The following is a 44,433-nucleotide window of genomic DNA, read 5'->3' on the forward strand; positions in this document are numbered from 1 at the left end:
CCGTCGGCGAGCGTGATCGTCAGGTCGACCTGCTCGGGCCGCACCCCCGGCGTGACCACCGGCGCGACCTTGCCGCGCAAGTCGGTGACGACGGGGTCGCGCACCGCCCGGTCGCTGAACTGCTTCTCGCCCCCTGCGCCTTCCACGAGGGCGACCGCGACGGCGTGGGTGATGCTGAACTTGCCCTCGAGCCCGGTGCGCGGCGCGGTCTTGCCGGTGAGCTCCAGCACCAGCGGGTGGACCTTCAGCGCGACGCCGCGGATTTGGTCCGGGGTCAGGCGGTTCTCGTTGCGCAGCTGGATCGCCGCGTCGATCGCCGGATGCATGACGATGCCGCAGGCGAAGGGCTTGTAGGTGTTGAGCGCGGCTTCGTAGCGGCTCCCCAGCCCCTCGGTGATCTCGCGGTAATCCTGCTTGGTCGAGACGGTGTTGGCCCAGCCGCGCCTGGCCTCGATCATCCCGTCGGAGCTGGTGAAGTTCTTCTCGGCCAGGATCGCCGCGAACAGCCCGTCGGCGGCGGCGCGACCCGGATTGAAGCTCTTGTTCATCGAGCCGAAGGATTCGCGCAGGCCCACCGGCTGCGAGGCGGCAAGTCCCAGCGCCCAGACCATCTGCTGCTCGGAGAGCCCCATCAGCTTGCCGGCAGCGGCGGCCGCGCCGAACACCCCCGCAGTGCCGGTGATGTGCCAGCCGACATCGTAGTGGTCGGGATAGACCGCGTTGCCGATCCGGCACTCGGTCTCGACGCCGAGCACGAGCGCGTTGAGGAAATCGGCGCCCGAGACCGGCCGCATCTCGGTCAGCGCCAGGATCGCCGAGGCGACCGGGCCGGCCGGGTGGATCACGGTCTTCAGGTGGGTGTCGTCGTAGTCGAAGATGTGGCTCGACACGCCGTTGAGGAAGGCGGCGTTCATGATGTCGAAGCGCTCGGGGCGACCGAACAGGCCGGCCTGCGGCGGGCCCGAGAAGGGTTTCAGCGCCGAGACCGCGACGTCGAGGGTCTCGTGGTGCGAGCCGCCGATGGCGACGCCGACCCAGTTGAGGAAGGTGCGGGTGCCCTCGCGCCGCACCGCCTCGGGCAGGTCCTCGAACCGGGCGCCGACGACGTAGCGCGCGAGCGTCCGGGTGACGTCGCGGGGCGGCGCGGGTGCGTGCGCCGGGGCGGACGGCTCGGCGGCGACCGCCCCTTTCGCCGCGAGGGCGAGGCCGGCGGCCCCGATGAGGCTGCGTCGATCGAGCGTCATGGTGTTCTCTCCCTGCCGGGCCAACGCGGTCGCACGCCGTCCGGGTCCGCGGCGCCGGTCGCGCGTCCGGCGCGGGGTGGCCGGACCGGGAGATGGGATGCGGCGCCTGGCCCCGCCGTTGCATTCCCGGCGGGATCGTGGCTGATGCTGGCCGCGTTCGGCTTCGACCTGTGAAGGACCTTTTCGCGTGCGCCACGGCATCGACGGCTTCGTCACGCGCGACGGCGCGTCCGCGCGGTGAACACCCGGCCGCAGATCCCGCTCGACCCGCGCACGGCCGCGCTCCTGACCGAGATCGCGGATCAGGACGGCGCCCCCTTGCGCCGCGACGGCCGGCCCCTCTCGTTGCGCGAGGCGGACCTGAGCCGCGACCGGCTCGCGCCGCTCGCCGGGGATGCGGGCTGGTGGGACGCGGAGCGCCGGGGCCTGAACCTCGCCGGGGCCGAGATCCCGGGCAGCGACCTCGAACAGGCCGACCTCACCGGCGCCACCCTGAAGCGGGCGCGGCTCGCAGGCGCGCTCGCCCGCTCGGCCGACTTCACNNCGGCGTCGCCGGCGGCCAGGCCGACTTCTCGGACGCGATGCTGGAGGATGCGAGCTTTCGCGACGGCGCCCTGCGCTTCGCCCGCCTGCCCCGCAGCCTCCTCGACGGCGCGGACTTCTCCGGCGCCGACCTGTGGGGCGCCGACTTCACCGGGGCCGATGCCGACTACACCAAGTTCCGCGGCGCGCGGCTCGACGAGGTGAACCTGTCGGACACCAACCTCACCCACGCCGATTTCGAGGGTGCGAGCCTGACCAAGGCGCGGCTCACCGGCTCGCGCCTGCGCAGCGCCGTGCTCACCGGCGCCAAGCTCGACGGGGCGGACCTGTCGGGCGCCGACCTCTCGGCCGCGACGCTGGTGCGGCTCGACCTCTCGTCCTGCTCCTTGCGCCACGCCCGCTTCGCCGGGGCCTGGCTCAACGGTACGCGCTTTCGCGCGTCCCAGATCGGCGAGGCGGTGGGCGAGGAGGTCGCCGGCGAGTACGAGGCCGCGAAGGCGAGCTACCTTACCCTGGAGCAGAACTTCCAGAGCATCGGCAGCCACGACGAGGCCGGCTGGGCCTACCGGAGGCGTCGCCGCATGGGCCGCCTCCATGCCGGCGCCCTGTTCCGCGCCGCCTGGGCCGGCCGCGACCGCANNNCGGCTACCGCTGGCTCGCCGACCACTTCGTCGAGTGGCTGTGCGATTACGGCGAGAGCCTGTCGCGGCTGTTCCGCGCCTTCGCGATCCTGATCGTGGTGTTCGGCGGGCTCTACGGCCTCACCGGCGGGCTGATCCCGGAGGGCGGCACGGCGGCGACCTACAACCTCCTCGACCTGATGAGCTACAGCGCCCTCAACATGATGACGGCGAACCCGCCGGAGATCGGCATCAAGCCGGTCGGCCGGGTGACCAACCTGCTCGTCGGGGTCCAGGGCGGGACCGGGATCGTGCTGATGGGGCTGTTCGGGTTCGTGCTGGGGAACCGTCTGCGGCGGTGAGACGGCCGCGAGTGCGACTGTTTCCTTGAACGATCTGCCACCCTCCCCTTTCCCGGACGACTGGAGCGTCAGCGGAAGGAGATCCGGGATCTAGCGCAAGACATCGCGAAGCGTCCGTCTGTCTGTAACGTCGCAACATCAGGAGTCGCTTCGCGGCACTTCTCCTGCTGGATCCCGGATCTTCTTCCACTTCGTTGCGGTCGTCCGGGAAAGGGCGGAGTTTTTTAAAAAACAGAGAGATCGTGGAAGACGGCCCGTCTACCGCGCGTCCCGCGCCTCGGCGGCGGCTCCCCCCGCCCCCACCAGCTCCTCCCGGATCACCTGCACCATCGCCTTCAGCTCCGGCGCCGCCCGGTCGCGCGGCTGCGCGGCCGCGATCCGGTGCGCCGCGACGATCTGGCCGGGGCTGCCGGCCAGCACCACGACCCGGTCGGCGAGGTAGACCGCCTCCTCGATGTCGTGGGTGACGAACAGGACCGTCTGCCCGGAGGCGCGGCAGAGGCGGGCGAGCTCGTCCTGGAGGCTTTCGCGCGTGAGCGCGTCGAGGGCCGAGAACGGCTCGTCCATCAGCAGGACGTGCGGCTCGACCGCGAGCGCCCGGGCGAGCGACACCCGTTGCCTCTGGCCGCCGGAGAGCTGGAACGGCCAGCGCGCGGCCAGTTCCGCGAGGCCGACCCGCGCGAGCGCCGCGAGCGCCCGGCGGCGCCGCTCGGCCCTGGCTAAGCGCAGCTTCTCGAGTCCGAAGGCGACGTTGTCGAGGACGCGCCGCCAGGGCAGCAGGCGAGAATCCTGGAACACCAGGGCGACCGCCCGGCGGCCGGGCTCCGGCGCGCTGACCGAGACGGTGCCGGCGCTGGGAGCCACGAGGTCGGCGATGACGCGCAGGAGCGTCGACTTGCCGACGCCCGAGGCGCCGACGATCGCCAGGAACTCGCCCGGCTCGATGTCGAGGTCGAGGTTCGACAGCACCGTGGTGCGGCTGCCGTCGCGGGTGAAGGTGAGGGCGAGGCCCTGGATCGCGATCAGGCCCGCCATCGGAGGATCCAGCGTTGGAGGGCGGTGAAGCCGGCGTCGAACACGCCGTAGAGCAGCGCCATGGTGAGCATGTAGACGACCACGATGTCGGTCGCGAGCAGCGTCGAGGCCTGCATCATCCGCTGGCCGAGGCCCGCGACCCCGAAGATCTCCGCCGCCACCACCGCCATCCAGGCCTGCCCGATCGCGGTGCGCACGCCGACGAGGATCCCCGGCATCGCCGCCGGCCACACCACCGTGACGAGCCGCTCGGGCGCGGAGCGGAAGCCGAAGGCGGCGGCGAGCTCGATCAGGTCGCGGTCGACGCCGCGGATCGCCCCGTGGCTGGCGAAGTAGACGATCCAGAACACCCCGATCGCGACGATGAACAGGGCCGCCTCCGGGCTGACCCCGAACCAGATGATCGCGAACGGCACCCAGGCGAGGCCCGGCACCGGGCGGAGCACCCGCACCACCCAGGCGGTGAGCCCCTCGGCCGTGCGCGACATCCCCGTCAGCGTGCCCGCCGCGATGCCGAGGCCGACGCCGAGGGCGAGGCCGGCGAGGTAGTGCCCGAGACTGCCCGTCACCGCCGCGAGCCACTGGCCCGAGCGCAGCTCGCGCAGGAAGGCCTCGGGCAGCACCGAGGGCGGCGGCAGGAAGGCCGGGTTGACGAGGCCGAGCCGGGGCACGGCCTCCCACAGGGCGAAGAAGGCGGCGAGCCCCACGAGCGGGAGCAGGGCCGCCGCGGGGCGGGATCGCATCGGTTTTGCTTTACTTTCCCGCGACCGCGCGCTCGTAGAAGCGCGGCTCGAACAGCCCGTCGAGGGGCACCTCGCGGTCGAGCGCTCCGATCTTCACCTGGTAGCGCTGCATCGCCGCCGTCGGCTCGACGATCGGCCGCGGATCGGCGGTGAAGCGCGTCGCCGGCGAGGCGAGCGCCCGGCGGATGGTGGCGGTGTCGACGAGGCCCTTGCCGAGCGCGCCCTCGACGATCGGCGCGACGCGGTCCGGCTCGCGGGCGATCAGGTCGACCGCCCGCACGATGCCGGTCACGATCGCCTGCACGGTCTCCGGCTCACGATCGAGAAGCGCGCGGGTGACGGCGACGACGGTGCCGGGCTGGCTCGGGAACATCTCAGCCCCGAGCGCCATGATGCGGATCGCCGGGTTGCGGCCGGTCACGATCGAGATCGCGGGCTCGCGCAGGATGCCGCCTTCGACCGCGCCGGCGAGGATCGCCTGCTGGGTCGCGTCGATCCCCATCGAGACGATCGTCACGTCCTTCGGGTCGACCTTCGCCACCTCCCACAGCCAGTGCTGCAGCGTGGTGTTGGGGACCGAGCCGAGGGGCTGGGTCGCGAGCCGCGCCGGCGTGCCGGCGGACTCGCGATACCGCTTGAACACCTCGGCCGGCGCGACGCCCTTCTCGGCGAAGCGGGCGAGCTTCGGCCCGGCGACGACGACGTTCTCCTCGACCGAGGTGGCGGTCACCACCGTCACGTCGATGCCCTTCGCGCGCGCGACCCCGAGCGGCGCCACGCCGGCGACGTAGACGTCGAGGGTGCCGGAGGCGAGCGCCTGGATCATGTTCGGGCCGGATTCGAAGGTGGTGACGGCGAGCGTCAGCCCGGCCTGCTTCAGCCAGCCTTCCTTCTCGGCGATATAGATCGGCGCGGCGGCGAGGATCGGGATCACGCCGACCCGCAGAGGCGCGCTGCGCCCCTGGGCGAGGGCCGGTCCGCCGCCCAGCAGGGTGCCCGCCGCCAGGACCGGGGCTGCCCCGAGGATGCTGCGTCGCGTGATGGTCATGGCCGGCCGTCTGAAGGGAACACTTCGCGTCCGCTTAGGGCATTCTCCTGCCGTGGTGCAAGAACGGCGCCGGATAAAGGATTTTCTTCTACTCATAGCCTGTATGGCAGCACGTGATTCTCCGGCGCCGCGAGGACGGAGAAGAATGTCCGGGCGCGCGGGCGCGCCTCCCTGGCATCGCCAGTCCAACGTCTTTGGTCGGCCCGGGCAAGCGCCGGTGATGCAGTGCGGCGTCTGCGACTTCGCGCATTCCAGCCGCGCCTTCGAGACGGCCTCGGGGTGAGGCCGAAATCGGTGCTGCGGGCGGCGGGCTGAACGGGTTCATCCCCGCGGCGCCAGCACGATCACCGCGGCACCCGCGAGGCACAGGGCGGCGCCGGCGCAGTCGAACCGGTCCGGCCGCTGGCCCTCCGCGCCCCACAGCCAGAGGAGAGAGGCCGCGATGTAGATCCCGCCATAGGCCGCGAAGGCGCGGCCGGCGGCGTCCGATTCGACGAGTGCCAGCAGGAACGCGAAGGCGCCCAGCGCCAGGACACCCGGCAGCAGCCACAGGGGCGAGGCGCCGAGCCGCCACCACGCCCAGACCGAGAAGCATCCCGCGATCTCGGCGAGCGCGGCGGCGGCGTAGAGGAGGAAGGACGGCATGGCGCGGCTTCTCCCACGCCGTGCCGTCCCCGTGAAGCGGGCCTCAGGCCCGCCGCTTCATCAGCGCCGCCGCCGCGAGGCCGACCCCGGCCATCACCGCCCCGGTGGTGAGGGGGTGGAGCTTCGCCCGCGTGTAGGTGCTGGTGTGGCGCACGAGGCCCGGATGGTCGCCGCGCACGTGGCCGTCCTGCCCCGGCCGGTGGAGCGCGCCGTTCGGGTCGCGCGGCGGCTCGGAGCGAAGCTGCTGGCTCGCCATCGCCGCGCCGAGGCGGTCGAAGGTGCCGGGCGCGAGCTTCTTGAAGCCGGTCATGACGCGGCCGCCGCCGCCGACGATGATGTCGCGCTGCGGATGCACCGCGGCGTGCAGGATCGCGTGGGCGACCTCGTCCGGGTGGTAGACCGGCGGCGGCAGCTTCGGCTCGCGGTCGAGGTAGTTGCGGGCGTGCTGCGGGAGCGGGGTGTCGATCGCCGCCGGCTTGATCAGCGTCACCGAGACGGGCGCCCGGTCCTGGTCGAGCTCGGCCCGGAGCGCATCGGTGAAGCCGCGGATCGCGTGCTTGCTCGCCGAGTACATGCCCTGGAGCGGGATCGCCATGTCCGAGGCGATGCTGCCGAGATTGATGATCGCGCCGCCGCGCCGGCGCAAGTGCGGCGCCGCCACCAGCGAGCCGTAGACCACGCCCCAGAAATTGGTCTGGAACAGGCGCTCGTGGTCCTCGTCCGAGACCTCCTCCAGGCGGCCGTAGAGCGAGATGCCGGCGTCGTTGACCCAGGTGTCGAAGCCGCCGAAGCGCTGCACCGCCTTGTCGGCGATCGCCTGCACGTCCTCGCGCCGGCCGACATCGGCGACGACGTGGGTCGCCTCGCCGCCCTCCGCCTCGATCTCCTCCTGGATCGCCGCCAGCGCCTCGGCGTTGCGCGAGGCGAGCACGACCCGGACGCCGGCCCGGACCGCCATGCGGGCGGTGGCGAGCCCGATGCCGCTGGAGCCGCCGGTGATGACGATCACCTGCCGGTCGAGGGGCTTGTGCGCGTGGCTCATGGAATCCTCCGTACGGGATGGGGGTATCCAGGCCCTAACGATGGGAGGCGGGCTTCGTTCATTCGCCGCGCCGTCCGAGGCTCTGCTCGGAAACCATGTAGCGAAGGTCTCTCCTCTCCCCGCGGGCGGGGAGAGGGTCGCGTCCCTGTTCAGGGGACGCGACAAGCCCGTAGGGCGAGGGTGAGGGAGTGGTTCCGGAAGAGCCTCGTCCGGAAACTCCCCCTCACCCTCGCTCCGGCTGTCGCCTGCGCTTCCTTCGCCCCCGACAGGGGGGACGAAGGCCTCTCCCCGTGAGAAGTCGGGCTTGCCCGACTTCGTCCCTCGCTTGCAGATCCCGGGCAAGCCCGGGATCTGTCGGGGAGAGGGGAAACCTACGCCTTTCGTTGGACGCATCCTGCATGGGCGATGGCGCCCCCTCCCATATCTCGAACCTCTGGCACGAGCCCGCACAAGCTATTGGACAGCGGTCATCCCCGCCCCCATGATCCGCCCCGCGGCGAGGCCCCCGACGCCACTCTTTCAGAGGGGCCCGCCCGCGTGGGAAGTCAGGGAGGAAGCGGATGGCAGGGACGGGTCGTGCCGGGAACGTCACGCGGCGCGAGGCGCTGATCGGCGCGGGCGCCGCGGGCGCGAGCCTGCTCATGCCGGGCGGATCGGCCTTCGCGCAAGGGGCGAAGCCGGCGGAGATCAAGGTCGGCATCGCCACCTACCTGTCGGGCCCGGCGAGCGTCTTCGGCGTGCCCGGCCGCCAGACCGCCGAGATGCTGTTCGACGAGATCAACGCCGCCGGCGGCATCAGTGGGGTCAAGGTCCGGCCGATCTTCGTCGACGAGGGCCCGGGCGTCGACCACGTCGTCGGCGAGTACCGCCGGCTGGTGCAGTCCGAGGGCGTGCACCTGATCTTCGCGGCGATCTCGTCGGCCGATTGCATCGCCTGCGCGCCGCTCGCCGACGAGCTGAAGCGCCCGACGCTGCTGTGGGATTGCGGCACCCAGCGCATCTTCGAGGACAACCGCTACTCTTACGCCTTCCGCACCCAGGCCAACGCCACGCCGGAGATCCTGGCCGCACTCCTCTACCTCCTGAAGGTCAAGCCCGACTTCAAGTCGATCGCGGTGATCAACCAGGACTACGCCTGGGGCCGCGATTCCTGGGACATCTTCCGCACCGCGATGAACACCCTGAAGCCCGGCGTGAAGGTCTCGGCCGAGCTGTTTCCGCGCTTCGGCGCCACCGACTTCTCGACCGAGATCACCCGCGTGCTGGCGCTCCGGCCCGACGTGGTGCTCTCCACCTCCTGGGGCGGCGACCTCGACGCGCTGATCCGCCAGGCCTCGGACCGCAAGCTGTTCGAGCGCGCGACCTTCGTGATGCCGCTCGCCGAATCCTCGCTGCAGCGGGTCGGCAAGGCGCTGCCGGCCGGGCACATCGTCGGGGCGCGCGGCGACCACTGGTTCCTGCACCCCTCGCCGGCCGATCCCGAGCGGCTGACGCGCTTCAACGAGAGCTACCGCGCCAGGCACAATGCTTGGCCGATCTATCCCTGCTTCCACATGGCCCAGGCCGTCTCGGCGATGAAGGTCGGCATCGAGAAGGCGGTGGCGGCGAAGGGCGGCGGCTGGCCGACCGACGCCGAGCTGGCGGCCGCCTTCAAGGGCCTCGAATTCCCCTCGCCCACCGCCAGCGTGCGGATCCGCGAGGACGGCCAGGGCCTCGAGAACCAGCTCATCGGCACCACGCTGCACTCCGACAAGTACCCGTTCCCGGTGCTGACCGACATGATCGTCTTCCCGGCCGAATCCGTGACGACGCCGGTCGGCCAGAAGAGCGCCGACTGGCTGAAGACGCTGACCCCCGACATGGTGGCCAAGCTCCCGCAGGCGCAGGCCTTCAAGAGCTGATGGCCTGGCTGTCGGAGAACGGGATCCTCGTCGGGCTCGCCCTGCTCGACGGGCTGTCCTACGCCGCCGCCGTCTTCATGGTGGCGGTCGGCCTGAACCTGGTGTTCGGCGTGCTGCGAGTGCTCAACGTGGCGCATGGCAGCCTCTACGCCATCGGCGGCTACGCGGCAGCCTCGATCGGGCTGTTCGCGGCCTCGCTCGGCGCGCCGCCCTGGCTCGGCCTGCCGATCCTGCTCGCCGCGGCGGTGCTGGTCGGCGTCGCGCTCGGGCCGCTGATCGAGCGGCTCCTGCTGCGCCGGATGCAGGATCGCGAGCCGGTGCTGCAGCTCCTCGTCACCTTCGCGCTGTTCATGATCCTGGAGGACCTGCAGAAGCTGGTCTGGGGCGTGCAGCCGGTGGTGTTCGACGCGCCGCTGAAGTGGCTCGGCACCGTCGACGTGCCGTTCGGCCAGGACGCGATCCCGTTCACCGCCTACCAGCTCTACGTGCTGCCCGGCGTCGCCCTCGCGACGCTGGCCATCCTCGCATACGTGCTCCGCTACACGCTCACCGGCCGGATGGTCGTCGCGGTCACCGTCGACCGCGAGGCGGCCCGCGCCATGGGCATCGATGCCGCCAAGGTGACGATGCTGACCTTCACGGTGGGCGCTGTGCTGGCGGCGCTGGGCGGCGCGCTCGCCGCGCCCACCGTGTCGCTGGTCCCGGGCGTCGGCGCCTCGACCATCGTGCTCTCCTTCGCGGTCGTCGCGACCGCCGGCCTCGGCCAGATCGAGGGGGCGGCGGTGGCGGCCCTCCTCATCGGCCTCGGCCGCTCCTTCGCGGTCTACGTCGCGCCCGAATTCGAGGTGGTGGTGCCCTACGCCATCATGGTGGCGGTGCTGCTGTTCCGACCGCAAGGCTTGTTCGGCGTGGCGGAGACCCGGCGGATATGACCTGCAAATCCTTGAATGGAGGTGCCGCGCGATGACCCGCCGCTCGGAAACGCTCCTCGCCTTCGCCGGCGCCGTGCTGATCCTCGTCCTCGCCTACGCGGTGCCGTGGCTGCGCTTCGTGCTCACCATCGCGCTCGCCAAGGGGCTCGCCGTGCTCGGCATCCTGCTCCTGCTGCGCGCCGGCCAGGTCAGCTTCGGCCACGCGCTGTACCTCGCGCTCGCCGCCTACACGGTGGCGTTCGGCGCCATGGCCCTGCCCGAGGCCCTGCTGCTCGTGCCCCTCGCGGCGCTCTTCGCCGGCGTGGTCGGCCTGCTGATCGGCCTGTTCGTGGTGCGCTACCGCGAGATCTTCTTCGGCATGCTGAATCTGGCGCTCAGCATGGTGTTCTACTCGGTGCTGGAGAAGTTCTACGCGCTGACCCACGGCGCCGACGGCATCCGGTTACCCCCCGTCACGTTCCTCGGCCGGCCTTTGGCCGGCGAGGCGGGCGAGTGGACGGTGCTCGGCATGGCGCTCGTCCTGGCGCTCGCCTGCGGCGCGCTGGTGCGGGTGGCGCTCGCCTCGCCCCTGGGGGAGGCGCTCGCCGGCATCAAGACCCGCGAGACCCGGCTCGACTTCATGGGCGTGTCGCCCAAGCGCGTGCTCCTCGCCGCCTACGTGGCGTCGGCCGTGATGGCGGGGTTCGCCGGCGCGATCATCGCGCTCACCACCCGCCACGTCACCCCGGCGCTCAGCTACTGGACCACGTCCGGCGAGCTCGTCTTCATCGCGATCCTCGGCGGGGCCGGCAGCGTGCTCGGGCCGTTCCTGGGGGCGGCGGCCTACGAGCTGACCCGGGTCTATGCCGCGGCGACCTTCGCCAATGCCTGGCAGCTGGTGCTCGGCCTCGTGCTGCTGGGCGTCATCGTGTTCGCGCCGGGCGGGATCTGGGGGATGATCGCGAGAAGCAGGAGGGCCGCATGACCGCTCTGCTCCAGGCCAGGGACCTGCGCCTCGCCTTCGGCGGCCTCAAGGCGGCCGACGGGATCGACCTCGACGTCGAGGCCGGCGAGTTCCTGGCGATCATCGGCCCCAACGGCGCCGGCAAGACCACCTTCATCAACATGACGACCGGCTACCTCAAACCGCAAGGCGGCTCGATCGCCTTCGAGGGCCGGCCGATCCTCGGCCTGTCGCCGCGGCGCATCGTCGGGCTCGGGGTCGCGCGCAGCTTCCAGCTGCCGCAGCTCTTCACCGAGCACACCGTGTTGCAGAACGTGGCGCTCGCGGTCGCGGCCCGGGAGGGCGTGTGGTCGGTGCTGAACCCGCTTCTGCGCCCGCGCTTCCGCGACGAGGCGGCGGAGCTGATCGAACGCTTCGGCCTCACCCGCATCGCCGAGGTGCGGGCCGACGCCCTCAACGAGGGGGCGCGCAAGCTCGTCGACATCGCCATGGCGGTGGCGCTCCGCCCCCGCCTCCTCCTGATGGACGAGCCGACGAGCGGCGTCGCGGCGGCCGAGAAGATGGGAATCGTCGAGACCCTGGTGCGGGTGCTGCGCGAGGCCCGGGTCACGGCGGTGTTCGTGGAGCACGACATGGAGGTGGTCGGGCGCTTCGCCGACCGGGTCGCGGTCTGGGGTCAGGGCAAGATCGCGGCGCTCGGGCCGCCCTCCCGGATCCTCAACGATCCGGAGGTGCAGCGCACGGTGATCGGCATCGCGCCGACGGGAGGCGCCCATGCTGCGGCTTGAGGGGGCGGCGGTCGCGATCGCGGGCGCCCCGGTCCTGCGCGGCGTCTCGCTCGAGGTGCCGCCGGGCGGGCGCGTGGCGCTCATCGGCCGCAACGGCGCCGGCAAGACCACGACGCTCCGCGCCCTGATGGGGCTCCTCCCCTTGCAGGCCGGCCGGCTCGTCCTCGACGGGCAGGAGGCCGGCACCGTGCCGGCGCATCACCGGGCGCGCCTCGGCATCGGCTACGCGCCGGAGGAACGCAAGCTGTTCGGCAGCTTCACGGTGCAGGACAACCTGCTGCTGCCGGCCCAGGTGCTGGGCCTGCCCAAGGCCGAGATCTCGCGGCGGTTGGACGCTGTCTACACGCTCCTGCCGGAACTCAAGGACTTCGCCCCCCGCAAGGCGGCGGGCCTGTCGGGCGGACAGGGCAAGATGGTGGCGCTCGGCCGCGCCCTGATGGTCGGCACCCGCGCGGTGCTGCTCGACGAGCCGTTCCAGGGCCTCGCCCCGGCGCTCGCCCTTCGCTACGCCGAGGCCCTGGCGCGCCTGCGCGCCGCGCTCCCCGACGTCGCGATCCTGATCACCGAGAGCAGCCCGGATCTGCTGCGGGCGCTCGTCGACACCACCATCCAGATCGAGCGCGGCGAGATCTCGGCCGCCTGACGAAGGAGTGTTTTCCATGAGGCTGAACGGCAAGGTCGCGATCGTCACCGGCGCCGGCGGCGGCTTCGGCGAGGGCATCGCCAGGCGCTACGCCGAGGAGGGCGCCAAGGTCGCGGTACTCGACCTGCGGGGCGACGCCGCCGAGCGCGTCGCCAAGGAGATCGGCGCGTCGGCCATCGCCATCGCGGCCGATGTCGGCAGCGCCGCGGATGTCGAGGCGGCGGTGCGGCGCACCACCGAGGCCTTCGGCACGCCCCAGATCCTCGTCAACAATGCCGGCACCACCCACCGCAACCAGCCGCTGATGGAGGTCGACGAGGAGGCCTTCGACCGGGTGTTCCGGGTCAACGTGAAGTCGATCTTCCACTTCGTCCGGGCGCTGGCTCCGGCGATGCGCGACAATGGCGGCGGCGTGATCCTGAACGTCGGCTCCACCGCCGGCATCCGGCCCCGTCCCGGCCTGACCTGGTACAACGCCTCGAAGGGGGCGGTGAACCTGATGTCGAAGTCGCTCGCCGTCGAGCTGGCGCCGTGGAAGATCCGCGTCAACGCCCTCTGCCCGGTGATGGGCGAGACCGGCCTGCTCGAAGCCTTCATGGGCGTGCCGGACACGCCGGAGAACCGCGCCAAGTTCGTCGCCACGATCCCGCTCGGCCGGATGTCGCGGGCCTCCGACATCGCCAACGTGGCGCTCTTTCTCGCCTCCGACGAGGCGGAGTTCATCACCGGCGTCGAGATGCCGATCGACGGCGGCCGGACGGTGTGAGCGCGGGGCTGACCTGATCGAGAGACCGGGCGAGGTCGGAAACGCTCACCGCCCGTGCCGAGACTGCTCGGCTTCCTGTAGGGGCTCAGGATTTCTCCTCTCCCCGCGGGCGGGGAGAGGGCCGCGTCTCCATTCAGGAGATGCGGCGAGCGGAGGCGAAGCCGGAGCGAGGGTGAGGGGGAGTTTCAGGATGTGGCTCCTCCAGAAACACCCCCTCACCCTCGCGGCGAACCTGCGGTTCGCTGCCCCCCGAGCCCCTTCGGAGCTCGGGCCTCTCCCCGCCCGCGGGGAGAGGGGAAACCCGCGCCTTTCCCTCCCCCTGAATAGCTCTGCTATTGGCGGGTAGAGGTGGCGGCCCGCGCCCGTCCTCTGAGCGTCGCACTCGACCGGCCGGGTAGCATCGCCTGTGCCGCCACGCGCGGTCGCTTAGCCCTCTTCTCAGCCCGCCAGCGCATCCGTCGCTTCCCGCATCCGCGCGCTCAACTCGGGCCCGCCGTGCCCCTCCCCCTCGACGATATGGAGCCGGCTCTCCGGCCAGAGCCGATGCAGCCGCCACACCGTGACGGCCGGCCCGCTGATGTCGCGGCGCCCGTGGATCAGGATGCCGGGGATCTTTCGCAGGCGGTCCATCCGCACCAGGATTCCATCCGGGCCGCGCAGGAAGCCGTCATTCGCCCATTCATGAGTGACCAGGGTCGCGAACACAGCCTCGGAGCCGGTCGCCCTCGGGGATCGTGAGCAACCCGCACCCGGTCAGGTCGGCCGTCGCGCAGAACGCGCCCTCACCCCGGCTGGCACGTCTCACAAAAAAACGTCGACCGCCCCGATTGCACCAGCCGCCGCACCACGCCGCGGCAGCCCTTCGCCGTGCAGGCCAGCCCCTCCCGGTCGTAGACCCGGAAGGCGTGCTGGAACGCGCCCTGGCTGCCGTCGGTGTGGACGTAGTCGCGCAAGGTAGAGCCGCCCGCCGCCACCGCCTCGGTCAGCACGTCGCGGATCACGGTGGCGAGGCGCTTGGCCTTGGCGGTCGGGCGGCCGGCGGCGTCGGCGAGCGTCCCGGCGGGCGCCTCCGGATGGAGCCTGGCGCGATGCAGCGCCTCGCAGACGTAGATGTTGCCGAGGCCCGCGATCAGCCGCTGGTCGAGGAGCGCGGCCTTGAGCGGCGTGCGCTTGGCCATGAAGAGCCGGGCGATCGTCTCGCCCGAGAGCTCGTTGCCGAGCGGCTCGATGCCCATGCCGGCGAAGTGGCGGCAGGTGGCGAGCTCTGCCGACGGCACCAAGTCCATGAAGCCGAAGCGGCGGGCGTCGTTGTAGACGACCCGGGCGCCGTTCGAGAGGCCGAACCGGACGTGGTCGTGCTTCGCCTGCCCCTGCGCCCCTTCGAGGTAGAAGTCGCCCGGCGAGACGTGCCGGCCGTCGGGCAGGTGCACGTCGAAGCGCCCGCTCATGCCGAGATGCATGATCAGCGCCTCGCCCGAGGACAATTCGGCGACGAGGTACTTGGCGCGCCGCGACAGGGCGGTCACCTCGTGGCCCTTCACCCGCGCGGCGAAGCGGGCCGGGAACGGAAAGCGCAGGTTCGGCCGGTTCAGCACCACCTCGGTGAAGCGGGCGCCGACCAGCGCGGGGGCCAATCCGCGGCGCACGGTCTCGACTTCGGGCAGCTCGGGCATCTCTCGTCCGTGGAGAATGGGGCGGGCGCGACGAAGCGTACCCCGCGAAGATGCAGGCCAAGATGGTGATTTCCCGTCCGCTTCGCTATGCAGGCCGCCACGACAGGGGACCAGACCGCATGGCCGGCGACGAGACCAGCACCGATTTCGGCTTCGAGCGCGTCCGGCTCGCGGAGAAGCAAGGGCGCGTCAACGAGGTCTTCCGCTCGGTGGCCAAGCGCTACGACCTGATGAACGACCTGATGTCGGGCGGCCTGCACCGGGCGTGGAAGAGCGCCTTCGTGTCGAGCTTGCGCCCCTCGCGCACCCGGCCGTTCCGGCTGCTCGACGTCGCCGGCGGCACCGGCGACATCGCGTTCCGGACGCTCGAGGCCGGCGGCCCCGACACCAAGGTGACGGTGCTCGACATCAACGAGGCGATGCTCGGCGTCGGCCGCGAGCGCGCCGGCCACCGGTACGGCTCGCGCATCGACTTCGTCGCCGCCAACGCCGAGTCGCTGCCGCTGCCCTCCGATACCTTCGACGCCTACACCATCGCCTTCGGCATCCGGAACGTGCCGCGGATCGAGCACGCGCTGGCGGAGGCCCACCGGGTGCTCAAGGTCGGCGGGCGCTTCCTGTGCCTCGAATTCTCGCATGTCGACGTGCCCGGGCTCGACAAGATCTACGAGGCCTACTCGTTCAAGGTCATCCCGCGCCTCGGCGCGATGGTGGCCGGCGACAAGGAATCCTACCAGTACCTCGTGGAGTCGATCCGCCGCTTCCCGACCCCCGGCACATTCGCCCGGATGATCGAGGAGGCGGGCTTCGGCCACGTCACCCACCGGCCGCTCTCGGGCGGCATCTGCGCCATCCATTCCGGCTGGAAGCTCGCGTGAGGCCTCGCCCGTGCTGAGCGCCGTCGCCCACCTCGCGCGGGGCATCCATGTCGGCTGGGTGATGGCCCGCGAGGGCGCCCTCGCCTTCGTCGACGATGCCGAGCTGCCGCCCCACCTGCGCCTCGTCCTGCGGCTCGGCCGCAAGCTCGAACGCCCGGGCCTCGGCCCCGGCCGCCTGCCCGCGGCGCTGACCCGGCTCGGGCCGTCCTACGTCAAGTTCGGCCAGTTCCTGGCGACGCGCCCCGACATCGTCGGCATGGCGGCGGCCCGCGACCTCGAGCGCCTGCAGGACCGGGTGCCGCCCTTCCCGCAAGGCGTCGCGGTCGCGACCCTGGAGGCGACCCTCGGCAAGCCGCTCCCCGAGATCTTCACGTCGTTCAGCGAGCCGATCGCCGCCGCCTCGATCGCCCAGGTCCACAAGGCGCACCTGCGCGAGCCGGACGGCACCGAGCGGGTGGTCGCGGTCAAGATCATGCGGCCGGGCGTGCGCGAGCGCTTCGCCCGCGACATCCAGGCGATGCGCTTCATGGCCCGGGTGGTCGAGGCCCTGCGCCCGGAGGCCGAGCGCCTGCGCCCGCGCGAGGTGGTCGAGACGCTCGCCCGCTCCGTCGCGATGGAGATGGACCTCAGGCTCGAGGCCGCCGCCCTCTCGGAACTCGCCGAGAACATCAAGGACGACCCCGAGTTCCGGGTGCCGCAGCCGGTCTGGGAGCTGACCGGGCGCGACGTGCTGGCGAGCGAGTGGATCGACGGCATCCGCCTCAACGACCGCGCGGCGATCGTGGCGGCGGGCCACGACGTGGCGGCGCTCGGCCAGACCGTGATCCAGTCGTTCCTGCGCCACGCGATCCGGGACGGCTTCTTCCACGCCGACATGCATCCCGGCAACCTGTTCGTCGATCCGGCCGGGCGGCTCGTCGCGGTCGATTTCGGCATCATGGGCCGGCTCGGACTGAAGGAGCGCCGGTTCCTGGCCGAGATTCTCCTCGGCTTCATCCTGCGCGACTACCGCCGGGTGGCGGAGGTGCATTTCGAGGCCGGCTACGTCCCCTCGCACCATTCCGTCGACGATTTCGCGCAGGCGATCCGGGCGATCGGCGAGCCGATCCACCAGCGCCGGGCCGACGAGATCTCGATGGCGAAGGTGCTCACCTTGCTCTTCGACGTCACCGCCCTGTTCGACATGAGCACCCGCACCGAGCTGGTGATGCTGCAGAAGACCATGGTGGTGGTCGAGGGCGTCGCCCGCTCGCTCGATCCGCGCCTCGACATGTGGACCTCGGCCGAGCCGGTGGTGCGCACCTGGCTCGCCCGCAATCTCGGGCCCCTCGGCCGGGCCGACCAGGCCCGCCGCGCGGTGCTGACGCTGGCCGACGTCGTCGCCGACGTGCCCGACCTGGCGCAGCGCGCCAAGCGCGTGCTGGTGCGCCTCGACGAGGAGGGCCTGCGCGAGGTCTCCCGCGTCGAGCGCCGCATCCGCATCGAGACCAAGCGGATGGTGTGGTCGACCCTGGCCCTGTGGGTGATCGCCGGGTCGTTGCTGGCGATCGCGCTGCGCTGAGGGGCGTCCCGGGGGTTATTTGATAACACCCCCATCCCACCCGCGACCTCAGGATGAGGTCGCGGATCGGACGAACGAGAGCCGGGCCTTGCGCACGGCCCTCGCACCCTCTCTGATGGGCCTCACGGCGCCGTGATCCGCTCGTCGAGAAGCGGAAGGCGCCCGGGAGAACGCCCATGCTCAGCCCCTTGCGCGCCGCGCTCCTCGCCGCCGCGTCCCTCTGCGCGCTCGCCGCGCCGGCCCATGCCGCCGAACCGCGGCTCACCGACGGCAAGGTCAAGCTCGCGGTCCTCAACGACATGTCGAGCGTCTACGCCGATTCCACCGGCCGCGGCTCGGTGATCGCCGCCGAGATGGCGGTGAAGGATTTCGGGGGCAGCCTCGACGGCAAGCCGATCGAGGTCGTGTTCGCCGACCACCAGAACAAGCCGGATGTCGGCTCCAACATCGCCCGGCAATGGTACGACCGCGACGGCGTCGACGTGATCCTCGACGTGCCGACCTCCTCGGTGGCGCTCGCGGTGCAGCAGGTCGCCAAGGAGAAGGGCAAGCTGCTGATCGTCTCGGGCGGCGGCACCTCGGATCTCACCGGGCCGCAATGCTCGCCCACCGGCATCCAGTGGACCTACGACACCTACGCGCTCTCCCACGTCTCCGGGAACGCCGCGGTGAAGAAGGGGCTCGACACCTGGGCCTTCGTCACCGCCGACTACGCCTTCGGCCACGCGCTCGAGCGCGACGCCATCGCGGAGGTGAAGCGCTCGGGCGGCAAGGTGGTGTCGACGGTGCGGGCGCCCTTCGCCACCGCCGACTTCTCGTCCTTCCTGCTCCAGGCGCAAGGGTCGGGCGCCAAGCTCATCGCCTTCGCCAATGCGGGCGGCGACACCGTCAACGCGATCAAGCAGGCGCACGAGTTCGGCATCGTCCAGGGCGGCCAGACCCTGCTGGCGCTCCTCATCAACATCGACGACGTCCACAGCCTCGGCATCGAGGTGGCGCAGAACCTGCTGCTCACCACCGCCTTCTACTGGGACCGCACGCCGGAGACCCGCGCCTTCGCCAACCGCTTCAAGGAGAAGGCCGGGCTGATGCCGACGATGCACCAGGCCGGCGTCTATTCCTCGGTGCTGCACTACCTCAAGGCGGTGCAGGCTTCCGGCACCGACGACGCGAAGACCGTGATCGCCAGGATGCGCGAGACCCCGGTCAACGACATGTTCGCGACGAACGGCCGGATCCGTGAGGACGGCCGCATGGTCCACGACATGTACCTGATGCAGGTGAAGACCCCGAAGGAATCGACCGGCGAGTGGGACCTCTACAAGCTCGTCGCCACCGTGCCGGGCGACGAGGCGTTCCGGCCGCTCGGCGAGGGCGGCTGCCCGCTGGTGAAGGCCGCGGCGAAGTAGCGGGTCAGCGCTGCATGTTGCGCAGCCGGCAGTAGCCGCCCATGTCCTGGTAGCCCGCCGGGCAGCGCCGCACGCAGGCGCCGGCCGCGAATTTCAGCGGCGGCCGGCAGACCTGGCCCCGGCCGACCTGCCGGCGCTGGTACATGTAGTCCTGCGCCGGCCCGGCCTGCGCGGGCGTGAGCGGCAGGGCGCCGGCGACGAGGAACAGGGCGGCGCAAATCTGGCGAGCGGTCATCGGGAGGCTCCGGTGCGAGGCGCGGGGGTAACTGCCTCAGGGGCAGGAAGTTCGCCGCGGGCCCGTCGCCGGAGGCCGATAGGCCGGCGCCCCTACCCCTCCACCACCAGCTCCACCCGGTCCGCCGCGAACAGGCTGCGCGTCGCCTGGATCGGCACCCCCGCCGCGTCGACGTTGACGCTGGTGAGCACGATCAGCACCCGGCCCGGCGCGAGGTCGAGGCGGGCGGCCTCGTCGGCGGCGGCCGGGCGGGCGTGGATGCGGGTCGACAGGCGGGTGTAGTCGGCGATTCCATACTCCGCATAGGCGCGGGTGAGCGAGCCGAGCGTCGCGTAGGCCTGCGCGAAGCCCGCGAAGCGCGGCAGCGGCAGGCAGGTCCGGGCGGTCGAGAGCGGCGTGTCGTCGGCGCGGTGGATCGTCAGCAGTTCGAGCATCGGATCCCCGGGCGCGAGCCGCAAGGCCTCCGCGGTGGCGGGATCGGCCGGCACGGTCTCGCTGGCGATCAGGTCGCCCCAGGCCTCGCGGCCGGCCTTGCTGACGATCTCCGAGAAGCGCGTGCGCCGGCCGATCGGATAGGCGAGCCGCTGCGTCTCCACGAAGGTGCCGCGCCCCTGCGTCGCCCGCACCAGCCCGCGCTCCGCGAGCGCCGCCAGCGCCCGGCGCACGGTGTGCCGGTTGACCCCGAACCGGGCCGCGAGCGCGCTCTCCGTCGGCAGTTGTGCGCCGGCCGCGAGGCGCCCGGCCTCGATGTCGGCGGCCACCCCGTCCGCGATCTGGCGCCACGCCGCCAAACCCTCGCCCCGTGCCAGCACCGTCACCGGACCGTCCGTCACGTGGCCGTCGCCGCCCGCACTCATACCGTCATCCAAACTTCATTTGCTCCCGGATCGTCGGTTGTCTATACCATTAGACAACAAAGATGCCAGCGGACCCCGCGATGCCCGATCATAACCCGGCCGCCCGCCAGCCCGAAGCGCCCGTGCCCGAAAGGCCCGATCCGGCCGCCCGCCGCGCCGTGATGGCGCTGTGCGGCGAGGCCCGTCCCGAGGAGCTGCGCCGGGCGCTGACGCAGCTCGGCGGCACCGAGACGGTCGAAGACCTGCGCCCGCCGGAGACCGGCCTGGTGATGACCCGCGGCCGCATCGGCGGCGACGGTCGCCCGTTCAATCTCGGCGAGGCGACGGTGACCCGGGCGGCGGTGCGGCTCCCCGGCGGCGAGACGGGCTTTGCCTACCATCTCGGCCGCGACCGGGCGAAGGCGCGGCTCGCCGCGACCCTCGACGCCCTGTGGCAGCATCCCGGGCGCCGCGCCGCGGTCGAGGCGGCGCTCGGCCCCGTCGCCGCCCGCCGGGCCGAGGAGCGCGCGGCGCAGGCGCGCCGGATCGCGGCGACGCGGGTGAACTTCTTCACCATGGCCCGAGGGGACGATTGATGCTGGCGCGCGGCTTTTCCGACCCCGTCCACGACGCCCAGGGCGTCTTCCGCGCCGTGATGGATGCGCTCGCGCGCCCCGGCACGCTCCAGCCCCTCGCCGCGACCCTGGAGCCGCCGGCGCCGCTGACGCCCGAGCTCGCCGCCATCGCCCTGGCGCTCGCCGATGCCGACGCGGCCCTCTGGCTCGACGAGGCGCTGCGGCACGACCCGGCGGTGGCGGATTTCCTGCGCTTCCACACCGGCGCCCGCATCGCGGACGCGCCGTCCGAGGCCGCCTTCGCGCTGGTCTCCGACGCCGCCGCCTGCCCGGATTTCGCGGCCTTCGCGCAAGGGACGCCGGCCTATCCGGACCGCTCCGCCACCCTGGTGCTGGCGGTCTGCGACCTCTCGGACGTCGAGGGCTGGCGCCTCGACGGGCCGGGGATCCGCGAGAGCGCCCGCCTCGCGGCCGCGCCCCTGCCGGCCGACATGCTCGCCCGCCTCGCCCGCAACCATGCCGGCTTCCCGCAGGGGATCGACCTGATCCTCGCGGCCCCCGGCCGCCTCGCGGCGCTGCCGCGCTCCACCCGCGTCCAGGAGGGCTAGCCATGTACGTGGCCGTGAAGGGCGGCGAGGCCGCCATCGCCAACGCGCACCGGCTGCTCGCCGAGACCCGCCGGGGCGACGCCTCGGTGCCGGAACTGTCGGTGGCGCAGATCCGCGAGCAGATGGCGCTCCTCGTCGACCGAGTGATGACCGAGGGCTCGCTGCACGATCCCGACCTCGCGGCGCTCGCCCTCAAGCAGGCCCGCGGCGACCTGATCGAGGCGGTGTTCCTGGTGCGGGCCTACCGCACCACCCTGCCCCGCTTCGGCGCCTCCGAGCCGGTCGAGACCGGCGCCATGACCCTCCGCCGGCGCATCTCCGCCACCTACAAGGACCTGCCCGGCGGCCAGGTGCTCGGGCCGACCTTCGATTACACCCACCGCCTGGTCGACTTCGCCCTCGCCGCCGAAGGCGAGGCGCCGGTGGCGAGCCAAGCCGAGCCGCTGGCGGACGCCGCCCACGCCCCCCGGGTCACCGACCTCCTCAGGCAGGACGGCTTGATCGAGCCCTCCGCCCCCGACGACGGCTCAGCCCCGGGCGACCTCACCCGCGAGCCGCTCGACTTCCCGGCCGACCGGGCGCTCCGGCTCCAGGCGCTCGCGCGGGGCGACGAGGGCTTCGTGCTCGCGCTCGGCTACTCGACGCAGCGCGGCTACGGCCGCACCCACCCCTTCGTCGGCGAGATCCGGGTCGGGGCGGTCGCGGTCGAGTTCGTGCCGGAGGAGCTCGGATTCGCGGTGCCCCTCGGCGAGATCGACCTCACCGAGTGCCAGATGGTCAACCAGTTCCACGGCAGCGCCGAGGTGCCGCCGCAATTCACCCGCGGCTACGGCCTCGCCTTCGGCCAGAGCGAGCGCAAGGCGATGGCGATGGCCCTCGTCGACCGCGCCTTGCGCGCCGAGGAGCTGGGCGAGCCGGTCGGCGCTCCGGCGCAGGACCAGGAATTCGTCCTCGCCCATTGCGACGCGCTCCAGGCCACCGGCTTCGTCGAGCACCTGAAGCTGCCCCACTACGTCGATTTCCAGGCCGAGCTGGAGCTGGTGCGGCGGCTGCGCGCCGAGCACGCCGCTCGACGGGCGGTGCCCGAGATGAAGGAGGCCGCGGAATGAACGCCGCTACCGGCTACAACTTCGCCTATCTCGACGAGGGCACCAAGCGGATGATCCGCCGGGCGATCCTGAAGGCGATCGCGATCCCCGGCTACCAGGTGCCCTTCGCCTCGCGCGAGATGCCGATGCCCTACGGCTGGGGCACCGGCGGCGTGCAGGTCACCGCCGCCATCCTGGGCCGCGCCGACGTGCTCAAGGTCATCGACCAGGGCTCCGACGACACGACGAACGCGGTCTCGATCCGCGCCTTCTTCGCCCGCACGGCGGATGTCGCCGTCACTACCCGCACCCGGGAGGCGACCGTGATCCAGACCCGGCACCGCATCCCGGAGGCGCCGCTCTCCGAGGGCCAGGTCCTGGTCTACCAGGTGCCGATCCCCGAGCCGCTGCGCTTCCTCGAGCCGCGCGAGACCGAGACGCGCCAGCTCCACGCGCTCGCCGAGTACGGCCTGATGCACGTCAAGCTCTACGAGGACATCGCCCGCCACGGCCACATCGCCACCACCTACGCCTATCCGGTCGAGGTCGCGGGCCGCTACGTCATGGACCCCTCGCCGACGCCGAAATTCGACAACCCGAAGATGGACGATTGCCCGGCGCTGCAGCTCTTCGGGGCCGGCCGCGAGAAGCGCATCTACGCCGTGCCGCCCCACACCCGCGTGAGGAGCCTCGACTTCGAGGATCATCCGTTCCGGGTCCAGAGCTTCGACAGGCCGTGCGCGCTGTGCGGCGCGGAAGGGGTCTATCTCGACGAGGTGCTGCTCGACGATGCCGGCGGGCGGATGTTCGTCTGCTCGGACACCGACCATTGCGAGGAGCGGCGGGCCGACGGGCATGTCGGGACCGGCGGCATGGAGGCGGCGCATGTCTGACCTGACCGTCCGCCGGGCGCAGGAACCCGACCTGCCGGCGGTGCTCGGCCTCTACGCCGAACTGAACGCCGGGCGGGTCGCGACCCTGCCCCACGCCGAGGCCCTGCTCCGACGCCTCGACGATTATCCCGATTACGGGCTCTACGTCGCCGAGGTCGGGGGCCGGATCGTCGGCACGTTCTGCCTCGTCGTCCTCGACAACATCGCCCATTGGGGCACGCCCTCGGCCCTCGTCGAGAGCGTGGTGGTGGCGGAGGCCGAGCGCGGCACCGGCCTCGGCCGGCGGATGATGCGGGAGGCCGGCCGCCTCGCGGGCGAGAAGGGCTGCTACAAGCTCGCCCTGTCCTCGAACGTCGACGCCAAGCCCGCCCACCGCTTCTACGAGAGCCTCGGCTTCGAGCGCTACGGCTACAGCTTCCGCCTCGATCCCCCCTTCACGGGCGATGCAGGGCTGTCCGGAGACGGAGAAGCCACTGGTTCCCCCTCTCCCCGCGGGCGGGGAGAGGCCTTCGCCCCCCTTGTCGGGGGTGAAGGAAGCCCGAAGGGCGAGGGTGAGGGGGGACTTCCGGAGGAGTCTCACTCGTCGAGACCCCCTCACCCTCGCTCCGGCTTCGCCTCCGCTCGTCACGACCCCGACAAGGGGGCCGTGACCCTCTCCCCGCCCGCGGGGAGAGGAGAAGGCCTGCGCCTTTCACCGGCATTCAACAGCCCGGCACGCGACGAGGAGACGACGGCATGAGCACCCCCCTGCTCCAGGCCCGCGGCCTGACCAGGCATTACGGCGCCCGCCTGGGGTGCGCCGACGTGTCCTTCGACCTCGATCCCGGCGAGGTGCTGGCGATCGTCGGCGAATCCGGCTCCGGCAAGTCGACGCTGCTCTCGCTCGTCGCCACCGAGCTGGCCCCCGATTCCGGCAGCGTCTCCTATCGGATGCGCGACGGGCGATTGCGCGACCTCGCGACGTTGAGCGAGGCCGAGCGCCGGGCGCTGATGCGCACCGACTGGGGCTTCGTGCGCCAGGACGCGCGGCAGGGCCTGCGGATGGCGGTCTCGGCCGGCGGCAATGTCGGCGAGCGGCTGATGGGGGCCGGCGCACGCCACTACGGCCAGATCCGTGCGACCGCGCTCGACTGGCTGAACAAGGTCGAGATCGCCCCCGACCGGGTCGACGACCCGCCGACCCGGTTCTCCGGCGGCATGCGCCAGCGGCTCCAGATCGCCCGCAACCTCGTCACCGGCCCGCGCCTCGTGCTGATGGACGAGCCGACCTCGGGCCTCGACGTCTCGGTCCAGGCCCGCCTGCTCGACCTGATCCGCGGCCTCGTCGCGGAACTGGGCCTCGCCGTCATCATCGTCACCCACGACCTCGCGGTGGCCCGGCTCCTGTCGCACCGGGTGATGGTGATGCGGGCCGGGCGGGTGATCGAGACCGGCCTGACCGACCAGGTGCTCGACGATCCGGCCGAGCCCTACACCCAGCTCCTCGTCTCCTCGGTGCTCGCCGCATGAATCCCGTCCAGAATGCGCCCGCGCTCGAATTCCGCAATGTGGCCAAGACCTTCACCCTGCACCTGCGCGGCGGCGTGCAATTGCCGGTGATGGGCGGCGCCGACCTCGCCGTGCATCCGGGCGAGTGCGTGGTGCTCGGCGGGCCGTCGGGGGCGGGAAAATCCTCGCTCCTCAAGATGGCCTACGGCAATTACCGCTGCGACCACGGGCGGATCCTGGTGCGCGACGGCGGGCGCGTGGTCGACGTCGCCGCGGCCTCGCCCCGCGAGGTGCTGGTCTTGCGCCGCCGCACCATCTCCTACGTGTCGCAGTTCCTGCGGGTGATCCCGCGGGTCGGCGCCCGCGAGGTGGTGGCCTCGGCCGCCCGCGAGGGCGGCATGGCGGCCGATCTCGCCCTCGCCCGGGCCGAGGAGCTCCTCGCCCGCCTCAACCTGCCCGAGCGCCTGTGGGACCTGCCGCCCGCGACGTTCTCGGGCGGCGAGCAGCAGCGGGTCAACATCGCCCGCGGGCTGATCGCCGAGCGGCCGATCCTGCTCCTCGACGAGCCGACCGCCTCCCTCGACGCGCAGAACCGCGCCGTGGTGGTGGAGCTGATCCGCGCCCGCCAGGCCGCCGGGGCGGCCTTGCTCGGCATCTTCCACGACACCGACGTGCGCGAGGCGGTGGCGACCCGGGTGGTCGACGTCACGGCCTTCCGCCGGCAACACGCCGCTTGAGACATACGCTGAGAGAACTGGGGACCTCCATGCAAGACCGGATCCTCGAGAACGCCACCCTGGTGCTGCCCGACCGGGTCCAGCGCGGCTGGCTCGCCGTGGTCGACGGCCGCATCGCCGAGATCGGCGAGGGCCGGGCGCCGGAACGCGGCCTCGATCTCGACGGCGACCACCTGATCCCGGGCCTCGTCGAGCTGCACACCGACCACCTCGAGAGCCACTACGCGCCCCGCCCCAAGGTGCGCTGGCACCCGCTCGGCGCCGTGCTGGCCTACGACGCGCAGATCGCGGCGTCCGGCATCACCACGGTGTTCGATTCGCTGCGCGCCGGCAGCGACCCGGACGGCAGCGGGCTCGGCCCCGAGCTGATGCAGCTCGCCGGCGCGATCGAGACCGCCCGAGGTGCCGACCTGTTCCGCGCCGAGCACCGCACGCACCTGCGCTGCGAGATACCCTCCGCCGACCTGATGGACACGGTGCGGGACTTCACCGCCCGCTACCCCGTCGGGCTGATCTCGCTGATGGACCACACGCCCGGTCAGCGGCAGTTCCGCGACATCGAGAAGTACTACACCTACGCCACCCGCGGCGGCCGCTCGATCGTCGAGATCCAGGCCAACACCGCGATGAAGATCCGCGACGGCCAGGCCTTCAACGCGGTCAACCGCCTGGCCCTGGTGGCGCTGGCGCAGGAGCACGGCATCGCGCTCGCCAGCCACGACGACACGACCCTCGCCGACGTCGCCATGGCGAAGGACGAGGGCGTGCGCCTCGCCGAGTTCCCGACGACGCTCGAGGCCGCGCAGGCCTCCCGCGAGGCCGGCATCACCGTGATGATGGGGGCGCCGAACCTGATCCGCGGCGGCTCGCATTCCGGCAACGTCGCGGCGGAAGCCCTCGCCCGCGAGGGCCTGCTCGACGTGCTCTCCTCCGATTACGTGCCGGGCAGCCTGATGATGGCGGCGTTCGGGTTGCACGAGCGCGTCGCGTCCATCACCCTGCCGGAGGCGATCGCCACGGTCACCGCCAACCCGGCCCGGGCGACCGGCCTCGACGATCGCGGCAGCATCGCCCCGGATCTGCGCGCCGACCTCGCGCGGGTGCGCCTCGCCGAGGGCGTGCCGGTGGTGCGCCAGGTCTGGCGCCAGGGCCGGCGGGTCGCCTGATGGGGACCGGCGGCTTCGTCCTGGTGGTCGGCCCGAGTGGGGCCGGCAAGGACACCCTCCTGCGGCTCGCCCGCGAGGCCCTGGCGGGGGAGCCCCGCTACGTCTTCCCGCGCCGCCTCGTCACCCGCCCGCCCTCGGTCCACGAGGACAACGAGGCGATCGGCGAGGCGGAGTTCGCGGCGGGCGAGGCGGAGGGGCGCTTCGCCCTGTCCTGGCGCGCCCACGACCTCGGCTACGCGCTGCCGGCCGCGACCGCTTCGCTCGCCCGCGACGGGCACGTCGTCGTCTGCAACGTCTCGCGCCGGGTCGTCGACGAGGCGCGCCGGCGCCTGCCGGCGGTCACCGTGGTCGAGGTCACGGCGCCGCCGGGCGTGCTCGCCGCCCGCCTCGCCGCCCGCGGCCGGCCCGAGGACGGCGATCTCGCGGCGCGGCTCGCCCGCTCGGCCCCGGTCGCCGCCGATTGCCTCGTGGTGAACGATCGCGCGCCGGAGGCCGGGGCGGAACGGCTCCTCGCCCACCTGCGGGCGCGCTGACGGCGCCGCGCCGCCCCGGAACAAGGCCTTTCCCTTGGGAAAGATTCCACCGGGACGGCGACGTCCGCGGACGGCCTTTGCGAAACCTTCGGCCTCGTCCATGATTTCTGAACGCCCCCCGTGATCGGGAGGGCCGAACGGGAGATCAGGACCGCCGTGATGAGCGAACCGCGCGAGACCGAGCTGAAGCTGGATGTCGAGGCCTCCGACCTCGCACGCCTGCGGGAGCATCCGCTGCTCGCCGGGACCTGGACCGAGACCGAGCTGACCTCGGTCTACTACGACACGCCGGACGGCCGCCTGCGCGAGGCCGGCTACACCCTGCGGGTCCGCCGCGACGGCGAGCGCCACATCCAGACCGTGAAGGCCCGGGGCCCGGCCGCCGCCGGCCTGTTCGACCGGCCGGAATGGGAGAGCGACGTGGCCGGCGAGCGGCCGGACCCCGCCTCCTTCGCCGGTACCCCCGTCGCCGCGCTCCTCGACGGCGCGGACGACCTCGCGCCCCTCTACACCTCGACGGTGACCCGCAGCGTGCGCCGCCTCGCCGATACCGGGCCGGCGGGCAGCCGCATCGAGGTCGCCCTCGACCGCGGCCGGGTCTGGGGACCGGACGACCGGGTCTCGCCGATCAGCGAGATCGAGTTCGAGCTGACCGGCGGCTCGCCGCAGGCCCTGTTCGACCTCGCCCGCACGCTCGCCGCCGACGTGCCCCTGCGCCTCGGCGTGCTGAGCAAGTTCGAGCGCGGCGACGCCCTGGTCGCGGGGCGGCTCGGCCGCGCCGTGAAGGCCGAGCCGGTGTCCCTCACCCCGGACATGACCGCCGCCAAGGCGTTCCAGGCCGTGGCCTATGCCTGCCTGCGCCAGATGCGGCTCAACGAGACCGTGCTGCTGGCGCGCCGCGACGTCGAGGCCCTGCACCAGCTGCGGGTGTCGCTGCGCCGCCTGCGCTCGGCCTTCTCGCTGTTCGGCGCGGTGATCGAGGACCGGCGCGTGCCCGGGATCAAGGCCGAGCTGAAGCGCCTGATCGAGCCGTTCGGCCATGCCCGCAACCTCGACGTCTATCTCGGCAAGACCCTGCCGCGCGAGCGCGAGCGGCGCCCGGACGAGCCCGGGCTCCTGATCCTCGAGCGCCACCTCGAGACCGAGCGCGCGGCGGCGCACGACGCGGTGCGGGCGGTGCTGGAGAGCCGCGCGTGGCGCGACTTCCTCCTCGATCTCGTCGCCTGGATCGAGAGCGGTCCCTGGCTCGGCCCGGACAATGCCGGCGCCGCCCGCCGCGATGGCCCGGCCCGGGCCTTCGCCACCGAAGAGCTGGAGCGGCGCCGCCGCCAGGTGAAGAAGCGCGGCCGCCACCTCGCCGATCTCGACCCCGAGGCGCGCCACCGGGTGCGGATCGCCGCCAAGAAGCTGCGCTACGGCGCCGAGTTCTTCGCCGCCCTCTACGATGGCAGGAAGGCCGCCAAGCGCCACAAGGTCTTCGTCGAGGCCCTGGCCGACCTGCAGGACCACCTCGGCGACCTCAACGACATCGCCACCGCCCATACCCTGGCGGCCGAGCTCGCCCGGGGCGCGCCGGAGGGCGCGGTCTTCGCCGCCGGGATGGCCACCGCCGACACCGAGGCGCGCAGCCGGCACCTGCTGGCCGCGGCCGACACGGCGCACGAGGCCTTGATCGACGTGCGGCCGTTCTGGCGCTGACGGGAAGGGCCCCGCGCGTCAGGCGCGGGGCATCAGGGCGTACAGGGTGATCGCGGCGGCGTTCGAGACGTTGAGGCTCTGGATCGCGCCGCGGAACGGGATGCGGGCCATCACGTCGCAGCATTCGCGGGTGCGCTGGCGCAGGCCCTTGCCCTCGGCCCCGAGCACCACGACGAGCGGCGTCTTCGGCCCGACCGCGTCGAGGGTCTCGGGCGCCTCGGAATCGAGCCCGACCCGGGTGAAGCCGCGCTCGCCGAGCTCGATCAGGGCCTCGGCGAGGTTGCGCACCACCACGAACGGCACGTGCTCGAGCCCGCCCGAGGCGGATTTCGCCAGCACGCCGGTCACCGTCGGCGAGTGCCGCGCCGTGGTGACGATGGCGGTGACGCCGAAGGCCGCCGCCGTGCGCACGATGGCCCCGACATTGTGCGGATCGGTGATCTGGTCGAGGGCGAGCAGCACCGCGTCGTCGGGCAGCGCGTCGAAGGCCGGGCCGGCGAGCGGCTCCGCCTCGAGGTAGAGCCCCTGGTGCACCGCGTCCGGCCCGAGCAGGCCCGTGATGGTGCCCGGCTTGACGATCTCGGGGATGATGCGCAGCTCGCCGACCTCCTCGGCGAGGCGGATCGCCGCGTTCTCGGTCGCCAGCAGCCGCCGCAATTCGCGGTCCGGGTTGCGCAGCGCCTCGGAGACCGGGTGCCACCCGTACAGCACCGCCGGCCCGTCGACGTCGTCGCCGGGTCGCCGGCCTGGCCCGCCCTTGCCCGGTGCGCCCTTGCCCGGCCCGCCACGTCCCTGCGGCGGCTTGCCGTAGCCCGGTCGTCCCTGGCCGTCCCTGCCCTGCCCGAACTTGCCCGGCCCACCCGCGCGCGGTCCCTGCCTCGTCGTCATCTCGTCGTCCCGCCCGCGTTCAAGGCCTCGATCGGCGCTCGACAAGACTGAGCCCTCGTCCGCCGTCAAGCCCATCAATCCGGTTGCCCTCCCGGTGGATCCCCACTATAGCTCCCTTCGCCCCGCACCGGCGCCCTTCGTCTAGCGGTCTAGGACGTCGCCCTTTCACGGCGAAAACACGGGTTCGAGTCCCGTAGGGCGCGCCAACAATATCAAGCGCTTAGCTTGGTTGGCGCGGTTTCCATGTCCAACGGTTGTCCCATATATCGGGGTGGACACCCTTGGACTCAGTCGCCCTCAAGGTCGTCTGGATACGGCTTGGCGGCTCCCGATCGGAAGCTGATTGGTCCACTGGTACTCAGCTGCCCCTCCGCGTCATTGAGCAGCACCAGGATCTGATCCACCACGTCCAAGGCAAGTCCCGCTAGGCGCTCGAACTGCTCGCGTGGGATGCGCTCTGCGGCAATGGGGTGACCGGCGGGAAAGTGGATGATGTTGCTCATCTTCACTCGCTCCAGGCTTTGGCGATATCGCGGATAAGCGCATTGTTGTGAATGCGCATGTTGCACCTGAACTCCTGCTGCGTACGAACCATCAGGATTTCATCGCGCTGATACTCATCTTCTGGCTTGCGAGTGGCAATCTCCTTCTCAAGACGATCTACGATCCAGCAAGCGCGCTCTTCTTCGAACCGCGCCACCTCGCCCAAAGCCGTTGTGAGCGGGGCGGATCCTGTCTCTTTGGAGCTATAAGGGCGCGCCGCCACGCCTTCCCAGGTAAATTTCGCGACCTGATAGGCCTCGAACAGGGCCGAAAGCTGAAAAATGTCCAGGGCACCCAGGTCGACTTGCTCGGCGGAGAGGCGGGCGATGTCTCCTTTGTGTGTCTCGGATTGTGCCTTGACGGTGGCCACGGGGGGGGCGCCAGCAGCCTCAAGCCGGATAGAATTCACACCGGCACGCAGGGCATCGAGCCCCGCCAGAGCCTCTGCTTCCGTGTCGGGGTTGGACTGACGTATTGCGTCCGGCAGGTAGGCGGCGAGCGCGGCCAAGCCGCTAGGGGTGATCGGTTGGGTGGTCAGGATGCTGCGGAAGGCAGCGCGCTCTAACTGGCGGGCTGTTGCGTCGTTCGCCTCGGCTGCCTCGTATTCCGGCGTACCGCCGAGTGTGGCGCTCCAAGCGAACATGGTCGGGAGCCAGGCGTCATATGCGGCCCGATGCGCCTCAATCGCAGCAAAGATCGGATCCGCCGCGGCCTCAGGCTCGGCCTTGCGCCCGACGTGGCGTATCTCCTCCGGCTCCCGGGCGTGTTCGCCGAAGCGCAGGTTGCGATAGGCTACTGCGAGTGGATGATCCCGTTCTGTCGCGCTTCCGTCGCCGAGGGAATGCGCTTGTCGTGAGATGACGGCGATAGCGTAAGCCACGCGGTCGGCATCTGTGTGCATTGGGGCGTGCAGGAGAGCGCGGAATGTCTCCTCCTCAGTCTTTCGCCGCTCGGCCAGATCCGGTAGCCCGTAGGCTTCCGTGTAGAGGGCGTAGCCGTAGGCTATCTCATGCGCATGTATGAGTTCGGAGATGGTTGCAGGGACATCAGCGCGTGCAGCAGGATCACCCTGCAAATAAGGTGCAAGCCTATCCGCAACCGGCAACGCGTTGCCGAATGTCTCATGCCGACCCATGTCACGATCCAATCGCAAATGCTCAGCGGGAGCAGCGCTACGGCTACCCTCCGCTTTGGTTAACTTGCGATTACTATCGTGATGCACTTTGCCGCCGTGCGACAAGGAAATTGACTCACCGTCCACAGGAGGCGTTTTCGCCTTGCGGTCGGCTGCGGATGCAAGGCGATCGGCCTCCGCCTGGAGCGCAGCGGCGCGGCGGCGCAGATCCTCAATGGAGCCGCCGACTGGCTTGGCGCTGGCGGCGAGGCGTTTGCGTGCGACCACCATCACAGGCCTCCCTCAGCCAGGAGAGAGTCGAAGGCGATGCCCTCCTCCGGCCCTAGGGCGGAGAAGTAGCGGCGCAGGCCATCTCGCAGCGCCGCGAGCGCGTCAGCGTCCTGGCCGAGATCCTGATCGGCTAGCGCCGGCACGGGAGTGTCGTTGCTCATCGTCATCCCCCTCAAAACGGGCGCAGGACGCCGTAACCGGCAATGGTGCCAGCCACGAGGATGACGGCCGCCAGCAGCTCGCCAGTGGCATTCACGAAGCGCAGCGCGCGGACATGGGGGGTGTCAGGCCGGACCGGCTGTACAGCCTCCCAGGCGTCCGGCGCCTCAAGCTCGTCAGGCGAGATGACGGGAGCCTCTCGTGCATAGAGATGCGGAGAAGGCGTGCGGCCGCGTTCACCGGCGCGGGCCGGGGCTGTAGGATAATGGATAGCCATGAGACGTCCTCTTGCGACGTGCGTGGTCAGGGCCGGATGGAAGCTCTCACCCTTCCTTCCGGCCTGCTATCGTGGTACCATGATGGCTTGTAGGGGTCAACTGGTGGTACCATGGGATCGGATGAGAAATCGCGCCCTCAGCAGCCGGGCACTCAGATCCAGGTCCGCCTACAACCAGCCGCCTTAGCTGCACTCGATCAATTCAGAGCCTCAGAAGCCGATTTGCCATCGCGCCCTGAGGCGCTGCGCCGGTTGGCGGCCGAAGGCCTCAAGGCCAAGGGCTACCTTAAATGAAGGCGGCCTATGCTTTATTCGTGGACCAGTTCAGACAGGTGCAGCTTTGCTCTGACAGGCACTTTGATCGCAAGGGCGGATGGTAATGACCAAGAAGTCAGAAGCAGAAAAGGCTATTAGGAGCCTAGCATTCCAGTGGGCAAAAGAGATAAATTATATCATCAAACCAGGCTGGTATCCGAGCTTTACGGATTTTGAGCGATGGCTTAACGACAAATCATATGGTCATTATTTAAATTTTCGATCTTCCGCGGGCCCGCACTACGATGCAGAAAAATGGCTCGAAGATGAACTGAAGGACTGGCCTACCCGCAGCGATGACGAGTCTTAGTTTCACGACCTGTGCCGATTGCCGGCAAGCCTTTGGTATAATGCGTGGCTGACCCTATTCATAGCCGAAACGAAGAGACATAACTATTTTGTTGCTTCTGGACGGCCCGCCTCCAATTTTCATCGGCGACTATATATTTTGCATATGCAACAAAAAATTGCTTTCCATCGATCGGTCCAGTCATGTTATCAGCGCCTTCTTTTAGCTGCACTAGAGCGCTGCTTAAATCTCTAAATTCTGCATCTAGACCGCCGAGTCTATTTCTAACATCCTCGGCTTTATCGTAAGACTGACGAATAGCCTTTGTAAGCTGAACTCGATCGTCTTGCGTGACATGTCCTGCACCACGAGATAGCGCTATAAATTTATCGAGTATGGGCTTAAGATCGAAATTTGCCTGAACGGTTTGTTCAGTCGCAGCGCTATTTGCTTCAATTCTCGTTTTGCGAAAATCACTATAGTTCAGCCAAACGGCTGCAATCGCTGTAGCTAGGGACGAAAGTGCCGCCACAGCCCATTTCGGCATGTTGTCTAAGTGGCTAAAAAATGCCATTTTGATCCCTCACCGAGCCACTTTAGCAGGTCCTTTGATCCCTGTCCTGCCCGCTGCCTGGCGGGCCTTGTCGCATGCCTCTGCCCATCCGATCGCCCCAGAAAGTTTGATTTGGGCGAGCGCCTGAGCCTGAATGTCTGCAACGCAAGCATCATCTGCTGGTGCCTGCGAGTTTCCAATCCTGATCAGGCCGGCCTCGGCAGCACTAAAAGCGTCTGGTCCATAGTTGACCGCTAGAGCAAACAAAACGGCCGCAACAAGAGGGGTAATCTTAGATGAATAAATATTCAAAAATCCCGGTGAACTTACGTCCGTGCGAAGTTCAGGAGTGTATGGACCGGCATCTATGAAGGCAGCGTCCCTGTATGAATGGTAAACATCCTCTCCTTCTGCGATTGCTTTCGTATTAGCTGCTACGAAATTAAAAAATGATTGTATTAGAAAATCGTCGTAGGTTTTGAAGTCATCTTCTGTTACATCAAATCTAGCACTAAAATCTCCATCAAAGGTATATCCATTATAAACTAGATCATAAATCTCACGCCGCACTGACCTAGGTAGCGTCACAAATATATTTGGTTTGCTTATAATGTCTAATATCGTCCTATCAAGAAATCGCTTCTCGATTTTTCCAATCCACTTGACGCGCCGCCCTTGTAAATTTTCTTCTCCGTAAAATCTGGGCACATTAATGTCTACAATTGCAGTTGGCTCCTCCGTAAATTCGCCGATGAATGCAGGGAAAGAGTAAGCTGCTGGCGCTACTAAGACTAAATCGCCTTTTTTAGCGCGATGAAAATACCCTGTCAAAGCGCTGCGCAGCTGCGATACGCCAGCATCTTCAATTCCTTTTGAATAATCACCAACTTCTACGCTGGGTTTTGGACTGTCGCCCTTTCCTCTGTACCATGATTTAAGCGCGCGAGATCGGTGTATCTGCTGATTAATTCCACTCTGCTGACTTAGAGGTATGTCAGGAGTAAGATTAAGTCCCGGAAGATCAATGAAAATCATTTCATTTTCTATGAAATCGGGATATAGGCGATAGCCAGAGCCTGGCCTCGCGAAGAATATTTCATGATCTCGCGGAAGTATACGCGTATTTATATCAACGAATACCATGCCTCAAGTCCCTAGCGGCGATGCCGCTCAACGATGCATCGCTCTTGATCCTCAACGTTTAGTGGAAGGCGACGTGGAGCGAAAGGCCTAAGTTGTTGGCTCAGGCAGCGGCTGCACGATCGTCCAAAGCCAGATTGAACGAGTGAGTTCGGTGCCCAGAGCGTATCCGCAACCTTCGTTATCGCACCGCACTCTGTGCGTTCCTCAGGCTCATATCCTGAAAGCGCGTGAGGCCCCGCAGCGCGGCGTTCGCCGTCTCCTGCGCGTTGCCGTTGCCCTGCACGTTCATGGTGACGCTCAGGGGCATGTTCAGGGAGCGGTCGTTCGAGTTGGTCGTGTTGTTCGTGACGCCCAGCGGGGCGTCCGTGGCGCCGTGGCGGGCCGTGAAGTCCATGCCGCCCAGCACTTTGCTGAGCCGCGCATAGTGACCGTGGTCGTTCGCGATGACCTGCGCATCGCTGACGTTCGTGGCCTGACCGATCGGACGGCCATTCTGCGCCGCGCGGGCAGCGTCGCGGCCGATCTTCGCCATGGCGGCCTCAGTCTGGCGGGCGAAGTTGTCCGTGTGCCCGTTCCAGCCCTCGGCCCTCTCGAACTGCGCAGCACCGTCGGCGGCCTCGCGAGCCGTGGTGGCGGAATTTAGGGTCCTGAGTGCGCGGGCCTCCGTGCTCTTCAGCTCCTTCAGAGCGTAGTCGATTTGGTCATCGAAGCTGGTGTTGCCGTTGATGGCCGGCTTACGGCTACCGAGCCATTGGGCGATCCCGAACGCCCCGGAATTCGGATTGATCGAAGCGGGGCCGCCGCGGGCCTCGACTGAACTCCAACGAGCGACTAGGGCCTTCGCGCCCAACTCCGAGACGCCACCAGCCTTGAGCTTGTCGATCGCATGCTGCTGGCGCTCAGGCGTCCACCAGTTGCCGATCGTAGCCTGCCCGACCTTATCCCCGTACCGGATATTAGGCTTCCGCCCCCCAAGCCATGTAGGAGCGTACTGTTTCCAGAGGCGCCCGAGCTTGCCCGAGTTCTCTCGGCCAATGTCCCCCATCGGGTTCGTATCGAGCGCCCCGCCTGTCGCCGGATCGGCACCGCCATGGGCTACTGCCTTTGGAAGCTGCGTCGCCACTGCCACGCCCGACAGCGCCGCGGCGCCGCCGAGTAGCACGGCGGGGTTCAGCCCCATCCGCAGCAGCATCGCAGCCCACCCCGTCCCGACGCCCGTAAACGCAGCCAGGATCTTCACCAGCCAGACGGTGGTGAGCCAGATCGCGAAGGCCTCCAGCCCGCCCTGTAGCCCCTTCTCCCCGGTGATGGAGGACGTGATGTTGCCGAGCCCCGTGACGAGCGGGGCGATCGCGTCTACGACCTTCATGAAGCCGGCGGCCAGTGCCACGGCAGCCTTACCAGCGCCCTCGATCCAGACCCGGATCTGATCTGGATTTGCCTCGATCCAGGCGCGCACTTTGTCAATGATCGCCGTAAGGGCCGGCGCGAAGTCGGTCAGGAGCTTTTGCGAAACGAGTTCAATCGAGGTCTGCAGCGACCGGAACGACTGCATCAAGGCAGTCGATTTCTTCGCCGCGTCCTCGTTGTTGAGGCCGATCCGGCGCGTCGTCCGGTCGTACTCGTCCTTGAACCGCTTGAGTTCGTCACCGTGGTCCCGAACCGCTCGGAACGTGTCCTCGTCCATGCCGAGCGATTGAGCGTAGGTGTAGCCGATATGGTAGGGCTGCTTGCGGAACACCTCGCCTAGGTCGCGGAAGATGTCCGTGGTCTCGCGAAGCTTGCCGTTCTGGCGCGTGGCGACGCCGAGGGAGCGCACCAGCCCCTCATAGCCGGGGTTCGTCCGCATCTGCTTAGCGAACGCCTCGACCGACGCCATTGCGCCTTCGTAGGTGCCCCCGAGCTGCGAGACGGCGTAGCTCAGCCCCTTGAGGTTCTGGATCGTCGAGCCGGCCTTCTGCGAGGCGTAGGACAGCCCCTCGAACGCGCCGGCTACCTTGAGGGCCGCAACGGTCGCCGCCGTGGCCATGGCGGTTAGGCCCGTCGCCAGCCCGGCTACGGCTAGCTCCGCCTTCTTCACGCCATCCATGAACCGCTTCTGGCTAGCCTCGTCCTGGCGGTAGCCGATCGCCACCATGAACTGCTTGAGGATGTCGTCCGCCATGATGGTGCTCCTGCGCGGCCGACGCCGTCACTGCTGATTGGTGAATTGCGGATCGACGCCGATGCCGCGCTGCGCCTGAATGATCGGGATACCCTTGTTGCTGTTCATCGCGACACAGGTCGCGGTCGTGTACCAGCTCTGCCCGCGGGTATCGCCTTCATGGTCGGCGAACAGAACCTTGTAGAAGCCATCTGTCGCAATGTCCGGGATCAGTGAGTTGCTGACTGCGCCGGTGTACGAAGCATCGAAGAACTGCCGGTCGATGCTTCGCTCGTCGATCTTGACCACGCTGCCGATCGCGATGCGCGGATTGAGTAGGGTTCGGACGATGATACCGCCAATGGTCTGCTGCGGCCGCCCGATCATGCCGGTTCGGCTGTTGAGCACGATGGCGTCGCCGGGCAGAACCCCGTCGTTCTTCACCATCTGCAACTTGCCGTTCTGGATGCTGGGGGATGTCCCCGTCGCAAACCCGATCCGTCGCAGGACATCATTGGCCATACCGGTGAGCACAGCACCGCGCGGGAACTTCTTCGACCCCAGATCGGCGATGAACCCTAGCTCCACACCATGCGGCTGCATGGCTTTGAAGCACTCCATCACCTGATCCCTGTATGTGTGGCCGGAGGCGAGCGCCTTGTTGACGACGCCATAGTTGTGGGCGGTGTCGCTGTCGGAAGCCAATGCAAAAGCGAAGGTGTCGACCGGCGTCTCCTGGCCGGCTGTCGCCTGGATGATCTCACCCTTGAAGATCAGCCCCACATTGTCGCGGTACCCTGCGGAGATACTGACTTTCTTAAATTCCTTCAGGAAGCGCTGCTCTGTTGCTTTGGCGACATTGTAGACCGTGATGGCGGCACGGTTCGGCGACATCTTATCCCCGTGTTCAACCTGGAATTTGAAGCGCAGCTCCGACCCGTCCTTGACAGCGAAGCGCAGGCCGTCATTGCCGCCCTCGAAATCGATCGTGGCGCTGCGGAGGTACTGGCGGGTCATGCGGCCTCTCCGTCGTCGGGCGCCTGCGGACCGAGGAAGGCGTCGCGCAGTACGCCGCGGCCCTTGATCGCCATAAGGCTGCTGAACAGGGCGTCGGCGAACTGATGGGCGCCCCACAGGGCGCGGCTCATGTCGCCGTCGACGTCGTTGATGGAAGCGATCTCGACCACGGCGCCGCCGGCCCGGAGGGTGATTTCCAGCGGCGCTGGTTCGTCGCCCGGCGGATGCATCAACAGCACCTCGAGCCCACCGACCGCGCCAAATCGATAGATCTGGTTGAGGTCGCGCCCCGACAACCGGGTGGGAAATTGCACAACGTCGCTCATCAGCGATCCTCAAGAGTGGCTGCCGGCCGCGGGAGTGACGCCTCCCCGCCGGCTGTCGTCGTTACTTCCGGCGCCACTGAACGACTTGGCGCCATCGGCGGCCCTGACGGCGCCGATCGGGTTGGCCTCACTCCCCGATGCGGGGGAGCGGGCAATTCGGATCATCCAGAAGACCTCGCATGGCGTCTTCCCAGGCGAGTTGTTCGGCCGTCGCCGGCACCTCGTTGGACCGCTCGAAGAACGCCGATCGGCCAACGTCGTCTGCCTCGCTCAGCAAGGCGCGCTCGCCGGGGCCGATGCTCGGGCTGGTGTGCTCGCTCCGCAGAACGTTCAAGACGCGGCCAATTCCCAGAAGCTCGGCCCGGAGCGCCTTCGCTCGTTCGATCAGGTCAGGAAGGGCGTACTGTAGGACGGCCGCCCGTGCCTCGCGGACGCTCTCGTCGGCCCAGCGCACACCGTCGCTCGCGCGGTCCAGCGCAGCTCGGAGGCTGTCGCGGGCTGTCGTAAGCTGGTCGCGTGCCCTCCGGGACTCCTCGACGCGGCTGCGCGCTTCCTTGATCGGGGCTTCGGTATCGATCGACTCGCCACGGAGTGTGGCGGCAATCAATTCGGTTCCCGACAGCGGGCGCGCATCGGCAAGGGCTGCCTCTGCCTGCCATACCGCCTCGCTCGCCGGCAGCTGCCGCCCCTCGACCTCGTTCAGCGCCCGAAGTGCGTCGTCGCGAGACTGCCGCGCGGCGGCGCGGCGTTCGATCTGCTCCGCAAGGGCGGCGCGCGACGGATCGCGTGACACCTCTTGCTTGACCTTCGGCAGGGCCATGACCGTCACCCCTGCCGATACATGTGCGGGAAGGCCTTCGTGATCTCGGCCTCGTCGGCGGCACGAGCGGCGACGGTCTGCCCTCGGCTCTTCCGGACGCCGTGCCGGGCCCGCGCGTCGAGCGCCAGCCAGTTACGCCGGTCGCGCAGCCGGGCATCCGAGGCCAAGTTCTCGGCGCGGCCCTCACCGGCAAGCTGCGCGTCGAGTTCGGCGAGCTCGCTCTCGGATAGCTTGGACATCAGAAATTTGAGGATGGTTTCGACTTCAGTCGGACCCATGTCGTTCGCTCCATTGTAGATCGAGGCGCTTTGGTGGCTTCGTTTTGGAAGATGCTTCGTCACAGCGAGGATCTGCGCATCGCCGATGCCGTAGCTCGCCAAAAGATCGGCCTGTTGCTGCCAGTCCGTCGGATCGGAGGCAGCAAGGGCAGCGTCAGCAACGACCACATCAGGCCCAGCTCGGCCTTTCGGCACAAGGGCGACGTGGTTGCCCGACAGGTTGGTCATGCGACCGTCGAAGCGAACGCCCTGGTATGTCCCAGGCGTCATCACGGGGGTGTAGCGGTAGCTCGCCGAGATCTCCCGGGCCGTACCGTCGTTGATCCCGTCGATCGCCGGCCGCGACCAGCACGACAGATCCATCTTGAGGTACGGGGGCACCCACCGGGCGCCGCTCACCGATCCGACGGTGCGCTCGTGGTCGTGATCTTCGGCGCTCACCGGGTTGTGGCCGTAGAGCAAGGGCTTGCCGTTGAAGGTGTGGGCTGCCTTTTCAAGCTCGCGGGGATCGCGCAGCAGGTGATAGACCTTGTGCGCGTCGAGGCCGAGTTCCTGAAAACCCGGGATCTCGTGCCCGTAGTACGGGCAGACCATGGCTTTGCTCACGTTGGTCTGCCGGACGTGCAGATGACCGTCAGCATCGAAGGCCCGGGCGCTCGCATAATCGAGCGCCAGCATGTCCTGTCTCATCATCCGGGCCATCCAGCGTAGCTCCTTCGGCTGGGGTAGCTTCTGATGCGCGGGGGACCGAACGCGGTCGCCTGCTCCCTCGTCACGACGATTGGCTGTGCGCGCTGGGAGAGTGTCACCAGCGCGCCGGCTACAGCGTTCGCGACGTCGTCGTGCGCACCGCGTGGGTGATCGATGCTGTCCCGGCCACCGCGTGCCGTCCGGCGCTCCAGGTTCACGATCTGCGTGCGCAGGCGCTGGTGATCGAGCAGGGACGCGCGCCCGCTGTTCAGCATCGGAAGCAGGTCGCGGTAGAGGTCGGACTTCGTCTTCTCGGACACGACGTACTGAATGCCGTGGACCTTGAAGCGCTCGCGCGGCCACTCGCCCGCGTACCGGTCGCCCATCACCTCGCTGACCTTGTAGCTCTTCAGCAGGGTGGCGAAATCCTCCACTACCTGATCCGGCGAGAAGGGCGGCCGGCATTCCCGGACGGCGTCGAGCACCACCGCATCGCCCTCAGGGTGAGCGATCGCCAAAGTCATGCTGTCGCCCGAGCCGCCCGACGGATCCACGAAGGCCACATGGCCCTGGCTCGGCGGGCGTTCGAACACGTCGACGGCAATGCAGGCGTCCACCACGTCGAGGCTGACGAAGCGCTCCACGTCGGTCCGGAACTCGGCCCCGTACTCGGCTGCGGCGGCGGCCGGGTCGCGCTCGTAAGCTTCATCGATCAGGCGCTGAGGCACGCTCGGGTTCATCACCCGAGTTGGTGCGCGCCAGACCAGCACGTTGGGGTCATCCTTCCCGAAGTACCGATTGAAGGCATCCCAGAGGGCGCCGCGGCGGGCGTACGGGCTGGACGCACACAGCAGCATCCCGTTCGGGATCGTCGCCATGGCAGGCCTCAGGGCGTCGAGGATGGCGAAGTCAGGATCGGCAGCGTCCTCGGTCGGCCAGAACGCCATCTCGTCCAGCACGCCCGCCACGAGGGTTCGGCCTCGCACCGATCGGAACGAGGACGTGCCTACCTCGATCGTCACTCGGTTGGTCAGGTCGAACTCGTCGGCGGTCTCGCGCTCAACGAGGCGGGCCAGCATCGGCACCTCGGTGAGCAGCGCGCGCAGATAGTTGAGGATCGCGCGAGCCTGCTTACGGTCCGTGGCGATGATGAGGATCGTCGCCCGCTCGCCAGGCTGAAGGTACGGCCGGTAATCGCGGAATGTCGCGAGATAGACGGCGATCAGCGCCAGCACGAAGCTCTTGCCGGCGCGGCGGCCGCAGATTAGCCAGGCTTCGCTGAATGGGGCCTCAGGAGCCTCCTGGCGGCTCGTACAGGCCCGGTAAGCCTTCGCTTCGGTGTCGGATAGCGGCAAGGCGAACAAGGCGCCCAGGAACGCCCTCCACGCCGCCCAGGTGCCTTCGTCCCGGAACCAGCGGGCGAACAGATTGGGATCGCGCATGGCCTGGAGCAGGTTCACGCCGCGTTGCCCTCGATGTAGTCGCGCAGATCGGGGGTGACGTCTCGCGGGCGGCGCCTGAGGCCGACCGCCTCGAGCAGCCGGCGCAGGTTGCCGGCGGTGCGCTGATAGAGGTCGAGGGCATCGGCGCTCGCCTCCCCTGCCGTGGCGAAGGCCACCTCCATCCGCTCCAGCTCGACGGTCAGGGTGGCGACCCGGCGAACGATGGACTTCTCGGCCTCGGAGACCGCGCCCTCCCCGCCGAGGTCTGCGAGGTGCAGCGCAATTAGGTCCCGCATCCGGCGCGCCCAGAGCGAGCGCCCGTCCACGTCCGGCAACAGGGACGTGCCGTTGGTCACACGGGATCTATGCGAGCGCTTCCGAAGGCCAAGGGTGGGGCTATCCAACGTCGTTCCGCCGGGCTTATGGGACAAACGTTGGACAAGGTTATCACGTGCGCAGCGCTAAGTCATTGAACACACAAGTTTTTGTGCGTCTACGATTGTCCAAGTTATCGCCCTGCTCAAGCGACTAGAACGCTTTCCGGGTGCCAAGCAGGAAAATTGTCATTTGGAAGTAGCTCAGCTGCCCAACGAACCCTGATCCAGCCGAAAGTGTACGGGAAACTGCACGCGGCTCACAGTTTCGCTCTTTCCGCCCTGCTTCCCTTCTCCTCCCACCGAGGCCTCGAACGAAAGGACCTTCACACCGATTTTGGCACTACCGCCTTTCTCGGCAGTCGCTTGAGCTGTTATGGCTATGTCGAACCTCATGACCGACCACATCGCCTTGTCGTGCCATGCCACTCCAAATCCCGGGTCGATCTTGGCGTGCTCCGTTACAGCGGGTGCGACCAAGCCACCGACCTCAGGATCCTTTCTGGCGGCTGCGACGCCTTTGAGGATGTCCAGGATTGTCTGTTGAACGAAATCTTGGAGGTCGACCATGGCGGCACTCCTGTGTGCGTGAGTTCCAGGAGGCTGACATCGGAGCTGCCAAAGTGCCAGCCTGGCACAAAGGTAGTGCCAGCGTTGGAGGTACGTTTCTCCCCACCCTCACTTCCCTGCCTCAGGGTGGCATTCCCCACCCCACCACACCTCCCCACCCCTAAAGGGGGTGGGGAAGGTGGGGAAGTGGGGAAAGCCCGGAAATGCCCTCACCTTCCCACCTCTCCACACCTCACCTTTCAAGGTGAGGAGTTTCGTCTAAACTCAGATCTTGGCCGTTCGAAACGGGGGCGGGGCAATGAGGAATTCGAACAGGGTAGCTGCTCTTTTTTCAGCAGTGATGATCTGGAGCACGCCGGCCAGCGCCGACTTCCGCGCCGAACTAGCTGGCCGCTTCAACGAAGATCCGCGGTTTTTCGTGCTGAACATCCCGCCGCGTCCCGTGGGTTGGCCGGGATCAATTCTCACCAGCGATCAGCGCTTCGTTATCTCAAGAGGATCGCAGAATGACCCAGCTGTCGCTCATGGCCCCCCTTTCAATATGGCAATTGGACTTAAAGTAGATTTGAAAACAAGCGCTAATGCCGGTGTAATAAATCTGTTTAAACTGACTGCATCGGCAACAGATACAGTTTCTACGACATTTGATATAGAACAAGTCAGAATTCACGATATGACAATCGGAGATCTACGAAATAAATTAATCGCTGTCAAACAGCTTAATTCTACAAATAATGGTGGACTTATTGTCATATTCCGATCATATGAAGGAAGCTTTGTTATGAGAGCTACAAAAAATGCGGGCGTAGATGCGAATGCATGGGCAGCGTTCCAAAAGGGCGTGATAGACGCTGGGCTGACTGCCGCTGCAGATGCTGGGGACACGTTGATAATCCGCTCGAATAATCCTATTGTATTTGCATTTGTAACAATCTCGATCTCTGATCTAAACGCTGTATTAGCAACTATTGAAACTCCATTAATAGCGCCTCCTGCAAATACATCCATACGCAACAATCCTAACTTCAACAATCCAGGACAAATAATTGGCGGATCTAATTCTATAATTAATAACCCCGGCAACGTATTTGGTGACATTCTTGGCGGACAAATAAATATTAATCGACCAAGCACAGCGACTGAAATAGCAGAAGCGCAGGAAAAATTGAATTTAGCACAACAGCTATTTACTACTAGTGTCGCGCAAATGCTGCAAGGACGTGCGCCTGGCATTTATGAAAATGTATCTCGATCGGGAATTTATTTAGTTCCTGCAGAGAATTTCGGCCGTCAACCCAATGAATAATATCATGCAAGTTCACCCAATTCGACAAAACTGCGAATGTTGCCCTTTTTGTCCCTTCCGCTTGCAATGACAAACATCCCATTTGCGATCCAGATCTTGAGCATTTTTTTGATCCGCTCCCGGTGTTGCGGCTCGTTTGGATCCAGCTTCAGTGCGCCTGCGATGGGCCGACCGACCCAGTCGCCAGCTTGGACGTTCTCGCGCCAGGGGCCGCCGACACACACAGCGGCCTGAGCGGCGCGCAGATCCTCGACCGACATACCCTCTAGAGGATCGGGCCAGGACCACGGCTCGACCACCGCGACATGGTCGCTCAGAGCCAATAGGCTTTCCGGGCCGTTCCCGAGCGAGATGGAGGCCAGGTGAAACCATGAGCCGCGCTCGGGCGGCTGGGCTAGGTTGGCCTTACCGTTGTCCACCCGGAAGTAGCGGCGCCTCTGATCGACGCCAGCCCGTTCGGCCTCCTCTTTCGTCATCTGGTTCAGCACCCGGGCTGAGCGTGCCTTGGCAAGCAGGGCGCCTGCGCCCCGACCGTCCTCGACGGTGTGCTCACCCGCACTCCCCTGCCCCTTGCGAACGTGATGCACGAGGTCGAACGCCGCGCCGGTCTCCTCGGCGATCCGATTGATGGCGCTTGCGACGACATCCACCGCCCCATTGTCGTTCTCAGTCACCTGATGCGTCGACACGAACGGGTCGAGGAACACGACGTCGATCGCGTTCTCCAGGATGGTGTGGGTCAAGGCCTCGACGACTGGCACGGCGAGATGCGTGCCCGCACGGGTGGTGCGCGCCAAAATGATCTCCGAGTCCCGGCCGCTGTCGAGGAACAACCAACCCTCGATCTCCTCGCGGCTGATACCGTAGTGCAGGCAGATGGCCGCCACACGGCGCTCCACCTCCTCAAGCGGGTCCTCGCCGTTCCAGACCCACACCCGGCAGCGAGCCGGCGGGGTGATACCGAGTAGCGGCCGGCCGGTGGCTAGTGCCAGCGCCTCGACCAGCACCAGCGACGACTTGCCGAGCCCGCCCGGCGCCACTGTCATACTGATGAAGCGGCGGATCAGATGCTGACCGTAGAGCCATTGCCTGGGCGGAATGCTGGCGGGATCCCGCCAGCGGAAGGGTGTTGCCCGGATCGCGCCCGGCTTGCCGGTCGGGACCTGATCGCTATCCGGATAGGGCCAATGCCAGTCCGGCTGGGATTGCCCCGGATCGGTGGACACCGAGAACGCTTTCGCGTGAGGTGTTTTTGCCATGCC

General features: G+C 68.4%; 47 protein-coding genes, 1 tRNA gene and 1 pseudogene. 23 read left to right on the plus strand and 26 right to left on the minus strand.

Features of this window, described 5'->3' with window-relative positions:
• Positions 1-1,244: MmgE/PrpD family protein (locus A5481_RS26780; RefSeq protein ID WP_245298665.1), on the minus strand; the 1,244-nt coding region annotated here is incomplete at its 3' end.
• Positions 1,245-1,481: 237 nt separating this feature from the next.
• On the opposite strand from A5481_RS26780, the pseudogene A5481_RS26785 reads away from it, so the two are divergent.
• Positions 1,482-2,769 (plus strand): annotated as a pseudogene (locus tag A5481_RS26785) (pentapeptide repeat-containing protein).
• A 258-nt stretch (positions 2,770-3,027) separates the two neighbouring features.
• Here the strand turns inward: A5481_RS26785 and A5481_RS26790 are convergent.
• The 5 genes from A5481_RS26790 to A5481_RS26810 form a co-directional block, all read right to left on the minus strand.
• Positions 3,028-3,804 carry an ABC transporter ATP-binding protein gene (locus A5481_RS26790; protein ID WP_048435137.1) on the minus strand — a complete coding sequence of 259 codons (777 nt, stop codon included), beginning with the start codon at positions 3,802-3,804 and terminating at the stop codon, positions 3,028-3,030.
• Positions 3,792-4,547 carry an ABC transporter permease gene (locus A5481_RS26795; RefSeq protein WP_048435136.1) on the minus strand — a complete coding sequence of 252 codons (756 nt, stop codon included), beginning with the start codon at positions 4,545-4,547 and terminating at the stop codon, positions 3,792-3,794. The genes A5481_RS26790 and A5481_RS26795 overlap by 13 nt, the downstream gene beginning before the upstream one ends.
• 10 nt (positions 4,548-4,557) lie before the next feature.
• Positions 4,558-5,595 (minus strand): ABC transporter substrate-binding protein, encoded by a 1,038-nt coding sequence (locus tag A5481_RS26800; protein WP_048435135.1) that lies wholly within the window; start codon positions 5,593-5,595, stop codon positions 4,558-4,560.
• A 321-nt stretch (positions 5,596-5,916) separates the two neighbouring features.
• Positions 5,917-6,240 carry a YnfA family protein gene (locus A5481_RS26805; RefSeq protein ID WP_048435134.1) on the minus strand — a complete coding sequence of 108 codons (324 nt, stop codon included), beginning with the start codon at positions 6,238-6,240 and terminating at the stop codon, positions 5,917-5,919.
• A gap of 43 nt (positions 6,241-6,283) precedes the next feature.
• Positions 6,284-7,282, minus strand: a complete 999-nt coding sequence (locus A5481_RS26810; RefSeq protein ID WP_048435133.1) for an SDR family oxidoreductase — start codon at positions 7,280-7,282, stop codon at positions 6,284-6,286.
• A gap of 560 nt (positions 7,283-7,842) precedes the next feature.
• On the opposite strand from A5481_RS26810, the gene A5481_RS26815 reads away from it, so the two are divergent.
• The 6 genes from A5481_RS26815 to A5481_RS26840 are packed head-to-tail and all read left to right on the plus strand — an operon-like array spanning position 7,843 to position 13,255.
• Positions 7,843-9,183, plus strand: a complete 1,341-nt coding sequence (locus tag A5481_RS26815) for an ABC transporter substrate-binding protein (protein ID WP_048435132.1) — start codon at positions 7,843-7,845, stop codon at positions 9,181-9,183.
• Entirely contained in the window at positions 9,183-10,115 is a 933-nt protein-coding gene (locus tag A5481_RS26820; protein WP_048435131.1) for a branched-chain amino acid ABC transporter permease, read from the plus strand. The genes A5481_RS26815 and A5481_RS26820 overlap by 1 nt, the downstream gene beginning before the upstream one ends.
• Before the next feature lie 31 nt (positions 10,116-10,146).
• Entirely contained in the window at positions 10,147-11,079 is a 933-nt protein-coding gene (locus tag A5481_RS26825) for a branched-chain amino acid ABC transporter permease (RefSeq protein WP_048435130.1), read from the plus strand.
• A complete protein-coding gene (locus tag A5481_RS26830) occupies positions 11,076-11,846 on the plus strand; it encodes an ABC transporter ATP-binding protein (RefSeq protein ID WP_048435129.1) in 771 nt (256 codons plus the stop codon). The genes A5481_RS26825 and A5481_RS26830 overlap by 4 nt, the downstream gene beginning before the upstream one ends.
• Entirely contained in the window at positions 11,833-12,489 is a 657-nt protein-coding gene (locus A5481_RS26835; protein WP_048435128.1) for an ABC transporter ATP-binding protein, read from the plus strand. The genes A5481_RS26830 and A5481_RS26835 overlap by 14 nt, the downstream gene beginning before the upstream one ends.
• Before the next feature lie 16 nt (positions 12,490-12,505).
• A complete protein-coding gene (locus A5481_RS26840; protein WP_048435127.1) occupies positions 12,506-13,255 on the plus strand; it encodes an SDR family oxidoreductase in 750 nt (249 codons plus the stop codon).
• Between the two features lie 438 nt (positions 13,256-13,693).
• Here the strand turns inward: A5481_RS26840 and A5481_RS26845 are convergent, their stop codons facing one another.
• Both A5481_RS26845 and mutM read right to left on the minus strand, forming a co-directional pair.
• Positions 13,694-13,960, minus strand: a complete 267-nt coding sequence (locus tag A5481_RS26845; RefSeq protein ID WP_048433984.1) for an alpha/beta hydrolase family protein — start codon at positions 13,958-13,960, stop codon at positions 13,694-13,696.
• 77 nt (positions 13,961-14,037) lie between these two features.
• Positions 14,038-14,928 (minus strand): bifunctional DNA-formamidopyrimidine glycosylase/DNA-(apurinic or apyrimidinic site) lyase, encoded by an 891-nt coding sequence (gene mutM / locus A5481_RS26850; protein ID WP_048433985.1) that lies wholly within the window; start codon positions 14,926-14,928, stop codon positions 14,038-14,040.
• 119 nt (positions 14,929-15,047) lie between these two features.
• On the opposite strand from mutM, the gene ubiE reads away from it, so the two are divergent.
• The 3 genes from ubiE (at position 15,048) to A5481_RS26865 (ending at position 18,776) form a co-directional block, all read left to right on the plus strand.
• Positions 15,048-15,806, plus strand: a complete 759-nt coding sequence (gene ubiE / locus A5481_RS26855) for a bifunctional demethylmenaquinone methyltransferase/2-methoxy-6-polyprenyl-1,4-benzoquinol methylase UbiE (protein WP_048433986.1) — start codon at positions 15,048-15,050, stop codon at positions 15,804-15,806.
• A gap of 10 nt (positions 15,807-15,816) precedes the next feature.
• Entirely contained in the window at positions 15,817-17,367 is a 1,551-nt protein-coding gene (gene ubiB / locus A5481_RS26860; protein WP_048433987.1) for a 2-polyprenylphenol 6-hydroxylase, read from the plus strand.
• Positions 17,368-17,543: 176 nt separating this feature from the next.
• Positions 17,544-18,776: an ABC transporter substrate-binding protein gene (locus tag A5481_RS26865; protein ID WP_048433988.1), complete on the plus strand. Its 1,233-nt coding sequence runs from the start codon at positions 17,544-17,546 to the stop codon at positions 18,774-18,776.
• A 4-nt stretch (positions 18,777-18,780) separates the two neighbouring features.
• Here the strand turns inward: A5481_RS26865 and A5481_RS26870 are convergent, their stop codons facing one another.
• Positions 18,781-19,011 carry a hypothetical protein gene (locus A5481_RS26870; RefSeq protein WP_048433989.1) on the minus strand — a complete coding sequence of 77 codons (231 nt, stop codon included), beginning with the start codon at positions 19,009-19,011 and terminating at the stop codon, positions 18,781-18,783.
• A gap of 92 nt (positions 19,012-19,103) precedes the next feature.
• Complete coding sequence (phnF, locus tag A5481_RS26875; protein WP_048433990.1) at positions 19,104-19,868, minus strand: phosphonate metabolism transcriptional regulator PhnF; 765 nt, start codon at positions 19,866-19,868, stop codon at positions 19,104-19,106.
• Between the two features lie 80 nt (positions 19,869-19,948).
• Between phnF and phnG the strand changes: the two genes are divergently transcribed.
• The 10 genes from phnG to A5481_RS26925 all read left to right on the plus strand — a co-directional run bounded on the left by phnG (position 19,949) and on the right by A5481_RS26925 (position 28,633).
• The gene (gene phnG / locus A5481_RS26880; protein ID WP_082173122.1) at positions 19,949-20,443 is read left to right on the plus strand and encodes a phosphonate C-P lyase system protein PhnG; all 495 of its coding nucleotides are present in this window, start codon (positions 19,949-19,951) and stop codon (positions 20,441-20,443) included.
• Positions 20,443-21,030, plus strand: a complete 588-nt coding sequence (gene phnH, locus A5481_RS26885; protein WP_048433991.1) for a phosphonate C-P lyase system protein PhnH — start codon at positions 20,443-20,445, stop codon at positions 21,028-21,030. Before phnG ends, phnH begins: the two co-directional genes overlap by 1 nt.
• A 2-nt stretch (positions 21,031-21,032) precedes the next feature.
• Positions 21,033-22,139, plus strand: a complete 1,107-nt coding sequence (locus A5481_RS26890; protein WP_048433992.1) for a carbon-phosphorus lyase complex subunit — start codon at positions 21,033-21,035, stop codon at positions 22,137-22,139.
• Positions 22,136-23,011 (plus strand): alpha-D-ribose 1-methylphosphonate 5-phosphate C-P-lyase PhnJ, encoded by an 876-nt coding sequence (locus tag A5481_RS26895; RefSeq protein ID WP_048433993.1) that lies wholly within the window; start codon positions 22,136-22,138, stop codon positions 23,009-23,011. Before A5481_RS26890 ends, A5481_RS26895 begins: the two co-directional genes overlap by 4 nt.
• Positions 23,004-23,750, plus strand: coding sequence for a GNAT family N-acetyltransferase (locus tag A5481_RS35425; protein WP_245238826.1), 747 nt, complete (start codon positions 23,004-23,006; stop codon positions 23,748-23,750). The genes A5481_RS26895 and A5481_RS35425 overlap by 8 nt, the downstream gene beginning before the upstream one ends.
• Positions 23,747-24,520 (plus strand): phosphonate C-P lyase system protein PhnK, encoded by a 774-nt coding sequence (gene phnK / locus A5481_RS26905; RefSeq protein WP_048433994.1) that lies wholly within the window; start codon positions 23,747-23,749, stop codon positions 24,518-24,520. The genes A5481_RS35425 and phnK overlap by 4 nt, the downstream gene beginning before the upstream one ends.
• Positions 24,517-25,236, plus strand: coding sequence for a phosphonate C-P lyase system protein PhnL (phnL, locus tag A5481_RS26910; protein ID WP_048433995.1), 720 nt, complete (start codon positions 24,517-24,519; stop codon positions 25,234-25,236). Before phnK ends, phnL begins: the two co-directional genes overlap by 4 nt.
• A gap of 29 nt (positions 25,237-25,265) precedes the next feature.
• Entirely contained in the window at positions 25,266-26,402 is a 1,137-nt protein-coding gene (locus A5481_RS26915) for an alpha-D-ribose 1-methylphosphonate 5-triphosphate diphosphatase (protein WP_048433996.1), read from the plus strand.
• The gene (phnN, locus tag A5481_RS26920) at positions 26,402-26,935 is read left to right on the plus strand and encodes a phosphonate metabolism protein/1,5-bisphosphokinase (PRPP-forming) PhnN (RefSeq protein ID WP_048433997.1); all 534 of its coding nucleotides are present in this window, start codon (positions 26,402-26,404) and stop codon (positions 26,933-26,935) included. Before A5481_RS26915 ends, phnN begins: the two co-directional genes overlap by 1 nt.
• Before the next feature lie 159 nt (positions 26,936-27,094).
• Positions 27,095-28,633 carry a CYTH and CHAD domain-containing protein gene (locus tag A5481_RS26925; protein ID WP_048433998.1) on the plus strand — a complete coding sequence of 513 codons (1,539 nt, stop codon included), beginning with the start codon at positions 27,095-27,097 and terminating at the stop codon, positions 28,631-28,633.
• A gap of 18 nt (positions 28,634-28,651) precedes the next feature.
• Here the strand turns inward: A5481_RS26925 and rlmB are convergent, their stop codons facing one another.
• Positions 28,652-29,521 (minus strand): 23S rRNA (guanosine(2251)-2'-O)-methyltransferase RlmB, encoded by an 870-nt coding sequence (gene rlmB, locus A5481_RS26930; protein WP_082173123.1) that lies wholly within the window; start codon positions 29,519-29,521, stop codon positions 28,652-28,654.
• Between the two features lie 130 nt (positions 29,522-29,651).
• Between rlmB and A5481_RS26935 the strand changes: the two genes are divergently transcribed.
• Positions 29,652-29,727 (plus strand) — tRNA-Glu (locus tag A5481_RS26935).
• An 81-nt stretch (positions 29,728-29,808) separates the two neighbouring features.
• Here A5481_RS26935 and A5481_RS26940 read toward each other — a convergent pair.
• The 4 genes from A5481_RS26940 to A5481_RS32825 are packed head-to-tail and all read right to left on the minus strand — an operon-like array spanning position 29,809 to position 31,905.
• Complete coding sequence (locus A5481_RS26940; RefSeq protein WP_048434000.1) at positions 29,809-30,024, minus strand: hypothetical protein; 216 nt, start codon at positions 30,022-30,024, stop codon at positions 29,809-29,811.
• A 2-nt stretch (positions 30,025-30,026) separates the two neighbouring features.
• Positions 30,027-31,469 carry a hypothetical protein gene (locus tag A5481_RS33945; RefSeq protein WP_156311842.1) on the minus strand — a complete coding sequence of 481 codons (1,443 nt, stop codon included), beginning with the start codon at positions 31,467-31,469 and terminating at the stop codon, positions 30,027-30,029.
• The gene (locus tag A5481_RS33950) at positions 31,469-31,630 is read right to left on the minus strand and encodes a hypothetical protein (protein ID WP_156311843.1); all 162 of its coding nucleotides are present in this window, start codon (positions 31,628-31,630) and stop codon (positions 31,469-31,471) included. Before A5481_RS33950 ends, A5481_RS33945 begins: the two co-directional genes overlap by 1 nt.
• An 11-nt stretch (positions 31,631-31,641) precedes the next feature.
• Positions 31,642-31,905, minus strand: a complete 264-nt coding sequence (locus A5481_RS32825; RefSeq protein WP_082173124.1) for a hypothetical protein — start codon at positions 31,903-31,905, stop codon at positions 31,642-31,644.
• 379 nt (positions 31,906-32,284) lie between these two features.
• Between A5481_RS32825 and A5481_RS33955 the strand changes: the two genes are divergently transcribed.
• Positions 32,285-32,530 carry a hypothetical protein gene (locus tag A5481_RS33955; protein WP_156311844.1) on the plus strand — a complete coding sequence of 82 codons (246 nt, stop codon included), beginning with the start codon at positions 32,285-32,287 and terminating at the stop codon, positions 32,528-32,530.
• Between the two features lie 58 nt (positions 32,531-32,588).
• Here A5481_RS33955 and A5481_RS33960 read toward each other — a convergent pair whose 3' ends face one another.
• From A5481_RS33960 to A5481_RS26990, 10 genes are all read right to left on the minus strand, one after another.
• Positions 32,589-33,083 carry a hypothetical protein gene (locus A5481_RS33960; RefSeq protein WP_156311845.1) on the minus strand — a complete coding sequence of 165 codons (495 nt, stop codon included), beginning with the start codon at positions 33,081-33,083 and terminating at the stop codon, positions 32,589-32,591.
• A 9-nt stretch (positions 33,084-33,092) separates the two neighbouring features.
• Positions 33,093-34,205: a hypothetical protein gene (locus A5481_RS33965; protein WP_156311846.1), complete on the minus strand. Its 1,113-nt coding sequence runs from the start codon at positions 34,203-34,205 to the stop codon at positions 33,093-33,095.
• A 178-nt stretch (positions 34,206-34,383) separates the two neighbouring features.
• A complete protein-coding gene (locus A5481_RS35430; protein ID WP_048434003.1) occupies positions 34,384-36,369 on the minus strand; it encodes a phage tail tip lysozyme in 1,986 nt (661 codons plus the stop codon).
• A gap of 27 nt (positions 36,370-36,396) precedes the next feature.
• Positions 36,397-37,365 (minus strand): phage protein, encoded by a 969-nt coding sequence (locus A5481_RS26960; RefSeq protein WP_048434004.1) that lies wholly within the window; start codon positions 37,363-37,365, stop codon positions 36,397-36,399.
• The gene (locus A5481_RS26965; protein ID WP_048434005.1) at positions 37,362-37,691 is read right to left on the minus strand and encodes a hypothetical protein; all 330 of its coding nucleotides are present in this window, start codon (positions 37,689-37,691) and stop codon (positions 37,362-37,364) included. The genes A5481_RS26960 and A5481_RS26965 overlap by 4 nt, the downstream gene beginning before the upstream one ends.
• A 127-nt stretch (positions 37,692-37,818) precedes the next feature.
• On the minus strand, positions 37,819-38,511 hold the full coding sequence (locus A5481_RS26970; protein WP_156311847.1) for a hypothetical protein: 693 nt from the start codon (positions 38,509-38,511) through the stop codon (positions 37,819-37,821).
• 5 nt (positions 38,512-38,516) lie between these two features.
• Positions 38,517-39,491 (minus strand): DUF2213 domain-containing protein, encoded by a 975-nt coding sequence (locus tag A5481_RS26975; protein ID WP_053082367.1) that lies wholly within the window; start codon positions 39,489-39,491, stop codon positions 38,517-38,519.
• Positions 39,479-40,939 (minus strand): hypothetical protein, encoded by a 1,461-nt coding sequence (locus tag A5481_RS26980; RefSeq protein WP_048434007.1) that lies wholly within the window; start codon positions 40,937-40,939, stop codon positions 39,479-39,481. Before A5481_RS26980 ends, A5481_RS26975 begins: the two co-directional genes overlap by 13 nt.
• Complete coding sequence (locus A5481_RS26985; RefSeq protein ID WP_048434008.1) at positions 40,936-41,277, minus strand: hypothetical protein; 342 nt, start codon at positions 41,275-41,277, stop codon at positions 40,936-40,938. Before A5481_RS26985 ends, A5481_RS26980 begins: the two co-directional genes overlap by 4 nt.
• Before the next feature lie 222 nt (positions 41,278-41,499).
• Positions 41,500-41,865 carry a hypothetical protein gene (locus A5481_RS26990; RefSeq protein WP_048434009.1) on the minus strand — a complete coding sequence of 122 codons (366 nt, stop codon included), beginning with the start codon at positions 41,863-41,865 and terminating at the stop codon, positions 41,500-41,502.
• Between the two features lie 298 nt (positions 41,866-42,163).
• On the opposite strand from A5481_RS26990, the gene A5481_RS33970 reads away from it, so the two are divergent.
• On the plus strand, positions 42,164-43,171 hold the full coding sequence (locus A5481_RS33970) for a hypothetical protein (RefSeq protein WP_156312260.1): 1,008 nt from the start codon (positions 42,164-42,166) through the stop codon (positions 43,169-43,171).
• Positions 43,172-43,173: 2 nt separating this feature from the next.
• Here the strand turns inward: A5481_RS33970 and A5481_RS26995 are convergent.
• On the minus strand, positions 43,174-44,433 hold a 1,260-nt coding region (locus tag A5481_RS26995; protein WP_245298666.1), incomplete at its 5' end, for an AAA family ATPase.

The organism is Methylobacterium platani (assembly GCF_001653715.1).
GTDB lineage: Bacteria > Pseudomonadota > Alphaproteobacteria > Rhizobiales > Beijerinckiaceae > Methylobacterium > Methylobacterium platani.

Coding starts and splice junctions, on each gene's coding strand:
- A5481_RS32825 (WP_082173124.1), bottom strand. CDS start 31,905: ATGGCTATCCATTATCCTACAGCCCCGGCCCGCGCCGGTGAACGCGGC.
- A5481_RS26990 (WP_048434009.1), bottom strand. CDS start 41,865: ATGGTCGACCTCCAAGATTTCGTTCAACAGACAATCCTGGACATCCTC.
- A5481_RS26805 (WP_048435134.1), bottom strand. CDS start 6,240: ATGCCGTCCTTCCTCCTCTACGCCGCCGCCGCGCTCGCCGAGATCGCG.
- A5481_RS26815 (WP_048435132.1), top strand. CDS start 7,843: ATGGCAGGGACGGGTCGTGCCGGGAACGTCACGCGGCGCGAGGCGCTG.
- A5481_RS35425 (WP_245238826.1), top strand. CDS start 23,004: ATGTCTGACCTGACCGTCCGCCGGGCGCAGGAACCCGACCTGCCGGCG.
- A5481_RS26835 (WP_048435128.1), top strand. CDS start 11,833: ATGCTGCGGCTTGAGGGGGCGGCGGTCGCGATCGCGGGCGCCCCGGTC.
- A5481_RS26895 (WP_048433993.1), top strand. CDS start 22,136: ATGAACGCCGCTACCGGCTACAACTTCGCCTATCTCGACGAGGGCACC.
- phnF (WP_048433990.1), bottom strand. CDS start 19,868: ATGAGTGCGGGCGGCGACGGCCACGTGACGGACGGTCCGGTGACGGTG.
- A5481_RS26925 (WP_048433998.1), top strand. CDS start 27,095: ATGAGCGAACCGCGCGAGACCGAGCTGAAGCTGGATGTCGAGGCCTCC.
- A5481_RS26890 (WP_048433992.1), top strand. CDS start 21,033: ATGTACGTGGCCGTGAAGGGCGGCGAGGCCGCCATCGCCAACGCGCAC.
- A5481_RS33965 (WP_156311846.1), bottom strand. CDS start 34,205: ATGGTATTCGTTGATATAAATACGCGTATACTTCCGCGAGATCATGAA.
- phnH (WP_048433991.1), top strand. CDS start 20,443: ATGCTGGCGCGCGGCTTTTCCGACCCCGTCCACGACGCCCAGGGCGTC.
- A5481_RS26820 (WP_048435131.1), top strand. CDS start 9,183: ATGGCCTGGCTGTCGGAGAACGGGATCCTCGTCGGGCTCGCCCTGCTC.
- A5481_RS26800 (WP_048435135.1), bottom strand. CDS start 5,595: ATGACCATCACGCGACGCAGCATCCTCGGGGCAGCCCCGGTCCTGGCG.
- A5481_RS33950 (WP_156311843.1), bottom strand. CDS start 31,630: ATGAGCAACGACACTCCCGTGCCGGCGCTAGCCGATCAGGATCTCGGC.
- phnN (WP_048433997.1), top strand. CDS start 26,402: ATGGGGACCGGCGGCTTCGTCCTGGTGGTCGGCCCGAGTGGGGCCGGC.
- A5481_RS33955 (WP_156311844.1), top strand. CDS start 32,285: ATGACCAAGAAGTCAGAAGCAGAAAAGGCTATTAGGAGCCTAGCATTC.
- A5481_RS26940 (WP_048434000.1), bottom strand. CDS start 30,024: ATGAGCAACATCATCCACTTTCCCGCCGGTCACCCCATTGCCGCAGAG.
- A5481_RS26790 (WP_048435137.1), bottom strand. CDS start 3,804: ATGGCGGGCCTGATCGCGATCCAGGGCCTCGCCCTCACCTTCACCCGC.
- A5481_RS33945 (WP_156311842.1), bottom strand. CDS start 31,469: ATGGTGGTCGCACGCAAACGCCTCGCCGCCAGCGCCAAGCCAGTCGGC.
- mutM (WP_048433985.1), bottom strand. CDS start 14,928: ATGCCCGAGCTGCCCGAAGTCGAGACCGTGCGCCGCGGATTGGCCCCC.
- A5481_RS26970 (WP_156311847.1), bottom strand. CDS start 38,511: ATGGCCCTGCCGAAGGTCAAGCAAGAGGTGTCACGCGATCCGTCGCGC.
- A5481_RS26810 (WP_048435133.1), bottom strand. CDS start 7,282: ATGAGCCACGCGCACAAGCCCCTCGACCGGCAGGTGATCGTCATCACC.
- ubiE (WP_048433986.1), top strand. CDS start 15,048: ATGGCCGGCGACGAGACCAGCACCGATTTCGGCTTCGAGCGCGTCCGG.
- A5481_RS26865 (WP_048433988.1), top strand. CDS start 17,544: ATGCTCAGCCCCTTGCGCGCCGCGCTCCTCGCCGCCGCGTCCCTCTGC.
- phnG (WP_082173122.1), top strand. CDS start 19,949: ATGCCCGATCATAACCCGGCCGCCCGCCAGCCCGAAGCGCCCGTGCCC.
- A5481_RS26870 (WP_048433989.1), bottom strand. CDS start 19,011: ATGACCGCTCGCCAGATTTGCGCCGCCCTGTTCCTCGTCGCCGGCGCC.
- A5481_RS26915 (WP_048433996.1), top strand. CDS start 25,266: ATGCAAGACCGGATCCTCGAGAACGCCACCCTGGTGCTGCCCGACCGG.
- A5481_RS33960 (WP_156311845.1), bottom strand. CDS start 33,083: ATGGCATTTTTTAGCCACTTAGACAACATGCCGAAATGGGCTGTGGCG.
- A5481_RS26965 (WP_048434005.1), bottom strand. CDS start 37,691: ATGAGCGACGTTGTGCAATTTCCCACCCGGTTGTCGGGGCGCGACCTC.
- A5481_RS26975 (WP_053082367.1), bottom strand. CDS start 39,491: ATGGCCCGGATGATGAGACAGGACATGCTGGCGCTCGATTATGCGAGC.
- phnK (WP_048433994.1), top strand. CDS start 23,747: ATGAGCACCCCCCTGCTCCAGGCCCGCGGCCTGACCAGGCATTACGGC.
- A5481_RS26830 (WP_048435129.1), top strand. CDS start 11,076: ATGACCGCTCTGCTCCAGGCCAGGGACCTGCGCCTCGCCTTCGGCGGC.
- A5481_RS26840 (WP_048435127.1), top strand. CDS start 12,506: ATGAGGCTGAACGGCAAGGTCGCGATCGTCACCGGCGCCGGCGGCGGC.
- A5481_RS26825 (WP_048435130.1), top strand. CDS start 10,147: ATGACCCGCCGCTCGGAAACGCTCCTCGCCTTCGCCGGCGCCGTGCTG.
- phnL (WP_048433995.1), top strand. CDS start 24,517: ATGAATCCCGTCCAGAATGCGCCCGCGCTCGAATTCCGCAATGTGGCC.
- A5481_RS26795 (WP_048435136.1), bottom strand. CDS start 4,547: ATGCGATCCCGCCCCGCGGCGGCCCTGCTCCCGCTCGTGGGGCTCGCC.
- A5481_RS35430 (WP_048434003.1), bottom strand. CDS start 36,369: ATGGCGGACGACATCCTCAAGCAGTTCATGGTGGCGATCGGCTACCGC.
- A5481_RS33970 (WP_156312260.1), top strand. CDS start 42,164: ATGAGGAATTCGAACAGGGTAGCTGCTCTTTTTTCAGCAGTGATGATC.
- rlmB (WP_082173123.1), bottom strand. CDS start 29,521: ATGACGACGAGGCAGGGACCGCGCGCGGGTGGGCCGGGCAAGTTCGGG.
- A5481_RS26960 (WP_048434004.1), bottom strand. CDS start 37,365: ATGACCCGCCAGTACCTCCGCAGCGCCACGATCGATTTCGAGGGCGGC.